Origin of the sequence: Corallococcus llansteffanensis (genome assembly GCF_003612055.1) — a bacterium.
Taxonomy (GTDB): Bacteria; Myxococcota; Myxococcia; order Myxococcales; family Myxococcaceae; genus Corallococcus; species Corallococcus llansteffanensis.
Genome location: NZ_RAWB01000001.1, coordinates 1 through 57671 on the forward strand (window position 1 = coordinate 1; position 57671 = coordinate 57671).

A 57671-nucleotide genomic window follows, 5' to 3' on the forward strand; every position below is an offset into this window, starting at 1 on the left:
AGTCGAAGCCGCCCTGCGCGCCGCCTCCGGCGTCAACGAGGCCGTCGTCGTCGCCCGTGGAAGCGACGGGGACAAGCGCCTCGTCGGCTACGTCACCGCACGCGAAGGCCATGCCCTCGACGCCGACACCCTCAAGGCAGGCCTCAAGCAACACCTGCCCGAGTACATGGTGCCCAGCACGGTACTGGTGCTGGACGCCCTGCCTCTCAACGCCAACGGCAAGGTGGACCGCAAGGCCCTGCCCGAAGCGGACACGCGTGAAGCCGAGGCGAAGGACTTCGTCGCCCCACGCGACGCGCTGGAGATGCAGCTCGCCCGCATCTGGGAGGACGTCCTGGGCCTGCGCTCCGTGGGCGTGCGCACCAGCTTCTTCGAGTTGGGCGGCCACTCGCTGCTCGCCGTGCGCATGGTGGCCGCCGTGCGTGAGCGCCTGGGCCAGAGCCTGCCACTGGCCGTCCTCTTCCAGCAGCCCACCATCGAGCACCTCGCCAAGGTGCTGCGAGAGGACGCCCAGGAGTGGACGCCCCTGGTGCCCCTGGAGAAGGGAGAGCCAGGCCAACGCCCGCTCTTCTTCGTCCACCCGGGTGGCGGCAACGTCCTCGCCTACGGTGAGCTGGCGCGAAGGCTGGGCCCCTCCCAGCCCGTCTACGGCCTCCAGTCCCGCGGCCTGGACGGACGCCCCGTCGCGGAGTCCATTGAGGAGATGGCGGCCCTCTACCTCGACGCCGTGCGCACGGTGCAGCCGCGAGGCCCCTACCTCCTCGGCGGCTGGTCCATGGGCGGCGTCGTCGCCTACGAGATGGCCCGCAGGCTGCGCGAAGCGGGCGAAGCGGTGGACCTGCTCGCCCTCGTGGACGCGCACGCCCCCGGCCTGACGAAGCCCTCCGCGAAGTACACCCCCCATGTGAGGGCACGCATCGCCTTCGCCCACGCCACGGCCTCCGCCTTCGCTCAGACTCCGACGCTGTCAGACGAAGCCCTGGCCCAGGGCGACGACGACGCGATGCTCGGCGCCCTGCTGGAAGAAGGCCTCCGGGCCCGCATCCTCGACACCCAGTCGGGCCCCGCCCAGCTGCGCGCCCTCTTCCGCGTCTTCCAGGCCAACCTGCTCGCCCTGGAGCACTACGTGCCCAAGCCCTACGACGGCACCGCCCTGCTGCTCAGCGCCAGCGAGTCCGCGCCCGGCAGCACGCCCCTCCCGCGTCACCGCGGCTGGGAAGGCCTGGTGCGCGGCGGCCTGGAGGTCCTCGATGTCCCTGGCAGCCACCACGCGCTGATGCAGGACCCGCACCTCGAGCCCGTCCTCGAACGCCTGCGCGAAGCCCTCGCCCGCGTGTCTGCCATTGCCCCACGGGAATCCACGGGAAGCTGAAGCCGTCTTGCCCCCGCGTCTGGCCCTACAGACGCGGGGGACTCCATCGCGGAAACCCAAGCCCGCGGCCCGCGAACCGGGACGAACCTCCGAAAAGCGGCGCGGCTACGTCCCAGCGCGCCGATACATGAGGTCCGTGCGAAGCGCGTACTTGAGGCCCGCGGTGACCACCGCGCCTTCGTGAAACAGGTGGTGATTGAACAGCAGGGCGGTGCCCGCGCTCGGCGTCACGGAGCGCCCGAGATTGAGGAAGTTCGTCGCGCCCCCATGCGGGCAGTCATTCAGATACACCATGAAGGTGAGCAGGCTGCGCTCATCGCGGTGGCGCACGAACGCGCCGTCGAAGTGCGGCGCGAAGTACTGGCCCGCCTCGTAGCGATAGCAGCGGAGCCGCTCGTTCGCCCCGCACGCCTCCCACTCGCGCTCGAGCCGGAGCGGCACGTGGGGCGCGATGCGCTCGAACAGCAGCATCGCCAGCCCGACGTCGTCGAACATCACCCGCGTGTTGTTGCGGATGTCCGGGCGCATCACGAAGCCCGCCGCCGTGGTGATGGGCGCCGCGGTCGGCCCGGCCTCCTCGATGCGCTTGATCAGCGCGCGGCACTCCTCGGCGCTGAGCAGGTTGTCCACGGTGATGACGAGCGGGTTGCCCGTCCCGAGCGCCTCGTCGGGATTCGGAAGCATGGGCATCATGGTCAGAGCTTCAGCCTCTTGAACACCGGCTCCGGGATGCTCCGGATGATGAACATGATGAGCGCCCAGAAGCCGGGCACGTAGACCTCGTTCTTCCGCGCATCGGCGGCGCGCAGCAGCCCCTTGGCCACCTGCTCCGGCGTGGCGAAGAGCTTGTTCTTCGGCACGTGCGCCGTCATCGGTGTGTCCACGAAGCCGGGCTTCACCGTCACCACCGCCACGCCGGACTTCGCCAGCCGGTTGCGCAGGCCCTGGAGGAACACGGTCAGCGCGCCCTTGGACGCGCCATACACGTAGTTGCTCTGCCGGCCCCGGTCTCCGGCCACCGAGGAGATCACCACCAGCGTGCCGGCCTTCTGCGCCTCGAAGCGGTTGGCCAGCTCCGTCAGCAGCGACGCGGCGCTGAGGAAGTTCGTGCGCAGCACCACCTCCGCCGCCGCCCACGAGCGCTGGCTCGCGTCCTGGTCTCCCAGCACGCCATGCGCCAGCACGGCCCCGTCCAGGCCGCCCAGGGCCTGCCACGCGCGCTCCACGAGGCTCGCGTGCGCCTCGCAGTCGTTCAGGTCCAGCGCCCGGAACTCCACCTTGGGCGCGCCGCGCGTGGCCGCGTCACGGGCCACCGCCTCCAGGTTCTCGGCGTTGCGGCCCACCAGGTACAGCGAGGCCCCGCGCGCGGCGAGCAGCCGCACCGTGGCCTGGGCGATGGCGCTCGTGGCGCCGAGGACGATGACTTTCTTCATGGGGACCAGGGGCCTGTCAGCGAAGGGCGAGCAGTGAGGCCGGAGGGACCGCGCTGTCGCCGCGCCCCTCCAGTGAAGGCAGGGGCAGCGACACCGGATTCACCCGGCGCCAGAAGGAGGACGAGAACGCCGGGTCGAGGTACGCCGCGAACCGTTCACGCTGGGGGAAGTACGCCGCGAAGCTCTCCGGGCTCATGCGCGCGTCCTTGGCCGGATACACCGCGCCCCCTGCCTCGCGCGTCACGCGGTCCAGTTCCTCCACGAGCCGCCACGTCTTCTCGCCCCGGTTGGCGAAGTCCAGGGCCAGCGTGAAGCCGGGGCGCGGGAAGGACATCCACCCGGGCGACGGCAGGTCGCCGAACGTCTTGAGCACGGACAGGAAGCTGGGCAGCCCACCCCGCGCGCTGCGCTCCAGCAGCTCCTTCAGCGCGTCCCGCGCGGTGGCGTGGGGCACCACGCACTGGAACTGGAGGAAGCCCTGGCGGCCATAGATGCGGTTCCACCCGTACACGCTGTCGAGCGGGTAGAAGAACGGATCGTAGTGCACCAGCTGCCGCGACGGCCGGCCCCGCTGCCGGTGGTAGTACAGGAAGTTGAAGGCGGACACCGACAGCCGGTTGAGGCAGAAGCCCGGCAGGTCCATGGGCACCGCGAGCCCGGTGCCGTGCGACAGGTGGCTCCTGGCGAGCGGCAGCCGCTCGAACTGGGACGGCGCGAAGTTGCCCCGGTAGAACAGGCCCCGGCCCAGCTTCTTGCCCCGCGCCAGGCAGTCCACCCACGACATGGTGAAGTCGTGGTCGGCCTCGGACTCCGCCGACACGCGCAGGAACCCGTCCAGGTTGTCGAAGGGCACCGTCTCCTGCACCACGAAGGGGTTGCGGATGGGCGCCATCTGCACCTCCGCCCAGGTGATGAGCCCCGTGAGCCCCAGGCCGCCAATCGTCGCCCCGAACCAGTCGGGGTTCTCGTCGGGCGCGCACATCCGGCGGCTGCCGTCCGAGCGCAGCAGTTCGAAGCGCCGCACATGCCGGCCGAACGTGCCGGCGCGGTGGTGGTTCTTGCCATGCACGTCATTGGCGATGGCGCCGCCCACCGTCACGAACTTCGTGCCCGGTGTCACCGGCAGGAACCAGCCGCGCGGCACGCACAGCCGCAGGAGCGTATCCAGCGACACGCCCGCCTCGCAGCGCACCACGCCCGTCGCCGCATCGAAGTCGATGAGCCGATCCAACCCGGAGGTGAGCAGCACCGTGCCCCCGGCGTTGAGGCACGAATCGCCATAGCTGCGGCCCAGGCCATGCGGCAGCACGGGCCCGTCGACCTGAGGCAGCACGTCCGAGCGCCAGACGAGCGACCGCGTCCGCTGCTCGACGCGGGGGAAGCGCCCCCAGGAATCCGACGGGCTCATCGCGAGGCTCCGTTCACGTCGCCACCCACAGCACCAGCGCCGCGACGAGCCCGACGACGTAGCTGACACGGTCCTTGAGCGCGAAGACGAGCGGGTCCTCGTTCACGAGCCCCCGGTGGGCCAGCACCCAGATGCGTCCCACCCAGTACAGCATCACCGGGCAGAGCAGCCACAGCCGCTCCGGGTGGCCATACAGCGCGGTGACCTCCTTGCTGGTGATGTAGAGGGCGAGCACCAGCACGGACACCTGCCCCGCCGCCACGCCCAGGCTCGCGAGCTGCTCGTAGTCCTGCGCCAGGTAGCCGCGCCCATGGGCGGACGGCTCGTTGGACTGCCGCAGCCGCCGCACCTCGCTCACGCGTTTGAGGAGGGCCAGGGACAGGAAGAGGAAGGTGCTGAACATCAACAGCCAGCTCGACGTGGGCACGCCCACCGCCAACGCGCCGCCGAAGATGCGCACGGTGTACAGGCCCGCTAGCACCAGCACGTCCAGCATCATCACCTGCTTGAGCCGCAGCGAGTACGCGAGCGTGAGCACGAAGTACGCGCCCAGGAGCGCGGCGAACGACAGGGGCAGCGTCCCCAGCACCACCACCACCGCCGCGAGCCCCAGGAGCAGCGGCGCCAGCACCACGCCCGCGCGCACCGACAGCTCGCCCGACGCGAAGGGGCGCCGGGACTTGGTGGGGTGACGCCGGTCCGACGCCAGGTCCAGCAGATCGTTGAGCACGTACACGCTGGAGGCGCACAGGCTGAAGGCGACGAAGGCGAGCACCGCGCGCGGGGCCATGCCGCCCTGGGTCGCCTTGTGCGCGGCCAGGAGCGGCACGAAGACGAGCACGTTCTTCGCCCACTGGTGCACCCGCAGCGCCCGCACCCAGCCGCGCCAGGAGGCCTTGGGGGCCTCGAACACGCGGTGCACGGGGCGGCCCAGCCCCTGGGCCTGACGCAGCACCCCGGCCCGGGCATGCACGACCACGACCTCCCGGCACTCGCGCCACAGCGCCAGGTCCACCGCGTCGTTGCCCGCGTAGTCGAACGTGCCCAGCACCTCCCGCAGCCGCGCGAGCTTCCGCGCGCCGGACAGGTTCACGCCGGCCTCGCTCGCGAGCACGTCGCTGAAGAGGCCCAGGTGCGCGGCCACCGCGTCGGCGATGCGCCGGTCCGCCGCCGTGGTCAGCACGAGCCTCCGCCCCCGCGCATGCTCCTCGCGCAGGAAGGTGAGCACGTCCGCGTTGTAGGGCAGCGAGGTGACGTCCAGCGCCGCGTGGCGGGCGACCTCCGCCTTGAAGAAGGCCTTGCCCCGGAGCACCCACAGCGGCGCCAGCAGCAGCCACCACGGCGCGTGCTTGAGGAGCACGAGCAGGTTCTCGTGCAGGGTGTCCGTGCGCACCAGCGTGCCGTCCAGGTCGACCGCGAGCGGGACGGCGGGGGCGTCATCGGGGATGGGAGCGTGGGGCTGCATGAAGGGGGGCTGCACGCTAGCCCAAGGCTTTGGCCCGTCCACCGTTTCAGGGGCCAGGACAACGGAAGTCTCCTCCAGGCGACGGGCTTCCTGGCCGCCCGTCGGACGGGGGGCCAGGGGCTCTGCCCCGTCCGCTCAGAGCGACTTCAGGAACGCGAGCAGCGCGGCCCGGTCCTCCCGGGGCAGCCGCACGTAGCGCGACTGCGCCGGGGCCGCCTCGCCCCCGTGCCAGAGCACAGCCTCCTCCAGGTTGCGCGCCCGGCCGTCGTGCAGGAAGCGCGTGTGCTTGTTGACGACCTCCACCAGCCCGATTCCCCACAGGGGCGGCGTGCGCCACTCACTGCCACTGGCGAGCCCATCCGGACGCCCGTCCGCCAGGTCCTCGCCCAGGTCGTGCAGCAGCAGATCCGTGTAGGTGTAGATGACCTGACCGGACACCTCGTCGAAGCCCTCCACGGTCCCTGTCTCCTGGGGCGTGTCGATGTGGCAGGCCGCACATCCGATGGCGCGGAACACGGCGTGGCCGCGCTGCACGTCGGGGGCCTCCCAGTCGCGCCGCTTCGGCACGGCCAAGAGGCGCATGTAGATCATCAGCAGGTCCAGGTCGTCCGCGGACACCTCCGGCCCACCGGGCGCGTCCCGGCCCTGCTCACGGGGATACAGGGTCGTGGTGAGCCCCATGTCCGCGACGAGCGCATGCGCCACCTGCTGGCGCAGCGTGGGCTGGTTGGCCTTCCACCCGAAGCGGCCCAGGCGGGTGGCGCCGGTCTCCACGTCCAGCACCTGGTTGGCGCGGCCAGAGATGCCGTCGTGGTCGCGGTCCTCGGGGTCGGCCCGGGCGAGGATGGCTGCTTCGGGCAGGGCCTCCAGCAGCCCCAGTCCGAAGTTCACGGGCGACACGCGGGCGGACACGGGGGCACCGTCGCCCAGGGGGCCATGGACGAGCCCCTGGAACTGGTAGCGCGGGCGCACGAGCGAATACGGCTCGCCGGTGGCGAACGTGCCGCGCGTCTCCTCGAAGTCGACGCGGACGTGGCCCTCGGGCACGTGGCCTTCGAGGGCATGCGCGTCGAGCTGGTCGCCGTACAGCGGATGGGGACCCACGCCCTCGGGCGCGCTCAACTGGAACACCAGCGAGACGGGCGCCTCGGAGGGGGAGGCCGGTGGCTGACCGCGGCCGTCCTTCACGTGGCAGGTCATGCAGGAGGAGGCGCTGAAGAGCGGGCCCACGAGGACGGGGCCCCTGCGGGCCTCACTCCAGTCGCGGTCGAAGACGCCCTTGCCGGCATGGAAGTCCGGCCAGCGCGAGTGAGGCATGTTCATGGGCGCGCGCCCGAAGGCGTTGCGGCCCGGATCCGCCACCGTGGTGGCGCCGCCGGAGCGCTCCACCTCGGGAAGGACGACGGGGGCCAGGGCCCCCAGGACGAGGGGTTCGGGGCGACGGACGACGGTAGCCCACGCGGCGCCGACGAGCAGCGCTCCAGCGGAGATGCCAGCAATGGACCAGGGCACGCGCATCCGGAAGCTTCCTCGAAACCCAACCCAAAGACGGCTTGCTTCGTTCGCAACGGGGGAGCCGGAGCGCCTTGCACCTGCCACGCCACGCACCGCGACAGCCCGGCTCCGCTCGGAGGAGCAGGACCGGGTGACACGGCGGTCCGGGCGGTTGTAGCGGGGAGGGTTACAGGGGAGCGGGGTGGTGTATCGGTCCGCGTCACAGCGCGGGGCTTCCACTGGAACTCCGGGTGTGGGTGTCCTCCACTCCCGCAGCGGTGTTGCGTGGATCGCGACGGGGGACTAGGGAACCGGTCCTCGTATGTCGGCGCTCGCGGAACTGCTCGATGCCATCCGGGAAGAGACCCGCCCGGATACCTGGTCTGCCGGCATGGCCCTCGCTCGCGCGGGCGCCGTCTCGGTGCTCTCCGTCGGTGAGGAAGAGACCGTGGTGCGCGTGCGCGTCCCAGGTCGTCCCGCGCCCGTGAAGTCCGTGCTCTATCCGGAGGACGAGATCTGGGAGTGCGACTGCCGAGGCAAGCACGACCCGTGTGAGCACGTGGTCGCGGCCGCCTTCTTCCTCCACCAGGCCGAAGGCCGCCGCGTGCCGCCCCCTGCCCGCGCAGGCCCTGCTCCGACCGCCGCGCGTCCAGGCACCGCGCCGAAGCCGGAGCGCATGGTGTACCGCTTCAAGCGCGTGGACGGAGGCCTCCAGCTGGAGCGCCTGGTGGTGCGACCGGACAACACCGCGCGCCTGCTGGCCCGCAGCCTGACGTCCCTCTTGAACAACCCCGTGGAGGCAGCGCGCATCCAGGTGGAGCCCTGCGACCTGCTCGCGGACAAGCTGCTGGCGCAACCCACGAAGGGCGCGCTCCCCACGAGCCGGCTGGACGCCCTGCTCCACGTGCTGGAGAAGGCGCGCACCGTGCTCTTCGACGGCGTGCTGGTGTCCGTCTCGAACGAGCCCCTCCTCCCGCGCGTCACCGTGGAGGACCGTGGCGAGCAGACGGTGCTCAAGGTGGAGAAGGATCCGCGCATCACCGAGCTGGTCAGCCCCGGCGTCGCGCTCTGCGCGGGCACGCTCTGCCGGCTGGGCGAACAGACCCTCACCGGCGCGCGGCTGGAGAACCTGCCGCAGGAGCGCGTCTTCTCGCCGGATCAGCTGGCGGATCTGACGGGCAAGGTGCTGCCGGACTTCGCGCGGCGCATGCCGGTGGACGTGAAGAGCCGGCGGCTGCCGCCCATCGACCGGACGCTCAAGCCGCGCATCTCGCTGGAGCTCGACAAGCTCGACGCCGGGCTCTCCGTGCTGCCCACGCTGGTGTACGGCTCACCACCCACCGCGCGCATCGACAACGGGCGCATGGTGTATCTCCAGGGCGCCGCGCCCGTGCGCGACGAGGCCACCGAGACGAAGCTCATCCACCAGCTGCGGGACGAGCTGAACATGGCGCCGGGCCGGCGCGTGACGGTCCACGGCAAGGACGCGGTGCAGCTCGCGGACAAGCTGCGGCGCTGGCGCGGAGGCCTCACGGGGGACGCGGCGGGCGTGGTCAGCCCCGACGTGAAGCTCCGGCCCACGCTCACGCTGGACACGACCACCACCGAGGCCGGCGTGCCCCGCGTGGGCTTCTCGCTCGACTTCCAGGTCGAGGGCCTGGGGCTCGGCGTGACGCGCTCGGTGGACGCCGGCGCGGTGATGAAGGCCTGGGAAGAGGGACTGGGGCTGGTGCCGCTGGAGGGCGGCGGATGGGCGCCGCTTCCCACGGGCTGGCTGAAGGCCCACGGGCAGCGCGTGACGGACCTGCTCGCCGCGCGCGAGACGGACGGGCGCATCGCGAACCACGCCATCCCCCAGCTCACCGGGCTGTGCGACGCGCTGGAGCACCCTGCCCCGCCCGGCCTGGAGCGACTCGCGCCCCTGGTGCAGGGCTTCGAGAAGCTCCCCGAGCCGCGTCTTCCAAAGGACCTCACCGCGACGCTGCGCCCCTACCAGTTGCAGGGCGTGAGCTGGCTCACCTTCCTGCGGCAGGCGGGGCTGGGAGGCGTGCTCGCGGACGACATGGGCCTGGGCAAGACGCTGCAGACCATCTGCACGCTGGGCCCGGGAACCCTCGTCGTGGCGCCCACGAGCGTGCTGCCCAACTGGGAGGCGGAGGTGAAGCGCTTCCGTCCGTCGCTGAAGGTGGCCGTCTACCACGGCGTCGGCCGGACCCTGGATGAGACGGCCGACGTGACGCTCACCACCTACGCGCTGCTGCGCCTGGACGCGGCGATCCTGGGCGCGAAGACGTGGGACACCGTGGTGCTGGACGAGGCCCAGGCCATCAAGAACCCGGACAGCCAGGTCGCGCGAGCGGCCTTCGAGCTGGACGCGGGCTTCCGGCTGGCGCTCAGCGGCACGCCCATCGAGAACCGGCTCGAGGAGCTGTGGAGCCTGATGCACTTCACCAACCGGGGGCTCCTGGGCGGACGCAAGGCGTTCGAGGAGCGCTGGTCCCGGCCGGTGTCGGAGAACCAGAAGGGGGCCGCCGAGCAGCTTCGCGCGCGGATCCGTCCGTTCGTGCTGCGCAGGCTCAAGCGCGACGTGGCCCCCGACCTGCCGCCGCGCACCGAGGCCGTGCGGCACGTCACGCTCACCGAGCAGGAGCGCGCCGTCTACGACGCGGTCCACGCCGCGACGCGCGAGGAGGTGGTGTCCCAGCTCGAGGAGGGCGGCAGCGTGCTGAAGGCGCTGGAGGCCCTGCTGCGGCTGCGGCAGGCGGCCTGCCATCCCGCGCTGGTGCCGGGGCAGCAGGCGAAGACGTCCTCGAAGGTGCAGGCGCTGGTGGAGGCGCTCGGCACGGCGGCGGAGGACGGACACAAGGCGCTCGTGTTCTCGCAGTGGACGTCGATGTTGGACCTCATCGAGCCCGCGCTGAAGGAAGCGGGCATCGGGTTCATCCGGTTGGACGGCGGCACGGCGAACCGGGGCGCGGTGGCCGCGTCCTTCCAGGACGAGAAGGGCCCCCCGGTGATGCTCATCTCACTGAAGGCCGGCGCCACGGGGCTCAACCTCACCGCGGCGGATCACGTCTTCCTGGTGGACCCCTGGTGGAACCCGTCCGTGGAGGCGCAGGCGGCGGACCGAGCGCACCGCATCGGGCAGCAGCGGCCGGTGATGGTGTACCGGATGGTGTCCCAGGGCACGGTGGAGGAGAAGATCCTCCTCCTCCAGGACAAGAAGCGCGCCCTCTTCGAAGCGGCGCTCGGCGGTGCCTCGGGAGGAGGCGCCGCCCTCACGCGAGCGGACCTCATGCAGCTGCTGAACTGAGGACCCGGAAGGCGAACGGAGGCACGGCCGCTCGGGCACGGGCGTGAAGGAAGCCGCGCCTGACGCGCACGCCGGGAGTGCGCATCGTCTCGGGGAGTCTGGCTTCACCCGAAAGGAGTTACACCGTGCCCCCATCCATTCCCGACAAGATGAAAGCCGCGGCGCTCGACCAGTTTGGCGGCCCCGAGGTTCTCGGCATCAAGACCGTGTCTGTTCCCACCTGTGGTGACGACGAGCTCCTCGTCCGCGTCGAGGCCGCCGGAATCGGCGCCTGGGATTTCATGGAGCGGGAAGGACAGATGGCCGGGTTCGTTGAAGGCGGCCCGCGCTTCCCCTACGTGCCCGGCACCGACGGCGCGGGAGAGGTGGTCGCCGTGGGCAAGGCCGTGCAGGACTTCAAGGAGGGCGACCGCGTCTACGGCACCGCGTTCAACAGCGCCAAGGGCGGCTTCTACGCGCAGTACACCGTGGTGAAGGCGCGGCAGGCGGCACGGATTCCCAAGGGCCTGAAGATTGAGCAGGCAGCGGCACTCGCGGCGGATGGCATCACCGCGCTGCAGGGCCTGGAGGATCATCTCCAGCTCAAGGCAGGCCAACGCCTGATCATCTTCGGAGCCAGCGGCGGCGTGGGACACCTCGCATTGCAGTTCGCCAAGCGGCTGGGAGCCAAGGTGCTGGCGGTCGCTTCGGGCGAGGACGGGGTGGAGCTTGCCCGTCGGCTCGGCGCGGACGCGGTCGTCGAGGGCCGCCAGGGAGACGTGGACAAGGCCTGCCGTGAGTTCGCCCCGAACGGACTCGATGCCGCGCTGGTGCTGGCGAGCGGGGACACCTGCGAAGCCGCGCTCAAACACCTCCGCAAGGAAGGGCGCATCGCGCACCCGAACGGCGTGATGCCTCCCCCGAAAGGCCCCGAGGGCGTCAAGCTCATCACCTACGATGGCAACGCCCACCCGGAAGTCCTGCAGCGGCTCAACAACCTCGTCGAAGCGGGCCCCTTCCATCTGGAGATCGGTCGCATCTACGCGATGGAGGAGGCCGCCAAGGCACAGCAGGAGGTGCTCAAACACCACCTGGGCAAGTTCGCGATGCGGATCAACTGACGACCGCGAAGGCCCTCCCCAGCGATGCCCCCGGACGCCCGGGGGCGTCATGGGTGCGCGAGCACTGCAATCTAGGCGAGACTGGTTCACCCTGCCCCACCCACTTCAGGTGAACCATGCCCTCCCTCACCGCATTGCTCGCGGCGCTTGCCCTCGCCGGAGCACCTCCCGCTCCCGATGAAGCCACGATGTGGAAAGCCGCCTTCGCATTGGAAGGCTCCACCCCGGCGCCCCGGGCCGCCGCGGAGTCCGTGCTGCTCCAGGGTGGAGCCACTGCGTATGGCGTGCTGTCGAAGCTGGCGCGAGTCGGAGGACGGGCGCAGGTGATGGCCGCCGCGGGCCCGCTCCCCACCTGTGTGGAGATGATGCACTACCGCTCCATGGCGATGATGAGGGGCTCGAACGGGCCCCGGCTTCCCGGAATGGCCGCGGAGCTCGCGGGGCGCCTGCTGATGAAGGACGACGCCTTGCGGCGACGGGTCCAGACGTCAGAGGACCCTTTCGATCGGGGCCTCGCGCTGGCGGCGGTGACGCGGTCGCCCGAGCTCCAGGTGCAAGCCCTGGCGGCGATGCGCAAGGAGCCAGAGCCGTGGCTGCGGATGTGGGCAGGCTCCTTGGCGAACTGCTTCACGCGCACGGCGGAGAAGCGCGGCGATGGCTCGGTGGAGGCGCTGCGCGTCGAGGCAAAGTACCTGGCCGAACAGGCCGAGGACGTGCGAGCCCCCCTGCGGTGCGTGGAGCCCGCCGAGTTGGAGCCGACCCTGGTGGACGAGCTGGCCACGGAGCAATCCACGGCCGGGGGCTGGTCGTCCTCCGGGGAGGTGATGCAGGTGAATGTGCAGCGTGCGAACGGCGACGAGGTCTCGCTGAGCCCGGCGTGTGCATTGGCGGCCTATGACGCCCTGGTGACCCGGGGGAAGCATGTCGATTCGCTGGTGCAACCCGTGGCCACGCACCTGCAAAGTGATTGGCGCCTGCGGCAGGCCGCGGGGCAACGGGCGGCGCGCGACCTGGAGCACCTCCCGGAGTTCAAGCGCAACCGTGCAGCGGCGGAGCTGGTCAACGCGGGCCACGACGTGCCGCTGAAGGTGACCTGGAAGGAAGAGAGGGGCTACTGGAGCCGCGAGGAAGTCGAGGCCGCCATGCGCCAGGGAAATCCAGACGCGAAGGCCGCCCTCGACCGGCTGCTGTTCTGCCGGAACAGCAGCGGACAGAACGAGATGTCGCTGCTGGGGTATCTGGGGACGAAGAAGGCGGCGGAGACAGCGTATGCGATTGCGCAGCGTTGCCCTGACGCGCAGGCGGCCGCCACCGCGGCGCTGGTGCGCCTGAAGGATCCGCGAGCGGCGAAGTTCCTGCCCCAGGCGCTGGAACAGTGGGGCTCCGACCAGGAGGCGCTGAGGCGCGCACTGCTGGATGCGTACACCCCGAAGCTGGGCCAGCAACTGCTCGCCCTGGAGGCCAAGGGCCTCCAGCAGGCCAGGGAGATGGTGAAGCTGTTGAAGTCCGCCGGGGTGATGAAGCAATAGCTCCGGCCCTCAGTGCGGTCCGGCGTCCTCCGCGGCGGGGGTGAGCATCCGGACCGCCACGGAGCGGCACTCGGCGCACGCCACCCCGGTGCGCTCCCAGTGCACCTGAGCCTCCAGCTCGCTGGGGTCCTCGGATCCGGCCTCCAGCCGCTGGACGAGCTCCGCGAGCGCATCCCCGCGTCCGCCGTCCACTTCAGAGGAAGGGTCGAGCAGGTCCTGCTCCCCTTCCAGCACCAGGCTGAAGCGGTAATACACCTCGTGGGGAGCCAGGACGCGCTGACATGCCGCACAGGTTCTCGTTTGCGGACCCGTCATGCCCCGGATCGTAACCAGGAACGCGCACGGTCGCCCCTACAACCGTTCAGTGCGGCCCTGCGGGATTCGATGTGCAGTGCACTTGACACTCCAGCCATCCCTTCCCATCGGTGCAGCAGCTCTTCTCGGCGCTGCTGCTGGGGCACTCGCTATTCCTTGTTCCCGAGACAGCGCGCCGTGATGGCCGGCTGCTCGCGGAGTTCTTCATCCGCCACGGGTACATGGGGTCCAGGACTGCCGCATCCTGACCTGGTGCAGCGGCGTGAAGACGGGGTCGAGTTCGCCCGCCCTACCCGGAGCTGTCGGACCCGAAGACTGGCGCCAGGCTCGACCATGAGGCCTTCCGCCTCAAGTACCAGCACCAGGCGGAGTTCTACCTGGGCCCCATCGAGATGGACTGTAATACCGGCACCTATCTCGACAGTCCCTTCTATCGCCATCCCGGGGCCGCGGACATCGCCAGGGTGGCCCTGGAGCGCGTCGCGAGCCTGTCAGGAGCCGTCCTCACCGCCCAGGTTCCGGCCTCGCGTGCCATCGACCTCCAGCCCCCGAGTCCAGCCTCCAGGGCAAGGCGGTGCTTGTGCAGACGTCCCGGGACACCCGGTGGACCACCCCTGACTCCTACAAGTCCGGTCCCTCCCTGCCGCCTGCCTCCATCGAACTCCTGCTGCGCGCCAGGCCTGCGCTCGTCGGCGTGGACTTCTGGGGCGTGGATGACACCAGCGACCCCGCCCGCCCGCGCACACGCGGCTGCTCGGGGCCGGCATCCCCATCGTCGAGCGTCTCAGCAACCTCCGCTCCCTTCCCCGTGAGGGAATTCGCTGAGCTGGATGGAGAATAATCCACCAGGTGTGCCAGCCATGGCCGGAGCGTCCGCGAGGCCGGCCCGCCCAGAAGCCAGCGCTGACCATTCAAGACATGACGGAGCTTCAAATAGTGGACATCGCTGGATATAAGGGATAGAACGCATTGACAGCGAATCCACTGACAGTATAGAGGCGCCAAGGTGAACTGCGGTCCCTGAGTCCGCATTCTTCACAACATCACCCCACGCCTCCCGTCGCATTGCAGAGCAGTCGGTCGAAGGCCTCGCGGCATCGCAGCGCGATGTGCTCTCCGTCCCGGCTACGCGAACGGAACTCGTCAGCCCAGTCAATCACAGCAGTATCCGTACCGGCATTGCCGTTCCAGACTCAAAACACACGCCTGCGGGAGATACGACATGCATCAGTCCTGGTCTGGCCAATGCATCCACGAAATCTTTGAGGCCCAGGCGCGCCGCTCTCCTGACGCCGTGGCCATCAGTCTCGGGAGCGAGAGCTATACCTATTCGCAGCTCAATGCCCGGGCGAACCGTATCGCCCATCGGCTCCGGGCGATGGGGGCCGGCCCCGAGATGCTGGTCGGCCTCTGCCTTGAGCGCTCCCTCGACCTGGTGTGCGGGCTCATCGGAATCCTGAAGGCTGGCGCGGCGTACGTCCCCCTGGATCCCGCCTATCCCGACGAGCGGCTCGCCCTGCTGCTGGAGGACAGCGAGGCCTCGCTCATCGTGACGCGCAGTGCATTCGCGGTCCGGCTGCAGCGCCAGCCGGAGCAACTCCTCTGCCTGGACCAGGACGGTGGCCTCACGGGCGCGCCCGAAACGGACCTGCCTCGCGGCGCCACGCCCAGCAACCCCGCCTACGTCATCTATACCTCGGGCTCGACGGGCCGCCCCAAGGGCGTCCTCGTGGAGCACCGGCACGTGGTGCGGCTCTTCGAGTCCTCGCACTCCGCCTTCGGCTTCGACCACACCGATGTGTGGACCCTCTTCCACTCATTCGGCTTTGACTTCTCCGTCTGGGAGATGTGGGGAGCCCTCCTGTATGGCGGCCAGCTCGTCGTGGTACCACAAGAGGTTGCCCGCTCGCCGCACGCCTTCTACGACCTGCTGGCGGATGCCAGGGTCACCGTGCTCAGCCAGACGCCGTCCGCGTTTCTGCAGCTCTCCCGGGAGGAGGAGGGCCGGCGCAATGACAGGCCACTGTCGCTGCGTTTGATCATCTTCGGAGGCGAGGCGCTATCCCCTGCTTCGCTCCGCGGTTGGATGGAGCGCCATGGAGACGAGCGGCCGCGGCTCATCAACGGCTATGGCATCACGGAGACAACCGTCTTCGTCACTTTCCGTCCCATCACCCGTTCCGACCTCGAGATGCAGGCCCCCGTCGGAGAGACGCCCATCGGCGTGCCCATCGCCGACCTCACGGTGCAACTGCTGGACGAGCGAGGAACTCCGGTTCCCCGGGGAACGCCCGGTGAGATCCATGTCGGCGGCGCGGGCGTGGCCCGCGGCTACCTCCGCCGCCCGGAACTGAACCGGCAGCGCTTCCTCGAAAGCCACGGCTCCCGGCTGTACCGCTCTGGCGACCTCGCCATCCAACGGGATGACGGCCTGTGGTACCTCGGCCGCGTCGACGAACAGATTAAGATCCGCGGCTTCCGCATCGAGCCGGGCGAGGTGGAGAACCACCTTCGCCGGCACCCCGCGCTCGCCGACGTGGCCATTGTCGGGCACGACTTCGGGGCCGGCGACAAGCGACTGGTGGCCTACATCGTCCCAGGCGCGGGCCATGGCGGTTGTGCCGACACGCTCACCCAGGAGCTCAAGCAGCTCTCGGACCGGGGGCTCCCTGAGCACATGCGGCCATCCATGTACATCCCGCTGCAGGCCATGCCACTCAACGCGAACGGGAAGATGGATCGCCGCGCCCTGCCCCCGCCCGCGGAGGCGGCGCAAGAGGCTTCCACCAACGTCCCAGCCGCGACGGTGGAGGAAACCCTGCAGCAGGTCTGGCGCAAGGTGCTTCGCAACCAGACCGTCGGCGTCGACGATGACTTCTTCGACATGGGAGGGACGTCCGTCGCCGCCATCAATGTCCTGCTCTACATCCGAGACGAGCTGGGACATGACCTGGACATGGCCGTGTGGGCGGAAGGGGCCACCGTCCGCCACTTCGCCGAGTTCCTTGCGAAGCAAGCCGCGACCGGCCAGTCCGCGGCGTAGACAATTGAGTCCTCCGGGAGTTGCCTCGCGGAACGATTGATTCGGGAGCAATCATGAGCGCAGAAACCAGGGCAGTGGTGGAGAACAACGTTCGCTTCGACCTCTCGGACACGGAGCTGGCTTCGTTTCACAAGAATGGCTACTTCGGGCCGTTCACGATCTACGAGCCGGACGAGATGACGCGCATCTGGAAGCAGGTGCGCCGCCAGCTTTTTGATCGGAGCCACGCCGCTTACAAGCTGGCTCCCGACGTGGGGCCACGGGTCAGCATCGCCAACTACGACCGGCACCTCGATGTGCCGGTGCTCAGCCGGCACGTCTGCCTTCCGGAGATCTCCCACCGGTTGAACCGCATCCTCGGGCCGGACCTGCTGTGCTGGCGCTCGGAGTTCTTTCCCAAGTACAAGGGTGACGAAGGCACCGAGTGGCACCAAGCGGACACCTTCGCCCATGCCTCCGGAAAGCCCCAGCTTGTCTGGCCGGAGAGCGAGGAGTTCGGCGGCACCATCACCATCTGGACCGCGTTCACCGAGGCACACGAGAAGAACGGGTGCCTGCGGTTCATCCCCGGCACGCACGGGGCCGAGACCCGGTACTACGACGAGACGAAGGGAATGAAGTACGCGCCGGACAGGAACATCGGCATTGAGAAGGACGGCCTCCGGCGTGGCTTCTTCGGGTACGACTACCGGCAGCTGCAGATTGACCCCGATTGGAAGCCAGACGAGAGCAAAGCCGTCTCCATGGTGATGCGTCCCGGCCAGGCCGTCATGTTCTGGTCGACGCTGATGCACTCATCGTTCCCCAATGCCTCGGAGACCGACGAGATGCGCATGGGTTACGCCGCCCGGTATGTCCCCACGCGGGTGCGCGTCTACCCGGACACCGAGAGCATCGAGGAGTTCGGAGGGAAGATCTCGCTTGAGAACTACGGGGCGGTCCTCGTCTCCGGCAGGGATGAGTACGGGTACAACAGGATCCGCACCCACAACATGCGCGGAGAGCCCTTCAGCAGGAGTTGAGCCTGTCGCCTTCCCAGGCAAAGCCAGCCAATGCGGCCGTCCTCCCACCGAAGAACAGCGGGGTGTGTGTGAATACAGTCAATGTCAAAAGCAAGTTCGAGCTGTTCAACGACCACTGGAGCCCCAAGATCGTCGGAGAGCTGAACGGCCAGTACGTCAAGCTGACGAAGCTCAAGGGCGAGTTCATCTGGCATCAGCACGACCACGAGGACGAGCTGTTCCTCGTGGTGAAGGGCACGCTGCGCATCATGCTTGAGGACCGGGAACTGGTACTCCAAGAGGGCGATCTCACGATTGTCCCCCGGGGGGTGCGGCACAAGCCCATCGCGGACGAGGAGGCCCACGTCATCCTCTTCGAGCCGAAGTCGACTCTGACGACCGGTGCCATCCAGAACGAGCAGACCACCGCAGGCGAGTGGATCTGAGCCCCGGTGGCGGTAGCCGTGCACACCTGTGACTGACAGCCGTGAGAGAGCCATGAGCGACACCGTCAACCCGTCCATCTCCGGGAGGCCTGCGGGCGTGGAGCTCGCGCGGCCGCCCCCGTCGCAGCCCGAGCCCATGCTCAGGAACGAGCCGCAGCCCGCCACGACCGGCGTGGCGGTAGCGCTGGCTCCGCGCACCGCCATGTGCGCGGACGGCAGCAGGCTTGAGTATTTCGTCTCGGAGACACAGGGACCGGTGCTCGTCCTCATCAACGCGCTAGGCCTGGGGCTGCTGACCTTGCGCGGACTCATCGAGCACTTCTCGAAGAGCTACCGGGTCATCTGCTGGAAGCCTCGCGGTACCTACGGCCCCGTCCGCACCCTGCGCAACCAGGTGGAGGATCTCGACCTCATCCTGGCGAATGAGGGCGTCTCGCGGTGCCGGATGGTCACTTGGTGCAGCGGCGCCAAGGTGGGCATCGAGTTCTTCAGGCGCAGGCCGATTGCCTCCTCCCTGGTGCTGATGAACGGGGCGTACAAGTCGATTCCGGGGCTCGAGCAGCACGAAACACCCTTCGAGCAGACCATGCTCAAGCTCTGCGAGATGGTGGTGCAGCGGCCCGCGCTTGCCTCGACGATGATGAACTCGATGCGCGCGCTGCTCACCGGGGTGGTGCCTGGAAGGAAGGACGCGGTCTCGCCGCTGGACGGGGTGGCGGGGGGGCGCGAGCTCAAGGCCGCCATCGTCGAGCCCTTCAGCAGCATGGAGAGCACCACCCACTACAGCCACCAGGTTATCGACTATCTGTCCCACGACATTGCCCCGTCGCTCGCGGGGGTGGACGTGCCCGTCCTGCTCCTGGCCGGTCAGAATGACCAGATCTCCGCCGCCGGCATGTCGAAGGCAATCGCCGCCCGGTTGCCGAAGGCGGACTATGCCGAGCTGCCGAGTGGCACGCATTACGGCGTGTATGAGAAGCCGGAACTGGTGACGGCTCTTATCGACCGTTTCTTCCAGGCACAGGCAGCCAGTCCCTGACGGCCGCGGGCAGGACGCCGGCGAGGGCCGGGGCACGACGTTGCCCGGGCCGCCGGTCCGACGTGTCCCCGTTCCCTGCCCTCCTTCCTCGGTGCGTCACTCCCAGGCTTGGCACCGCATGGAAGGGCGTGTCTGCCGCGCCGGTCCAGGTAGCCCCCCGGCGGGCACGCCCCCAGACCCGAGCCTCCATCCGCTTCTTCAACGTCTACGGCCCCACGGAGTGCACCGTGGACGCCACGGTCTGCGCGCTGCATTCCTCTCCGGACGCGCCGAGCATTGGCCGGGGTGCCCGTCTACGTGCTGGATGCGTCACTGCAACTGGTGCCCGTCGACGTTCCAGGGGAGTTCTACATCGGTGGGCTCCAGGTGGCCCGCGGCTACCTGCATCATCCGGAGCTGGACGCCGAACGATTCATCCCGGATGCCTTCAGTGGTCTCCCCGGAGCGCGGCTCTATCGCACCGGCGATCAGGTGCGCTGGAAGGCCACCGGCCAGCTCGAGTACCTCCAGCGTGCGGAGGCTCAGGTGAAGGTCCGCGGCTTCCACATCGAGCCAGGCGAAGTGGAGGCCGTGCTTCTCCAGCAGCCCGCCGTGAAACAGGCTGTGGTGGCCGCGCGGGGAGAAGGTACTGCTGAATGGCGGGTCGCCTACCTCGTGCCCCGTGCCGGCTTTGCCCTGGAGACCGCCGCGCTCAAGGCGGAGCTGGGCCGGCGGTTGCCCGAGTACATGGTGCCATCGTCATTCATGCGGATGGAGGCCCTGCCACTCACCATCAAAGGCAAGGTGACCCACAAGGCCCTGCCGGAACCGGACGTGCAGGCCGCGAGTCAGTACGTGCCCCCGCACCAGGACATGGAGGCATGGCTGGCGGCACTCCTGGCCGAAGTGCTGCGAGTCCCACGAGTGGGCGTGACCGATGACTTCTTCGCGCTGGGCGGCCACTCCTTGCTCACCACCCAGGCGCTCTCCCCGATCCGGAGCACTTTCCAGGTCGAGCTGCCATTGCGCGGTTTCTTCGAGGCTCCGACCCTCGAAGGGCTCGCGAAGCGGCGGCGTAGCTCCGAGCCTACCTACGAGAGCTGCCCGCGCGGCTCGCGACGGTCTCAGAAGTCCGGCAGTCCTCCTGAGAAAGTCCGCGTCGACCGCCGAGCCGGGTTGGCCGCCAAGATGCGCGCCCGCCCGGCTCCGGTGCAGGTACCTCAGGCATTGAGGTCACGGACCAGGGGCACATGGCGCGACCCAGTTAAAAATCCTCAAGGCGCCTGACCGGTTAGGAGTGCACGAGCCGGGGATCGAACCCGGACGACCCTTGCGGGTCAGCGGATTTTAAGTCCGCTGCGTCTGCCAGTTCCGCCACTCGTGCTTCCGCCGCATGACAAGCTACATCATCCAGCCGGATGGCGCGCACCGTGGGCCGGACGGTCTTTGTGCTCCCACCCGGACTCGCATGAAGAGCGCGGACCGGGTGCAGCGCGTTCGCATGTCGTCGCACGACGCCTACCCCTGGCAAGCCAAGGGCCCCATGGGCAGCGCCGTTCCGGCTGGTTCCATGCAGGGGGAGCCTCGGAATCTCCTTCAAAATTCCCGAACAAGGGTGCCGGGTCCCTTCGGATAGTCCGGGAATGGGCCGCTGGCAGGCCCTCCAAAGGGGTCCTAGGGGCGCCGAAAACCCCGAATGGTGGGAAGGAAGTCCCTCGATTCCTCCACTGCTGGACGGCCGGGGCTTCCGTGGGCGTCGCATCCGGCGGGCCCCTGTTATAAAGCGCCCCCCATGCTTGAGACCGTCACCAAGGGCTTCCGGGCCGCCAAGAACCGCCTCGCCGGCAAGAGCGAACTCACCCCCGACCTGGTGGACGAGTCGCTGCGAGACATCCGCGTTTCCTTGTTGGAGGCCGACGTCGCCTTCGACGTGGTGAAGAAGTTCGTCGCCCGCGTCCGCGAGAAGGCCGTGGGCGAGGTGGTGCAGACCACCGTCACGGACGCAGGGGGCCAGAAGCGCCGCGTGAGCGCGATGGACCACTTCATCAAGATCTGCCACGACGAGCTGCAGGCGCTCATGGGCCCGGTGGACACGAGCCTCAACCTGAAGCCCAAGGGCCAGCTGTCGGGCATCATGATGGTGGGCCTCCAGGGCTCCGGTAAGACGACGACGACGGGCAAGCTCGCCAGCCGGCTCCTCCAGGAAGGGCGCAAGCCGTTGCTGGTCGCCGCGGACATCTACCGTCCGGCTGCCGTGGACCAGCTCAAGGTGCTGGGCGAGCGGCTGAAGGTCCCCGTGTACTTCGAACCCGGTGTGCAGCCGCCGGAGCTGGCGAAGCGGGGCTATGCGGCCGCGCGCGAGCAGAAGTGCGACGTGGTGCTCATCGACACCGCGGGTCGGCTCGCCATTGACGAGACGCTGATGGCGGAGCTGGAGGCCATCAAGTCCAACGTGCAGCCGGACACCATCCTGCTGGTGTGCGACGCGATGATTGGCCAGGACTCGGTGCGCACGGCGGCCGAGTTCGACCGGCGCCTGACGCTGGACGGCTTCATCCTGACGAAGCTGGACGGTGACGCGCGTGGTGGCGCGGCGCTGTCCATCAAGGAAGTGACGGGCAAGCCCATCAAGTTCCTCGGCATGGGCGAGTCGATGGACAAGCTGGAGGAGTTCCGTCCGGAGGGCCTCGCGGGCCGCATCCTGGGCTTCGGCGACATCGTCGGCCTGATGAAGGACTTCGAGAAGGTCGTCGACGAGAAGAAGGCCGAGGACGACGCGCGCAAGCTGTTGTCCGGCCAGTTCTCGATGAAGGACTTCGTCGAGCAGATCCGCATGGTCCGCCGCATGGGGCCGCTGAAGGACCTGCTGGAGAAGTTCCCCCTCTTCGGAGACCTCACCGAGCACCTGAACCCGGACGAGAAGGAGCTCACGAAGATCGAGGCGATGTACGACTCGATGACGGCGAAGGAGCGCCTGCGTCCGGACCTCATCAATGCCAGCCGCATCAATCGCATCTCGAAGGGCAGCGGTCGCAAGCCGGAAGAGGTGCGTGAGCTGCTGCAGAAGTTCGGGATGATGCAGCAGGTGATGGGCAGCATCGGCCAGAACCCGGGCCTGCTGGGCCGCATCCCCGGCTTCAAGCAGCTGGGGCAGCTGGGCCAGATGAAGAACATGGACCTGGGCAGCATGTTCGGGAAGGACCCGAAGATGCTGGAGAAGGCCATGGCGGGGATGGGAGGCGGCATGGGAGGCATGCCCATGCAGCTGCCCCAGATTGCCCCGGGCTACACGCCCCCCATGGGCCAGGCCGCGATGGCCAAGGCCCGCCTGATGGGCTACGCGCCGCCGGCGGTGGGCAAGCCGGACGATCGCGACGCCATCAAGGAGCGGCGCAAGAAGGAGAAGGAGAACAAGAAGAAGAACCGCAAGAAGAAGTAGCCCGCTTCCAGCGGCACCCGAAGTCCCCCTGCCCGCGCGTCCCCACCTGGAAGAACCGGGGGCGGCGGGCAGCTGTGTATCCAGGGCCGGACGCCCATCCCCTGCGCCGGACGCCCATGGCAGTGTTCCCGGTCGGGACCGACCGGAACATCCCTTGCAGAAAGCCACCCCCATGCCCAATCCCCGACTTCATCTCAAATACAGCTTGGCCCTCGTGCTTGCGCTCGGCTCTGCCTGTGTGGACATCCCGCCATTTGAGGACCCCGCATCCGATACGGGAGCAGACGCGGGCTTCACACAAGACGCGGGTCCCCTCGACCTCCAGGAGCCCCGCCTGCTGACCACCGCGCCGGCCAGTGGCAGCACCCATGTGCCCGTTGAAACGGAGCTTGTGCTTTCATTCTCCGAGGCAGTTCAACCTGCGTCTCTTCTGATTTCCGTCTCGCCTCCCGTGACGTTAGGGGCTCCGGTCTGGACGGAAGACCGAACCCGGGTGGCGCTCCAACCCGCATCGCCCCTTGCCGAAGACACGACCTATTCCGTGACGGTCGTAGGCACGGATCTGGCCGGAAATCCCATCGACGGGGTCAACTCCTTCAGTTTCATGACCACGGGCCCACAGCCGGACACAATCCGTCCCACGGTTCTCTCGGCCACCCCAGACACCAGCGCCATTGGAATTGAGCTGGCCCCCACCCTCAAGGTGACCTTCTCTGAGCCCATGGACAAGGCATCTACCGAGTCCTCCATTTCATTCACCACACCCGCAGGATTCCATGCGAGCTCATTTTCCTGGAACACCGCAGCGACTGAGTTGACGTTCAAAGCCGACATCGCCTTCCCGCACGGAACAAGCGTCGCCTGGAAGATTTCCACACTGGCTCGGGATGTCGCAGGCAACACCACTGCTGCCGACACGGTGAAGAACTTCCGGGTTCTCCGGCTCAACACCGCGATGATTGATTTCGATCCAGAGACGAGTGGCTCGCTGGGGGCGCCCAGTTATTTCAGGCAAACGCCCTACTACAACAGCGCTACAGTGGGCGACGACGGAGGCCCAAACAATGACAGACTCTATTTGGGCTTCCGGCTCGACGTACTTCCTGAAAAACTGACACGAATCACTTTTTCCCAGTTGAGATGGCCTGTCGGCCGTATCTTTGGCGACCCGTTTGGGAAGCTTGGTGAACTGTTGTTGGAGCCGGTCGACGTGGGCGATATCATCGAATATTCATTCGATGGCAAGAACCCACAGACAATCGCGGACTACCATACGCCCCCTCTCAAGGACGCCTTCGTCGTGCCACCATCGACGGTTCCATTCCGAGGTGAGTTCGATGTTACCGAATGGACCGCCCAGGATTGGCAGAATCGTGGCATCCGAAACAAGCGGACTCAGTACCGGCTTCGCTTCCAAAACCCCACCAATGCGGACACGGTAAAGGATCAGCTTTACTGCGACCCCTCGTATAACGAGGTGCTGGCCGCGCTTTGGGTCACCTACGAGTACCCTTGATTCAGCAATGCGCCCTGGCGCCGAAACGTGAAGGCCGCGTGAGTTCAGGCGTAGATCACCCCTGGCGCTTCGGTACGACGAGCCCCCGGCTCAGCCGGTTGAGGACCCGTCGCTTCTGTCGGCGCTTGTAGCTCTCATGGGCATTGTCCCCAAGCTCATTGCGGCGAGCCGTTTCCTCGTCCGCGATCTGGAACTCCACCAATGCGAAGGTGACCCGCCCCTTTCGAGGGCGGGTGTCACTCTCAGGAGGAGGAAGATACGGGTCCATTCGGAGGGGGAGGTCCACGACGAAATTGAGGACCTGATAAGAACTTCCCGAGAAGGCGTTACCCGTACGGTCTTCGCGGTCCTCGAAGTCCCGGTCCAGGTGGAGCTGGGGGATGAACTGCTCGAAGTGGGGGTTCTCCGCGAGCAACCCCTTGAACGGCAGAAGCGTGTTCTCCGTCTGGCCCGGAACGACGAAGTTGAAGGGAAACAACCGCTGGGTGAGAAAGTAGAGGACCGGGAGCAGGTCGGCGCGGGTGCGGGTGATGACCCGGAACCGCGTGCGGTCATACACCTGGGCCGCCACCGTCTCCTTCTTCGCGATCAGCTTCGTGATCAGGGAGTCACGCGTCTTGATGGAATGCGCGAACTCCACGACGGGGAGCCCTTGCTCCTGCATCTCCCGCGCAACGCCCAACACCTTTTCTGTGACCATCTCCGCCAGCTCGGCTTCAGAGGCCGCCAGACGGAAGAGCAAATCGCGTCCCTCGATATGCTGGATGACGTGCATCACCTTCAGGACGATGCAGGCAATCCGCCGGTAGCGCGCCAGCCCCTTCGCACCTGACGCGAAGAGGAAGAGGTCATGGAGTTCGGCAGGCTGGGCCACGGCGTCCGCGACCCTGTAGTCGAAGGTCTTCCGAAGGTACTCCACCGCATCCGCGAGCACCGTTCGGGCCCAGGCATCGTCATAGGGCCGAGACACGTCGAGCTGGCAGAGGCGCAGGAACTGGTCCACCTCGTCCCGCGACTGGAAGTGCATGCGCCGCCAGTCGATGACGGACCCTCCTCGCAGGATGAGCCGGATGCGCTCAAGTTCACGCAACCCCATCTGCGGCACCGTACAGGCAGGGATGGCCGAGAGGACTGGAACGAGGGAAGGGGCCTTCACGCTGCTGTTCCTAGCTGGCTGGAGCGCCAAGGGAAAGCCCCGCAATGCGAAGGGCCCCAGCCTGGAAGCAGGCAAGGGCCCTCGTTGTCGCATGCCCCTTAACTACTTGACCGCGACTTCCTTGCCGTTCTCGAAGCGGGCCTGGTGGATGACCTTGCCATCCTCGCTCAGCTCCTGCACCACGCCGTTCTTCAGACCGTTCTGGTACTCCTCGATGAAGTGGGGCTTTCCGCTGGCGAAGTAGAGAAAACGCTTCCCGTGATAGTTGCTCTCGCGGAACTCCGTCTTGCCGTACTCGTTGCCAGCCTCATCGTAGAAGGACCAGGTTCCCGTCTTGAACCCGTCCGAGTACTGCCCCACTGCGGCCTTCTTCCCGTTGGCGTGGAACGAGCGGTAGGGGCCGTGCGCGACAAAGCTGCCCCCCGCGAGTTCCTGCTTGCGGCAGAACAGCCCATCCGCCTTGGAGCCGGCCTGCTTGGTTCCTTCGGGGCAGGTCAACTGGGTGGCGGCGTCTCCAGCGAAAGCGACAGGAGAAGCGAGAGCCAACCCCAGGGTGAACATCCGCATCAGCTTCTTTGACTGCATGGAGTCTCCTTTTGAAGTCGCCGGTGTGCCCGTGCGCGCACCCAAACAGACGAGGGTGCGCGAAATGAAATTCATGGACCTGGCCAGCACCTGGGAAAGCGTCAATGGCGCTGACAAGGCTTCCCGCACCAAGAAAAAACGAAGAGCCCCGCCCCGTGATTCCTGGGCGGGGCTCCGAACGATTGCAGCGGACCCAGGCGAGCCTGACTCAGCCGCGCATCATCCAATCCTTAGTTGTACGAGGACTGGAAGCAGAAGAAGTTTCCGCCCGTGAAGTAATAGCCCAGGGAGGTGGTCTTGCTGTCCGCCGCGACGCAGATGTTGGCCACGATGTCCGCACGCTCGCGGTTGGTGCCCGTGACAACGTAGTTGCCTGCGGACGAGCTGACGACAGGAGTCCTCGTGGTCCCGTTGACCAGCACGTACAGGAAGCCGTTCAGCTCGGCCGCCGTCGCCGGGAAGGGGGTGCTGGAGTAAGCGGAGATGGTGATCTTGACGCGCTTCGGCGCGCTCGCATCGCAGAAGCTGTCGACTGCGGCGCTCGTGGTCGCGGCCTTGAAGATGATCGGACCGGTGGTGCCCAGCGCCGCCTTGTTGGAGAAGTTGTTGTAGTTCTCGCAGGTGGGGGCCGGGGGCGCCGAGCAGGCGTTGTTGTAGCAGGCCGAGCCGTACGCGCAGGTCGCCTTGCCCTCGCCGGAGCAGGTCGTCGCGGCAGGCTTGCACTGGCCGCTGGCCGTGTCGCAGGTGTTGCCGGTGGTGCAGTCGGCGTCCTTGGTGCAGCCGGTGCTGGTGCCGGGCTCTTCGCAGCGCTTGGACACCGTGCCGCAGACCAGGGACGTGGAGTCATCCTCGTTGCACAGCTGGTTGGTCTTGCACTGGCAGACCTTCGCCGTGTTGGTCGCACCCGCGAGCGGGGCGCATTCCTTCTCGGTGTCGGGGCACTCCGAGGCGCTCTCGCAGGTCTCCATGCACACGCCCGCCGCCGTGTTGCAGAAACCGGAGGAGCAGTCGGTGTCGGACGTACACGTCTCGGCCGTCGTCGCGTCATCGCCACAGGCGGTCAGCGCCAGGCTCATCGTGCTCACCGCAGCGAGCATCACCATCATCTTGCGAAGCTGCATTCGGAACTTCCTCCTGGAATGGATACGTCGACCGGAGCCTCCGGCCACAACTCCAGGCCCCGGGTTTGAAGTCGAGCGGGCTTTAGTCCCCTCGCTCCAGACGTGTCAACGAGTGTCGACCGACCTTCCAACGCCGCCGCTCGGAGGAAATTCACTGTTCACGAAAGCGCACATTCCCGGCGCACTTCCGAGCGACATCGCCGTCATATCTGACGGCGATGTCGCTGTTTGACTTCAGAACGTGAACGGGAAGTCGATGGGGTCGCCCTGCTTCTGGTGCTTCGGGAAGGACCACCCCTTGATGATGCCGGTGATGCACGTCGCCATGTAGCTCGAGCGGAACTCGTCCGTGCGGCACGACACGCTGGTCGTCTTGCCACTCGTCTGGACCGTCCAGCGCATCACCAGCTTGCCGCTGAGCGAGGGGTCCTTCTGCCGCTGCTCGGTCACGCACTTCATGATGGCCGGCTTGTTGTTCAGCACCACCTGCATGATGTCCGACTGCTGCAGGCGCTCCAGCGTGCCGCCTCCCGGCTCGGGCGGGACGTACACCGTCGACGTCTTGCCCGCGGGCTTCGTGGCGGCGGCCGGCTTCTTCGTGCCGAACAGCTCATCGAAGTCGTCGTCCCCTCCCCCGGAGTTCGACGAGGAGGACGCGGCCGCGGGCTTCGAGACCGTGATGGCTTCATCGTCCTCGTGCGAGGAACCCCGGCTGCCACTGCTGCCGGAGCCCGTCCGACGCTGGGTGCGCGGCTCCACCCTCGCCACCGCCGTCGCCATGTTGGGCGTCGTCGCCGGGGGCTGCACCGCCGCCGCAGGAGGCGGAGGCGCGGCCGCGGGCGGTGCTGCTGCCACGGCGGGCACGGTCGCGGGAGGCGTTCCCGCCGCCACGGGCGTACCGGCCGCGGGGGCTCCCGCCACGGTGGCGGCCGGAGTCCCCGCCGCGGGCGCAGCGACCGGCGCCGTGGCCGCGGGCTGCACCGCCGCGGGAGGCGGAGGCATGGGCGGCAGCTCGGGCTGGCGCGTCGGCGCGACCGCGACCTGTGCAGGCGGGTCCACGGGGCGCTCGGACGAGTTGCCCCGCGCGACGTAGACGACCGCAGCTCCCGCGATCACCAGCACGCCCGCGGTCACCGCGACCAGCATCCCCGTGCGGCCCTTGCCACCGCCCGTGGGCGCCGCCGCCGGCGGCGGATAGGCCGCGGGATAGCCCGGAGGCGGATAGCCCTGGGGCTGCCCGTAGGGCATCTGCGCCTGCTGCTGCGGATAGGCCGGCTGCTGCGGCGCGTACTGCTGCACGGGCTGCTGCGGATAGGCCGGCTGCTGCGGCGCGTAGGCCGCGGGCGCGGCCATGCCCGAAGCGGCGCCCATCATGGCCACGGGCATCGCCGGAGACGACTTCGGCTCCGGCGGCGGCATGGGCACGTCCAGGAGTCGTGACTGCGACAACGGCTCGCGATCCAGCGAGGGCGCGGGACGCGGAGGCGGCTTGGTGAGGGCGTCGTTCTCCTCCTTCACCAGCGAGGCCAGCACGCTCGCGGCCGAGGGCTTCCAGCCCACCGGCTCGTCCGGCGCGGTCGACGCGCCGCCCAGACCCGGACGGGAGTTGCCCGCGCTGAAGGCGGACTCCACCGGGCCCGCGGGAATCGTCGGCGACGACGCGGTGACCGGCGCGGGGGCGACGATGACCGGCTTCGCGGGGCGCGGCGCCAGCACCGACGCCAGCTCCGCCGTCTCCGAGAGGGGAATCCAGTCGCCGAACCCCGAACGCCAGCAGAGGTTGTCCGGGCCCACCTCGCCCCGGTCCCAGGCGTCCTTCACCTTCTCCACGGACCAGGGGCCCACCTGCTTCTCGTCGATGGCGACGTACCACTCGTGCGACGCGGCCTTCGCGTCGTCCATCGTGGACTCGGCGGCCTCGGCCTCGGCGAGCTTGCGGACCGTGTCGGCCTTCGCGGCCTTCGCGGCCTCGGCTTCCGCGTCACGGGCCTGGATCTTCTGCGAGCCCGTGCTCAGGACCTGATCGAAGACAGCGCCAATCTCGTCCTCTTCGACGTCGGTGAAGAGGCCGCCTTCGGGCGGTGTGCCCAGCGTGGCGGGCAGCCCCGTCCCGGACGACTCCACGATGCGCGGCGCATTGGAGTCCGACGTGGCGCTCTTGGCTTCCGTGGACGCGGGGGTGTCCGCCCCTCCCTCCTTCGCCGCCGACGCTCCGGCGGGCCTCACCAGGATGGTGTGACCACACTTCTTGCAACGAAGCTTGACCCCCTTCGGGCCAACCTTGTCGTCGCTGATCATGTACTGGGCGCGGCAGCTGTCGCAGACGAAACGCATCGTTCCCGTAAGCCTCAGAAATGACGGGCGAAATCCCGTCCGAATCGTAGAAGTGGCAACAGGCGGAGATCAAGGACGCCTGCCTTGAACGCCCGCCTGCTTTCAACGCGTGAACCCTCGCGTCGGTCTGAGGGCCCTACTTTCGAGCCTGCACTTCCACGTGTGTGCCAACAGCCACACGCAGCTCGTGGAGGTCCTCGGAGGTCGCGAACACCAGCAACTCCCGCAGCTTGGTGCGCGACGGGACGCGGAACGACGAGCCCGTCTCGCCCTGGACCATGCGGCGCACGGGCTCCAGCTCGCCCGCGGCGAAGAGGCCCGCGCGCGACGCGGTGAGCTCCGCGCCCTCCAGCCAGGTGCGCACATCCTGCGGCGTCGCCGTGGGCAGGTAGGCCCGCGCGACCTTCGCCAGGGCGGCCCGGTCGGGCTCGCTCAGGCTCTTCTGGAGCAGCTGCCGCTCGGCGTCCACCAGCCGCGGATCCACCGTGAAGCGCACGTTGCCCACCACCAGGCTGAGCGCCGCCTGCACCACGGCCTCCAGCCGCTCGGGTGCGACGCGCTGGCTGAACGCCAGCTCCGGACGGGCCAGGGCCAGCGTCCTGCCCAGGAGGTAGTACACCTCCTTCTGCCCCTGCTCCGCGAAGTACTTCCCGCCCACACGCACGCACGCGGGATGCGTCTGGAGCAGGTCCACGTTCACGAGCGGCTCGGGGGCCGGTTCGTTGGAGCGCTTCGCCAGCCGCTCGCGCGTCGCCACGAGGAACGGCGAGTACAGCTCCACCGCCTCCATGCCGAAGAGCCGCGCGACGTAGCGGTAGTGGTTGACGTGGTACTCCTGCGCCGTCGCCACGTCGATGCGGTGGCGCTTGGGGACCAGCTGGTACTGCGGAAACGGCACCGCGTACAGGTGCCCCGCCTTCTCGAAGAGCAGCCCCAAGAGTTCCGACAGCGGCCCGCGCACCTTCGGGTGGAAGAGCGCCGTCTGCCACAGCCGGTCCGTCAGAGGACGCTGGGCCAGCTCCTTCTTCTTCGCGTAGGGCCCCAGCTTGGTGAGGATCTCCTGCTCGTCCTCCCCCGCCTCGCCCAGCAGCCCGGACACTGCCTGGGCCGCGAGCCACGCGGCGTCGTAGTCCTTGCGCACCGCGGACAGCCGCACCAGGTGGCCCACCACCTTGCGCGGGTTCTCCGTGTTCGGCAGCGCGCGGCGCAGCGCCACGATGGCCTCTTCCTCGCGGCCCGGCATCTGGCCTGCGACCTCCGCGAACGTCTCCTGAATGACCGGGTCGTCCGGCATGCCCTTCGCCGCGACGCCGTAGGCGGCCACCGCGCCTTCCGGGTGCTTGAGCACCTGGAGGTACAGGTCACCCAGCGCGCGCCACAGCGTCATGCGGGCCGGGTGCGTGTCCGGCGTCTTGGGCAGACGCGAGAGCATGCGCGTGTAGTTCTCCTCCAGCACCTTCCACTGGCGCGCCCCGCCGAGCAGCGCTTCCAGCGCGCTGAAGGCCTCCACGAAGCGGTGATCCAGATCGAGCGCGGCGTTGAAGGCCTGCGTCGCGCCCTCCACGTCCTTCAGCTCGTCGCGGCGGATTTCGCCGAGCGCGAACCACACGCGCTTGGCCTTGTGCGGCTCCGACGTGAGCGCGGGCAGCGCCAGCATGCGGCCCAGCACGTCCGCGGCCTTCTGGCCCTGACGCGTCTCGCGCAGCAGGCGGTAGAGCGCGTCCATGACTTCCGGCGCCTCCGGCTGCGTCTTGAGGGCGCCGCTGAACGCGTCGATGGCCATGTACGGGTCGTGCAGTTCGTCGCGCGCGATGCGCCCCAGCTCCAGGTAGACCTTGACCTTCGCCTCGCCCTCCAGGCTGTTGACGAGTTCCTGGCGCAGCTCCGCGGACTTCTCGTAGCGGCCCGCCTTGTCCATCAGCGTCACCAACGCGCGCAGCGTCGGCTCGTGCTGCGGGTCGATGGCGAGGGCCTTCTCGAAGTGGTTCTGCGCGCGGTCCGCCTGGCCGAGCGCGGCGTGCACGTCACCCAGCTGCCAGTAGACCTCCACCACCTCCAGGTCCGTCAGCTCCTCGCGGTGGTGGATGAGGATGGTCTGGAAGACCTTGAGCGCGTCCTCGTACCGCTTCGCCTGCACGAGCAGGTTGCCGTAGCCCTCCAGCGCCGGCAGGTACGTGGCATCCAGCCCGTAGGCCTTTTCATACGAGCTGAGCGCCTTGTCGCGCCGGCCCAGCTTCTCCGTCACGTAGCCCAGCCGGTAGAGCTGGCGGCAGAGGTCCTGGGCGATGGCGGCGTCCTTCTCCGCCATGGCCTTCTCCGCCATCTTGCGCGTGACGATATCGAGCATCCGCTCCGCCGACGCCCAGTCCTCCCGCGCGATGTAGACGTCCGCCAGCGGGCGTGCCGCCTCCAGGCTGTCCGGGACGTGCTTGAGGGCCTCCTCCCAGTAGTGGGTGGCCGTCTCGCGATCCTCGCGCGTCTCCGCGTGGTAGCGCGCGACATCCAGCAGGGCGCGGCCCTTGGCGGCCGGGTCCTCCGTCTGCTGCGCCTCCTGCAGGAGCGTCTGCTCGTAGCCGCCCCAGTCCTTCTCCTGCTCCTGGATGCCCTTGAGGGCGCGGATGGTGGGCAGGTGGCCCGGATCAATGGCGAGCGCCTGCTGGTACGCGGTGCGCGCGCTGGCCATGTCCGACAGCATGTCCTCGTTGATCTTCCCCAGCCGGTGCCACAGCTCCACCGCCACCGGGTCGGTGCCCACGACCTGGGCTTCCTTCTGCAGCATCTCCAGCGCGAAAGGCCAGTTGCCGCTGCGCTCGTAGAGGTTGCCCAGCGCGTGCAGCGCCTGACGGGAGTCGGGGTCCGTGGCGAGCGCCGCGTGGTAGCTGTTCACCGCGCGGTCCACCACCTTGAGCTGCTGGTACTGGACGTTGCCGATCTCCACGTACAGCTCCGCCTGCTCCTGCGGGCTCGTGGCGAGCGCGAGCTGGCGCTCGTACGCGGCGATGAGGTCCTCCCACCGGCCCTGCGCGCGGCGCAGCCTGATGAGGGACTTGATGGCCGGCACGTTCTGCGGGTCGATGGAGAGCACGCCCTCCACGCACGCGTCGGCGTTGGCCGGGTTCTGGTACGTGTCCTCCCAGATGGTCGCGCTGCGGAAGAGGACGCGGACCTTCTCGCGGTAGTCCTGGCTCAGCTCCAGCATCCGCTCGTAGATGGCGAGCAGGTCCGCCGGATGATCCAACCGGATGTGCAGCCGCTCCAGCGACTCCAGCGCCTCGCGGTTGACCGGGTCGAACTCCAGCGCCATCCGGAACGCGGACACCGCGGACTCGTCGTCCTTCAGGTCGCGCTCGTAGACGTTCGCCACCTCCACCTGGATGCGCGCACGCTCCTCGGCGGAAGAGGCGAGGTCGCGCGCACGCAGCAGCGTGGTGGTCACATCGCGGTGCGCCCCCCCGCTGCGGTAGAGCTTCGTGAGGACGCCGAGCGTCTCGAGGTCCGGCTCCAGATCCAGCGCGCGCAGCAGGGCGCTGGCCGCCTCGGTGGGGTCCTCCAGCGTCTCGTCCCAGACGCGGGCGATCTCCTTGAGGATGCCCTTGCGCGCCTCGATGGAGCCCGCGGCCTCCAGCTTCTGCTCCAGCGCGACGACGTATTCGCGGTCGCGGCCGCGCCGCTGGAACACCGCCGCCAGCCCGTCCAGCGCGGTGGCGTTGGTGGGGTCGAACTCGAGGATCTTCCGGAACGCGGCCTCGGCGGCCTGCGGATCATCCAGGCGCGTGTCGTGGATGCGCGCGAGCGTGGCGTACAGCCGCTCGGCGAGCGGTCCGCGCGGCAGCTCGTCCGCGACCTCCTCGTAGACGGCCGCCAGCTCTTCGTGGCTGCCCGTCTCGTCCGCGAGGCGCTCCACCTCCTCGCGCAGCCCGTCCTCCGTCGCGTCCAGCTGCAGCGCGCGGCACAGCGCCAGGAACGCCACGTCCTTCTGGCCCAGGCGCTCTTCCTGAACGCGGGCGATCTCGCGAAGGGCCGCCAGCTTCTCCTCGTCGGTGACGAGGTTTGGCATGTAGCGGTCCATCACCGTCGCGTACGCACGCCAGTCGTTGTGCGTCCGGTACAGCGTGCACACGCGCTCGTAGGCGGTGCGGTTCGCCGGATCCAGCTCCAGCACCTTCTCCAGCGCGCCCGCGGAGAGCTCGGGCTTGCCACCCTGCCCCTCCCACAGCTCCGCGACGGTGAAGTACGCGGCGATGGCCGGGTCGCGCTCCTCGGTCTGCAGGTGTACCTGGACCTTGAGCTCCAGGGCGCGCACCGCGTCGTTCCACGCGCGCAGCGACACGGACAGCGCGTACACGCGCTCCAGGTCGGAGACGATGTGCGGTTCGACCTCCAGCGCGCGGCGGGCCGCGTCCAGCGACTCCTCGCGCCGGCCCATGCCCGCGAGCACCTCGGCCAGCCGCAGGCGCAGCGCCTTCACGCCCTCGCTGTTCTCCTGCAGCGGGACCAGGCGGCGCAGCACGCCCACCAGCTCCTCGCGCTGGCCCGTCTCGTCGTACAGCTCGCGCAGCGTGTCCAGCACGCCGCGGTGGCGCGCGTCGCGGTCCAGCGCCGCCTTGAAGTACAGCACCGCCGCGTCCGGCTGCTTGAGCAACCGGTACACCACGCGGCCCAGCCGCTCGTTAAGGCGCACCACCTCGCGCGGATCGAGCGTGAGGGCGAGCCGGCCCTCGAGCAGTTCGCGCAGGTCCTGCGGACGGTTGGCGCGCTCGTACAGCGACTCGAGCGCGGAGAAGACCTGCTCGTTGCGCGGGTTCTTCGTCAGCAGCTCGCGATACAGGTCGATGGAGCGACCCAGGTCCGACAGCCCTTCGGCCGACACCTGCGCCATCTTGCCAAGCACGCGGTCGCGCTCGCTGCCGACGACCTTGTCCGCCTGGAGCTTCAGGATGGCGTAGAGCTTCTCGGACGCACCCGCGCCCTCGTAGATGCCCTCCAGCAGTCGCGCCGAGGCGAGGTGTCCGGGCTCCAGCGCGAGGATGGCCTCGTAGGCGCTCGCCGCGCGGTCCGGGCTGTCCAGCCGCTCCTGGTAGAGCTGCCCCAGGCGGAAGAGGAAGCCCAGCTTGTCCGCGGTCGTGGTCGCGCCGGTCGCCAGCGCCTCCAGCACACCGGCCAGCTCCGGCCACGCCTCCAGGTGCAGGTAGAGGCGGTCCAAAGCGACGAGCGAGCGCTCCTGCACCGAGGCGTGCAACGTGCGCGCACGCTCGAAGTAGGACACCGCGCGGTCGGGATCACGCAGCCGCGTCTCCAGGAGCTGCCCCAGCTTGAGGCACACCTGGGCCGCGTCGGCGGCCTCGGCGATGCGCGGCAGGGCCTCTTCGTAGAGCACCACCAGCTCGTCATAGCTGCCCGCGACGTCGGTGGCGTTCTCCAGCCGGCGGCGGACCTCCGCGTCGTTCGGATCCTCCTTGAAGCCACGGTAGAGCGCGAGGAAGGCCAGCTCGCCTTCGCCCTGCGTCTCGCGCAGCGTGGCCAGCTCGCCGAGCAGCTGCTTGCGCTCGACCGAGTCCGGGGACACGCCCACGCGCGTTTCAATCAGCTGCGCCAGCCGCTGGACGTCACCGCTCGCGCGGAAGGCGCGCAGCAGCGTCTCCACCGCGAGCAGGTTCTGGGGCTCGCGCGCCACCAGCGCTTCCATGCGGCCCACCGCGCCCGGGTGGTTGGGCTGCACCGCCAGCACTTCGCTGTACAGCGCCAGCGCGCCCACCTTGTCGAGCAGCTTGGACTCGCGCACCGTCGCGAGGCGGAACTTCAGCTCCAGTCCCTCCTCCGTCGGCATCAGCGCAATGCGCCGCGCGAGGACGTCCGCGAGCTCCGGCCAGCGCTCCTGCTTCTGGCAGAGCGCTTCCATCCGCGCGAGCGCGGCGGCGTCATCCGGCTTGAGCTCCAGCAGGCGCCGGAACGTGGCCAGGGCACCCAACGTGTCCTTGAGCTGCTCCTCCTGCAACGCGCCAATCTGGAAGAGCACCGTGGCGCGACGCGCCGGCTCTTCCGACAGCGCGAGCTGACGGCGCAGCACTTCCAAGAGTTCCGACGGACGGCCCTGCGACGCCACCAGGCGCGCCGTGCCATCCAGCGCCTCGTGGTCCGTGGGCTTGAGCTCCAGGACGCGCTTCCAGGACGCCAGCGCCTCGGCCGGCTCGCCCAGGTCCACCTGCAGCCTCGCGAGCGTGCGGTACAGCTCCGCGCGGGCGGCGTCACCGGCCTTGGGCGCGACCTCCATCAGCACCGCGCACAGCTCTTCCGGGGCCTCCGCCTTGTCCACCAGCGAGACGCACAGCTCCAGCGAGCGAGGATCCTCCGGCAGCTCGCGAAGCGCTCGCGTGGCGGAGAGGAACGCCATCTCCGCGTTCTCCAGCGCGGTGGAGTAGATCTCCGAGATGCGGCGCAAGAGCGCGGCCCGCTCCTGCGGCACGGCCTCCGCGGAGGCACGCGACTCCAGCATCTCCACCTGCTTCAGGTGGTTGCCCACCGAAGCGAAGACGGGCTCCAGGGCGCTCGCCGCCGCGCCTCGCAGCGGGCTCTCCGAACGCGCCAGCTCCTCGAGCGCGCCCACCGCTCCCGGGTGGCCGGCGCGCCGCGCGAGGACGGCCTGGTACAGCTCCAGCGCGCCGCGCGGATCATCCAGGCGCGAGACCTTCAGACGGCCCAGGCGCACCCGCAGGTCGGACGCCTCTTCCTGCGCGTCGCGCGCATCCGCCATCTGGATTTCACGCTCGACGTGCTGCGCGAGCTCCGCCCAGCGCTCCATGTCCGCGAGCACGCGGCCCAGCAGCTTCAGCGCGTTGGCGTTCTCCGGACGGCGCTCCAGCACCTCGCGGTACGCCTGCGCCGCGAGCGACTTGTCCGCCAGCGTCTCCTCGGCCAGGTGCGCCAGCTCGAAGAGCAGGTTCACCTGCGAGGCGGGGGTCGGCTCCGCGGCCACCTGCCGGCGCATGACGAGCGCCAGCTCCCGGTGCGCGCCCGTGCGGCGATGCACGCGAGCGATGGCCTCCAGCACCGTCTTGTTCATCGGGTCGCGCCGGCTCACCTGCTCCAGCGCGCGCACCGCCAGGTCGTAGCGCTTCAGGCGGTTGTCGTAGATGGCCGCGAGCCGCCGCCACAGGTCGCCCGCCAGGGGCTCCGCGGGGTCGCGCTCGAGCTGATCCTCGTAGGCCGCCGCCACCTCCTCGAAGGAACCCGAGTCCGCCGCGAGCCGCTCCAGCTCGTCGCGCACGCTGGCTTCCGCGGGCAGCTCGTTGAAGGCGCGCAGGCGCGCGACGAAGGCGAGCGACGTCTGGCCCAGGCCCTCGCGCAGGATGGCGATCTCCTGCAGCCGCTCCAGGCGCTTCTCCGGCGGCACTCCAGGCAGGAGCACCTCCAGCACGTCCACCAGCTTCCGCGTGTCGTTGAGGCCGCGGTAGACGGGCTCCAAGAGCCGCGCCGCCTCCAGCCGGGGGCCGTCGTGCGCGAGCAGCCGCTCCAGGCCCGCCACCACCTGGCCGTCGCCGGGCGACAGCTCCAGCAGCCGGCGGTACACGGGAAGCGCCTCGGCGGGGCCGACCTCCTTCTCCAGCAACTGCGCGCGGCGCAGCAGGTACGCACGCCGTCCCGGTTCGTCCGGCGCCAGCTCGGCGAGCTGATCCAACACGTCCGCCTGCTCCACGAAGCGGCGCGTCTTGGCATACAGCTTGTCGAGCGCCAGCAGCCCTTCGGGCACCTTGCTCAGCGCCAGCGCGGAGCGCAGGGCCTCGATGGCCTTCGTGTCCTCGCCCGCGCTCGCGAAGGCCTCACCGGCCTTGAGCAGCAGGCCCAGGCGCGTCTCCGGGTCGGTGGCGAGCTGCGCCTGGCGGGCATAGACCTCCGACAGGCTCTTCGCGTTCTGGCCCTTCTCGTACAGCCGGGACAGCGCCTCCAGCGCCTGACGGTCCTGCGGCGCGTCTGACAGCAGGTTCTTCCAGAGGCGCGTGGCCTCCTCGGGCTGATCCAGGCCCTCGCGCAGCTCCGCCGCGCGGCGCAGCAGGTCCAGCGCCACCGGATCACCGGAGGTGAGGTCCACCGCGGCGCTCTCGTAGATCTCCGCCAGCACCTCGTGGCTGCCCGTCTCGCGCGCCAGCCGCTCCAGGTCCGGCCGCACGCCTTCGCGGTCCAGGCCGTTGGCGAACGCCTTCACCGACGCCATGAACGCGAGCGACGGCTGCTGCATGTCGCGCTCGTAGATGCGGCGGATCTCCCCCGCGAGGATGATCTTCTCCACCGTGAGCGCGGACTCCATCCGCGTCTCGCGCAGCGCCACGCGACGGGCGTGGTCGCCCACCTGCGCCAGCACCTTGTCCAGCACCTCCAGCGCCGCCCCGCTCGTGGGCACCGCCGCCTTCACCCAGGCCTCCAGCGCGGCGCGCGCGCCCGGATGCCCCGGATCCTCGGTCAGGATGCGCTTGTAGAGCCCCAGCGCCGCGTTGGCGTCGTCGAGCTCCGTGCGCAGCAGCTCCGCCAGGCGGAAGGAGACCTCGCGACCCTGCGGGCTCTGGCCTTCCTGGTTGCGCCGGAGCGCGAGCGTCCACGCCAGATCCTTGGAGCGGTCGAGGTCCGTGTAGAGCCGATCCAACGCGGTGGCGGCCTCGCGCTGCGCGGGGTCGCGCTCCGCGATGGCGCGCCACGCGGCGGCGGCGCTCTCCTTGTCGGTGAGCTTCGTCTCATGCAGCAGCGCGGCCTCGCGCAGCGACACGAGCTGATCCGCCGGCTCCTGCGATGCGGCCGCCAGCTTCTCCAGCACCTCCGCCAGCGCCGCCCACTCCTCGCCCGCGCGGTGCAACCGCTGCAGGGCCCGCAGGCTGTCGAGGTTGCCCGGCTCCAGCACCAGCAGCGCGCGCAGGGCCTTCACCGCGCCCTGACGGTCATCCAGCTTCTTCTCCTGCACCTCCGCCAGCTCGCGCAGCAGCGCCGCGCGCGACGGGCCGACGTCGCCCTCTTCCGTCAGCTCGACGAGGATCTCCGCGAAGCTGTCGAGCGAGTCCGCGTCCTCCGCGGCCTGACGCGCGGCGGCCCGCAGGCCCGCGTCCGCCGGGGCCATGCGCATCGCCCGCGCGAGCGACGCGAACGCCAGCTCCGGCTGCCGCAGGTGCGCCAGGTGCACCTGGGCCGCGGAGCGCAGCGCCTGCACCCGGCCGGCGTCGTCTCGCGCCACTTCCGAGAGCACGTCCAGCGTCGCCACCAGCTTGCGGTGCTCCTTGGTGCGCTCATACGCGGGGATCAGCGCCCGCGCCGCAGCCTCGCGCGACGGGCCCGAGGCCAGCATCGCCTCCAGCGCCGCGAGCGCGTCCGGATCCGACGGGCGCTGACGGAGCAGGTCGCCGTAGCTCTGCACCGCCTCCGCGCTGCCATCCTGTGAGCCCTGCAGCAGCTGCGCGCGACGCAGCTTCAGCCGCGACACGTGATCCGCGTCCCCGGCCGTCTCCGCGAGGCCGATCATCCGCGCCAGGGTGTCCCCCAGCTCGCGCTTCATGCCGGCCTTCTCATACAGCTCGGCGAGGCGCGGCAGGTGCCGGCCCTCCTCCGCGCCGTGGGTGATGGCGGACTGGAGCGCTTCGGCGGCTTCCAGGGGACGGCCCAGCTCGACGTTGAGCTCCACCAGGCGCAGCAACAGCTCCAGCCGCTCCGGTCCACGCGTCGCGTGGATGCGCTTGCGCAGCAGCGTCTCCGCGTCCGCCGAGCGGCCCGCGCGGCCGTACAACCGCACGAGGCGCTGGAGCACCTGCGGCGCCTCGGGCGCGCGCGACAGCGCGGCCTCCAGCGCGGTGATGGCCTCCGCCGCCATCCCGCCCTCCTCCGCGAGCACCGACGCCTCGGAGAGCAGCTGCACGGCCAGGGCCGGATCCTCGGCCTCGGTGGCGAGCGTGCGCAGCACGCGGCCCAGTTCTGCGTGGGCGGACAGGTCGCGCGCCAGGCGCGCCGTCTCCGAGCGTCCCGCTTCGTCCCGGGGCTCCTCGCGCACCATGCGCAGCCGCGTGTCGAAGGCGGCGCGGCTGTCCGCGAGCTGCTTCTCGTGGATGCTGGCCAGCACCGTCAGGAGCCGCTTGCGCGTCGCCGCGTCCGTCGTGGAGTCCAGCTGCTGCTGGAGCGCGGCCACCTGGCGCTGATGGTCTCCCGTGCGCCCGTAGTGGTTCGCCAGGGCCTCGGTCAGCGCGGCGGTGCGCACGCCACCGGCCGCCAGTCGCTCCAGGCCGCCCACCACCACGCCGGTGGAGACGTTCTCCGCCAGCAGGCCCAGGAACAGGTCCGCCGCGTCCTCCTGGCGGTTCAGCCGCTCCGCGTACAGCTTCGCCTGCCGCGCGGTCCACTCGTTGCGCTCGAGCTGCGACTCGGCGAGCGTCGCGAGCTTCGCGGCCAGCGACGCGGCCTCCTCGAACTTCGACAGCGCCACGCACAGCGCCTGGAGGCGCTGCACCGCGCCCGCATCCTCGGGCGCGAGCTGCACCCACTGGCGCACGAGCGCTTCCAGCTCCTCCGGGGACGCGCCAGACGCCTCACGACGCGCGATGTCCGTCTCCAGCCGCGTCTTCGGATCATCCGCCAGCGCCGCGGCCGCCTGCAGCGACTTCACGGCCTCGCTCGCCACCGAGTCTCCCGGCACGCGCGAGAGCACCTCGCGCCACGCGGCCTCCGCGCGCACGGGATCCGCCAGCGGCCCCTGGAGCAGCTGCGCCAGGTGCCGCCACAGCGCCACCGCCACCGCCGGAGGCGCCGCCGCCTGCGCCGCGCGCAGCAGGGCATGGGCCAGCGCCGGCTGCGCGTTGGCCTTCTCCGCGTGCTCCACCACCGTGTTGAGCAGGAGCGGCCGTCCCGGCTCCAGCTCCAGCGCGCGCGCCAGGACCTCGAAGGCGCCGCGCTCGTTCTCCTGCTCCTCGAACATCAGCGCCAGCGCCTCGCAGAACGCCACGCGCTCGGCGCGCGGACGCGGGGCGAGCATCGCCAGCTCCAGGAGCGGCAGCACCTCGTCCAGCTTCTCGTCCTCCGCCAGCAGGCGCGACAGCTGGAAGGCCGCGAGCGCGTTGGTGGGCTCCAGCTTCAGCGCCGCCTCCAGGTGCTCGCGCGCCGCCTCCGGGTCCTTCAACTGCTGCATGCACAGGTCCGCCAGCCGCAGCCGCAGGCTCGCCTGCTGCGCGCGGTCCTTCACCGTGCCCAGGTAGCGCTCCAGCGTGGCCACCGCCTCCAGGTAGCGCTCCTGGCCCAGCATCAGCTCCGCCGCGAGGCTCGCCGCGTCCGCGCGCGAGGCATCCGCCGCCACGGCCTTCTCGAAGGCGGCCAGCGCCCCGGCCGCGTCGTTCATCCGCCCCAGCTTGAGCGTGCCCACGCGCAGCCACAGGTCCACCTGCGCCGTCCGGTCGCGCGCCTCGCCCGCCATCGCCTCCAGCTGCGCGATGGCCGGCGCGTGGTCACCCGCGCGCTCCGCCATCCGCTCGATGAGCGTGAGCGCTTCGGGCATGCCCGGCCACAGCAGGAAGCAGCGGTCCAGCGCTTCCTTCACCTTGCCGGCGGCCGTCGGGTCGTACCAGGCGAACAGCTTCGCCACGAGCAACGACAGGCGCGCGGCGCTCTTGCGGTCACGCTCTTCCAGCGACATGCCGCGCAGCATGCGCACCTTGTCGCGCCACACCTGCTCGAAGCGCTGCATCGCGCGGGTGGCCTTCTCCGCGCGCGCGTTCTGCGGATCCAACTCCCGCGCCACGTCCAGCACCTGCTGCGCCAGCACGTGCTCGGTGGGGTCGTCCACCAGACGCTCCGCGAGCGCGGCGTACTCCTCCGCCATGCCCGCGTCGCCCAGCGCCGCGCGCTCCCGCTGCAGCGCCTCGAAGGCCGGCTGGAAGCGCTCCTCGCTCAGCAAGAGCTGCCGCACGCGCCGGAACGTCGCGCGGTCGGGCTTCACCCTCGCCGCGCGCTGAAGGCACAGCACCGCGCGGTCGCGGCGGAAGAGCTTCTGCTCGTAGAGATCCGCGGCCTTCAGGTAGTGGCCCGCGCTCTCCTCGCCCTGGGTGGCGGCGCCCAACCGCTCCAGCACGTCCACCAGCGCCGCCGAGTCCTGACGGATCTCATGCAGCCGCTTGAGCCCACGCAGCGCGGGCATCGGATCCTTCGCCACCAGCAGCGCGCGCTTGAGCAGATCCTCCGCGCGAGGCGCGTTGCGCTGCCGCTCGTGCGCGAGCTCCGCCGCGCGGCACAAGAGCCGCGCCGCCTCTTCCGTGGGCACGTCCCGCGAGCGTCCCTCGTACAGGCGGATCAGCTCCTCGACCCGGCCTGTTTTCTCCAGGGCCGCTTCGGTCTCGACGAAGGAGCGGTCATCGGTCACACGCAGCGTGGGACGCGCAGGGGTGGAAGGCAGTTCCATGATGCTCGGGGGCCAGGGGGGTGAATGAAACGAGGGCGCCAGCGGCCGGAGTGTACCGGCCGCGGGCGCCCCCGGGCAATCGCGCAAAACCCGTCAACCGATGGGAATTATTGGCTTTCTTGCTCGCCAGCCGAGGAAGCATTTTCCGCCGACGTCGCCGCGCCATCCGCGCCGTCCGCATCGTCACCGGCTTCCGACTTGTCGCCCGCCGCGCCCGGGGGAGGCGTGGCCGGAGCCTCGGGCAGGGCCTTCGCCCGCTCCAGGCCCGCGCTGTCGTTGAGCTGCGTGTACAGCGCGATGGCCTTCTCGCGCTGCTGCAGCTCTTCGGCGAACTGCGCGGCGCGGGGCAGGTCCCCGAGCTTCTCGTACAGCGGCAGGGCCTTGTCCTTGCGACCCGCCTGCGTCCACGTCTCCGCGGCGGCGGCCGTGTCGCCCAGCAGCTCCAGCCACCGGGCGCGGCCGGCGGGCTTCTGCTCCTGTTCGGCGCGGGCCAGCTCGCGCTGCGCGAGCTCCTTCGCCTCGTCCTCGAGGGTGAGCCGCTGCATGAAGTGGAACGCCTTGGGCGGCGGCAGGGGGCTCAGCACCTCCACCGCTTCACGCCGCTGGCCCACGGCCACCAGCAGGGTCGCCGCGCCCAGCCGGTCGCCACGCTCCACCAGGGCCTTCACCTCCAGGCCCCGGATGCGGTTGGCGCTCGGCAGGTCCCGGGCGCGCTCGTACGCCTTGCGCGCCAGGGTCAGCTTGTTGGCGCGCTCGTACGCGAGCGCCGCCTGGTCGAACTGGCGCGCGCGCTCGTACAGGCGGGCGACGTTCTCGAAGTCGGCCTTGGCGACGTAGTGCTCCATGAGGAGCTCGTACGCGCCCGCCTTCTCCAGCGTGGGGCCGATCTGATCCGGCGGCAGCGTGCCGACGAGGCGACGGGCCACGTCGTTGTCCTGCCCGGCCAGCGCCGTGCGCAGTGCGCTCTTCAGGTCCCCGCCCGCCTCGAACAGGCGGGTGGCGTCCGCGAAGCCGTTGTTGCGCTCGTGCAGCCGCGCGGCATCGCGCGTGCGGCCCATGCCCTCCAGCTGCGTCGCCTGCTCCTTCCAGTCGCCCGTCAGCTCCGGCATCGGCGCGCGCTCGGGGCGCTCACCGCGGGGCGGACGCTCGGCGCGCTCCGGACGGTCGGCCCGGGGCGGACGCTCGCGCCGCTCACCGGCGGCACCGCGCTCCGGACGGTCCCCACGAGGAGGACGCTCGGAACGCTCCCGGCGCTCGCCAGGGCCACCGCGCTCGGGACGCTCGGACCGCTCGCGCGGCGCCTCGCTCCGGGCAGGCGCCTCGGGCTCCGGGGTCGGCTCGCGACCGCTGAGCGTGAAGGCCGCCTGGGAGCGCTCGCGATCCCCCGCGGCGCGCCAGACGCGACCCACCAGCGTCATCACGTCCAGCCAGGCCGCGTGCTTCGCCTTCGCGGGATCCTCGGCCGGAGCCGCGGGAGCCGCCTCGGCGGGCGTGGCACCCTCGGCCGGAGCAGCGCCCTCGCCTTCCGCGGCCGGAGCCTCGGAGGGAGCAGCGGCCTCGGCACCTTCCGTCGACGCGGACGCTTCCGGAGCCTCGGCGCCCGCTTCCGGCAGGGCCGGCTTGGGCTGACGCTGCACGCGCAGGAGCGTGGTGATGAGGCGCCCTCGCGTGTTGAGGTCCAGGTCGTCCAGCGACTTGAGGTTCATGGGCCGCAGCGAGCGGACGATGGCCTCCAGCGGACCCTTCTCCGCCGCGAAATCGTTCTTGGAGAGCGCCTTCTCCAGGACGCTCAGCTCGGCGATGACGCGCTGGCCCGGACCCACCGGACCGGCATCACGGTCGCGGCCACGGCCTTCGCCCCGCCCGCGCCCTTCACCGCCACGGCCACCGCCTGGACCACCTGGACCGCCACCACGACCGCCGAATCCACCCGGCCCGTCACGGCGAGGCCCCTGACCCGGCGCGCCCCCACCCGGACCGCGTCCACCCGGACGCGATCCACCGCTTCCATTCTCCTGAGCCACGTGAATCTCCCGCTAGAACGCGTAGCGAATGTTGGGCGCGACCGCGAACCCGAAGGCGCCCTTGGAGGCGAGGTAGTTCCCCGTGACCTCCAGCCCCACCGAGAAGTGGCGCAGCCGCGTGTAGTACTCCACTCCGGGCCCGGCAAACACAAGAATGTCGGAATCCGGGAGGAGCTTCTTGGGAGAGAACATCGCGTAGCCCACGCCGGCGCGGGCGTAGATCCACGTGCGCTTGACCTCCTGGCTGTCCGCGAAGCCCACCAGGCGGGCGCGCAGCACCGCGCCCGGCGTCATCATGGAGAAGTCACCGGAGGCCGCGCCCTGCGAGTCGCCGACGTACTCGGACCCCGCGCGGTTCACCGAGCCCATGAAGAAGACGCCCAGCGACAGGCGCTCCCCCAGGTCGATTCCCAGCTCCACCTGGGCGAACTGTCCGGACGAGAAGGGCCGGGGGCCCGACGCCGCGGGAGGGTTGGCGATCCACGAGGGGCCGCCGTACACCGCGAAGTACACACCGCGCTCGACCTCGTCGAAGGTCACCGCGGGCCGATCCTGCATCGCAGGGGACCCGGCACTGGGAGTCTCCTGCGCACCCGACACCCCGGGAAGGAGGAAGGAAGCGCACAGGACGAGAGGAGCAAGGACTTTCTGCATGGAAGGCAGCCTGGGGGGGCAGGACTCCCGCGGGGACGGGAGGAGGAAGTGAAGAAGCGGGCAGCCCTGTCGCCAGGGCCGCCCGCGCGGAACACGGATGATTCGAGCTGCGAGTCTAGGCTAGTCGCCGGCCTGCTTGAAGATGAACGGGTAGGTGACGATCACGGAGCCGCCACCCTTGGGCTCCGGGAACTTCCAGGTGCGCACGCGGCCCGCGACGCAGGTCTCCAGGTCCGAGTTGCCCGCCGTGGACTGCGCGACGTTGGACGTGGCCACCGAGCCCGTGGCGCTGATGATGAACTTCACGGACACCTTGCCGCCCAGCTTGGGGAAGCGGTTGAGCAGGCTCTCGTAGCAGTAGCGGATCTGCCCGCGGTTGCGCTGGATGACCTGGCGGATGAGCTCCTTGTCCAGCGAGCCCATGACCTCCGGGTCCGAAGACGTGATGCCCACGTCCACGCTCTGCTTGCCGCCGAGCGTGCCCACGCCGGTGCCGTAGCTGCCGCTGCCGCCGCCACGACCCTTGGTGCCGATGCCGCCGATGCCGATGCTGTCACCGGTGCCGCCGCCACCGCCGCCGCTGCCGCGCAGACCCAGGCCGCCGAAGCCGCCCGCGTCGCCCGCCTTGGCGCCGAACATGTTGCCCATGGCGCTCTTGAGCTCACCGCCCAGGCCGGACTTGCCGAAGATGGTGGAGATGCCGCCCTTGCCACCGCCGAAGATCTTCGCGGTGAGGGCGCGCGCCTCGTCCTTCTTGTTCGGGTCGCCCTTGGGCGCGGTGCGGTTGTTGGCCTTGGGCGCGTCCTTCTTGCCCATCTGGCCTTCGTCGCCGCGCGACTTCTGGGCCATCTCGCCCGACTTCTTCTCCTTCTGCTGGTTGAGCTTCTCCAGGAACTTGTTCTTCTGGGTCTCCGGAGGCTTGATGATCAGCTTCGCGATGCGCGCGTCATTGCCCGCGAGCTCGTCCGCGTACTCGTCCCCTTCCCCGCTGCTGTTCATCGAGTGGATGACGAACGCGGTGGCGATGAAGAACATCACCAGGAAGATGTTGAGCGCCGTGTAGTCGACGTTCTCGCCCACCGGCACGACCACGCGCTTGGGCACCGGCTGGAACTGCGCCTCCAGCGTGACGCCGCCCAGGTCCACCCAGAAGAAGTCGTCCGCCTCCAGGGTCACCGCGTAGGACTCGCCCTCGTTGGACGCCTTGCCCGACTCGATGACGGCTTCCAGGTCCAGCGTCTGGCCCTTGCGGGTGAGCTCGCCCTTCATCTTGCGCGCGAAGCGCACGGAGAAGGACTGGCCGTCGGTGCGCAGCACCTCGAAGGACGGGCCGCCCAGCTTGGCGTCGCCCATCACGAAGTCCACGCCCTTGGCGGAGCCGACCGTGAAGCCCTTCTTCTGGCCCGGGGGCACGAAGAACTCGCCCACGCGCTGATCACCCCAGAGCAGGCGCAGCGACACGCCCTGCGGCCCGTTGGACTTGGTGCGGCGCACGGTGCGGACGCGCGGCGCCTCCTCGTCCTCGGAAGGGGCCTCCGGCGCCTGCTCGGCGGCGGGGACCACGGCGTGCTTCTGCGTGGGCGCGACCGACGCATCCATCGCGGCGGGGGCCGGAGGACGCGGCGCGGCGACGGGCGCCGTCACGGGGGCGACAGCGACCGGGGCGGCCACGGCCTGCGCGATGGCGGCGGCGGAAGCGCCGGCCACGGGGGCCACGATGGTGTTCTTGTCGGTGGGCGCATCCGCCTGCGCGACGGCGGCGGCCAGGTTCACCGCGGCGACGGCGGCCGGGTTCTCCAGGCGGATGGTGGTGCCGCCCACGCGGACCTCGTCACCGAAGGAGACCTGCCCCTTGTTGACGCGCTTGCCGTTGACGTAGGTGCCTTCGACGCTGCCCATGTCGATGATGGACATGGAGCCGTCGCCCGCGACCTCGATGACGGAGTGGATGCGGCTGACCTTGTCGTCCTCCAGGCACAGGTGCGCGGAAGACAGACGACCAATCTTGATGATGTCGCGCTCGTAGTCCTTGGAGGCGACCAGCGTGTCGCCCTTGAAGACCTTGAGTGTCAGAGGTACGGCCATGAAGGGGGGCTCCCGGTTCGCTTACGCGCTCGTTGGACAACAGGGCTGGCGGAAGGTTCCCGCCGCAATTCGTGAGGATTTACAGCTCACCCACGGACTGCATGACCTTGTCCTCGAAGTCCTCGCGGATGCGGATGAGGTTCGAGTGCTTCACCGACTTGCGCGCCTCGACGTACTCGCCATCCGGCTTCGTGAGGTCACCCTCGATGGTGTCGTCCTCGAAGTCGACGTTGGTCGTCTTCTGCATCCGGGCACCACCGCCCTCGCCACCGCCCTGCGCCTTGCCGCCCTCGTCCTGGGCGAAGGCGGGAGCCACCGACAGCGTCACGCACAGCATCAGCCACTTCCGCATCCTGCCTCCACGTGGGGCCCCTTCCCGGGCCCACTCGTTTCGCACGGCAACCCCCGCGACATGCCGGGGGCTCATGAGGTTCGCATCATCCCGAGTGACACCGCCAGCGTGAAGCCACTGGCGGGCTTCTCCCACATCACAGCAGGTCGTCGGCGGGCTCGTCCGCGTCCGCCGGGGCTGCATTCTTCTGGGCGGGCGCGGCCGGAGGACCGCCCGCCGGAGTGGCCGCGGCCGGCTGCGCGCCGGTGGCGGCGGCCGGAGTGGCCTTGGGGGCGGTGCCGTCGCCGGACACGGGCGTCGCGGCGGTGTTGGGCGCGGGGGGCTGCTGGCCCTTCTGCTTCGCCTCCTCGGCCTTCATCGCGGCCTGCTGCTGGACCTGGAGCGCCTCCATCTGCTTGGCCTGCTCCTCGGCGGCCTTCGCCTCGCGCTTGGCCTGCACGATGCTCTCCGCTTCGCGCATCAGGCCGAAGACGGGGGACTCGGCGTTGAGCGCGACCTCGCCGCCCGCGAGGGCGACGTACTTGCGGTACAGCTCCACCGCGCGCTCCGGGGCGTCCTTCACCTTGTGCAGGATGATGCCGCGGTTGAGGTAGGTGGCGCCCAGCTCCGGGTTGAGCTTCTCCGCCTCGTCGTACTCCTGCATGGCCTTGTCGTACTGGCCCTGGCCCTTGAGCGCGATGCCCAGGTCCACGTGCGCGGCGGCGTTCTTGCCATCCGACTGCAGGATGCGGCGCAGGTGCTCCTCCGCGCCGGGGAAGTCCTCGGCGTCCAGCGCCAGCTGCGCCAGCGCCACGTGCGACGGCACGTAGTCCGCCTTCGCCTCCAGCGCGCTCTTGAACTGCAGGCGCGCGCCCGCGGTGTCCCCTTCCTTCTGGAGGATGAGGCCCACGGCGTGGTGCAGCTCCGGATCCGTGGCGTCCAGCTTCACCGCGCGCAGCGCGACGAGCTTCGCCATGGCCAGCTGCTTGCGCTCCAGGTAGCTGCGGATCATCACCTTCAGGGCGTTGGTGTTCTGCGGGTCGCGCATGAGCGCGGCGCGCGACAGCTCCATCGCCTTGTCGTGGTCATTGTTCTGCCGGTAGATCTCCGCCAGGCGGGCGCGCGAGCCGGCGTCGTCCGGGTAGCGGGCGAGCACGTCCTGGTAGAGCGCCACCGCGCCGGCCACGTCGCCGGAGTTCTGGCGCATGATGGCCAGGTTGTCCGACGCCTGCCGGAGCGACGGCTTCTTGGTGAGCGCCGCCTGGTAGTGGGCGCGCGCCTCGTCGGGCTTGCCCATGCGCTCGGCGATGACGCCCAGGTTGTACTCGGCCTCCGCGAGGTTCTGATCCGCCTCCGCGGCGGCCTTGAACTTGCGCTCGAGCGACGGGTAGTCGAACGCCTTGGCCTTCTTCTGCGCGTCGAAGGACTTCACCGCGTCGTCGAACAGCAGCATGGCGCGGTTGGAGATGGCCACCGGCCCGGTGGGCGCGACGGTCGCCGGCTTCGTGGCCGCGGGCTTGGCCGCGGTCTGCGACGAGGTGCAGCCGACGGCGCTGAGCGCCAGCGTGGCGAGGAGGAGGGCGGGACGGAACGGGTGCGTGCGGTTCATTAGAGGAAGTCCTCCGGCTCCTGATCATCAACGGTCTTCTTGGGCGCGCTGCCGTCCTTGGAGGCAGCGGGCTTGGCGATCTCGGACTCGGTCTGCTGGCGGAGCTGATCCGTCAGCGTCGACAGGTCCTCGTTGAGCGCCTCGCTCTTGGCCAGCTTCTCCTGCTCAGGCTTCGCCGTGGGGGGCGGGATGTCCTGTACGGCGGCCAGCAGGTCACCGCCCAGCACCAGCTCCTTGCCCTTCAGCGCGAGCTTCTCCTCCAGCACCTCCGGGTACCGGTCCGGGGCGTAGGTGGCGCGGAGGATCTTCAGGCTGCCCGCGGCGCACTCGTTGAACACGCCCAGCTCGCGGCTCTTGGCGACCGCGCCGGAGAAGGCCTCCGTGGCCTTGTCCTTGAGCGGCTGCGCCTGGTTGGTGAACTCGTCGCGCAGCGCCTGCTGCGACTCTTCATCCAGGCCGCGCGGCATGGGCGCGTTCACCACGAGCTCCGCCATGTGGTCGTACGCCATGCCAATGCGCTGCAGCGCGCAGATGGCCGGCTCCGGGGCGCCCAGGGCCACCGTCTGCACGTACTTCTTCTGGACGACCTCCAGCGCGCGGCCCTTGTCGGCCAGCGAGCCCTTGAAGCGCTCCGGCGACGGCGGCACGCCCCAGTACAGCTTCAGGCGCTTGAACTCGACCCAGTCCGGCTCGATGGCGAGCAGGCTGGCCTGCGCGGCGGCGGCCAGCGCGGGCTTCTCCAGCGCCGTCTGCGCGCGGCGCGGGAGCTGGTCGAAGTACTCGTAGATGCGCTTGTTCATGCGCGTCACGTCGCGCGTCTTCTTCATCTTCTCGTAGATGGCGACGATGCGGCCTTCAGCGTTGAGGAACTTGCTCGACGAGCGCTGGTTGTCACGCTCGTACTCCTCCAGCAGCTTGATGGCCTTCATGGTCGCGCCCTGCTTCACGTGCAGGTCCACGATGGAGAGGAACACGCCTTCGGCGTCCTTCGACTTCGGCCACAGCTCCAGGTAGTGCTCGCGGTTCTTCAGCGCGGCCTTCAGCTGGCCCAGGCCCTCGCGGTAGGTGGACGCGTTGAACAGGGCGATCTGCGCCTTGGACTCGTCCCACTTCTGCACCACCGCGGGCTTCGCGGGGGCGTCGTCGTTGGAGGCCTTCGCGCGGGCCTTCGCCTTGGCCTTCGCGCGGGCCTTCGCCGCAGGAGCGCCGCCCTTCTCGCTCAGGTTGCGCTCGTAGCCGCGCACGTAGAGCTCGTAGGTGGTCGCCGCGTCCTCGAAGTCACCGATGGCCTCCAGCGCCTCCGCGTTCGCGTAGATGGAGTCCGGGACGTACTTGGACCGCGGGTACTCCGCGAACAGGCGCTTGCGGACCTCGATGGCCTTGTCCAGGCTCTTCGCCTTGTAATAGTCGACGGACGCGTTGTAGAGCGCCAGGTCCGCGATCTCCGTCTGCGGGAAGTCGTGGACGAAGTTCAGGTACGCCTCGGCCGCCTTGGAGAACTCCTTCTTCTCCTCCAGTTGGCTGACCAGCTTGAACGACGACTGTTCAATCAGCTTCGCCAGGTCGTCGCGGAACTTGCCCACCGCGAGCTTGTCGTTCGCGTAGAAGCGGCGCGCCCACTCGTTCACCTTCGCGAAGTCCTGCAGCAGGTTGTACGAGTCGAGGATGAGGTTGGCGGCGATCTCACCCGCGCGCTGGCCGTCCTCGAACTTGTACTCGGGGTAGCCCAGCGCGATCTCGCTGAAGCGCAGCACCGCTTCGTCGAAGTGGTTGTGGCGGTAGTAGATGTTGGCCGCCTTGAAGGCGATCTCCACGCGCTTGTCGCCCTTGGGGACGTACTTCAGGTAGCGCTCGCACGCATCCAGCAGCGACTTCTTCAGCGTGGGGATGGCGATCTTCTTGGTGATGTCGGAGCCGGCCGACTCGCTCTTGGCCTCGCCGCGCGCTTCGGCCGCCTTGACGACTTCGTCATAGGCGAGCACCGCGTTGTAGGAGGCGTTGGACAGCCACTTGCCCGGCTTGCCCGGCTTGGGCTTGCCCTTGTCGTCCTTGGCCTCCAGCACCTTGGCGTCCTGGAGGACGACGAGGGTGTAGTTGGCGGCGGCCTTGTCGAAGTTCTGCAGGTTGTCGTTGAGGAGCTCCGCCCAGAAGAAGCGCAGGTCGTACGCCTTGGGGTTCTCCGGGAAGAGCGTGAGGTAGTCGCTGTACACGGCGTCCGCGTACTTGAAGGTCTCCTCGTTGCGCGTCTTCTTGCCCTCGTTGTGCCAGGTGACGGCGAGGTTGGAGAGTGTGCGCTCGGACAGCTCCTTCGCCTCCGCGAGCGCCTTCTTGTCCTTGTCGTCCTTGATGACGCCAGAGGACTCCACGTCCTTCATGATCTTCACGAGCCGGCGCACCTGGGCCACGGTGCGCTCCTTGTTGCCCATGCGAAGGATGCAGTCGACGATCTTCCCCTGGAAGCCGGGCGCCTCCGGCGACAGCGGCTTCTCCTTGATCAGGGCGTTGTACGTGATGGCCGCTTCGCGGTCCTTGCCGTCGCCGTAGTACAGGTTCGCGAGCTGCTTCATCATCGCGAAGCGGTCTTCCGGGTTGGTGGCGACCTTGCCGAAGTCCGCGCGGGCCTGCGTCACGTCACCCTCGCGGGCGAAGGAGCGCACGTAGTCGGCGCGGGCTTCGCGCACGAGCGAACCCTTCGCCTTGGCCTTGCCGTCCTTCTCCACCGCGGCGGCGCCGGCCAGCTCGCCGTAGAGGACGACGGTCTTGTACTTGTCCTTCGCGGACTCGTACTCGCCCATGTTGAAGTAGCACCAGCCCTGCTTGTAGAGGGCGAAGGCGTAGACCTGGTTCTCCGGGAACTCGGCGGCCTTCTTGTAGGCGGCGAGCGCCTTCTCCAGCTCCGGGCGCTTGCCCTTGGAGTTGTTGAAGTAATACTCGCCGAAGGCGAAGTACGCGTCCGGGATGTACTTGGACTGCGGGTACTTCTCGATGAGGCGCTTGAACGCGACGAGCGCCTTCTTGTCCTGGCCGTCCTCCATCAGGTACTGGCCGAGGAAGAAGAGCACTTCGTCCGTGCGCTCGAACTTCGGGTACTCCTGGACGATCTTCGTGTACTGCTCGACGGCGTACTTGCCGTTCTCCTTCACCTTCGCCATCAACTCCGCCTTCTCCGCCTTGGCCTTCTGCTGGCCCGCGGCGTCGTTGCGGTTCATGGCGACGATGAGCTCGTCGTCCTTGCGGTTGGCTTCGAAGAAGAAGAACTTCGACTCCTCCCAGTAGAGCTCACCCAGGCGGAACAGCAGGCTGGGGGCCTCCTTCTGGTCGGGCGACAGGGAGATGATCTTGCGCAGCGATTCGATCTGCTCGCGGCGCTTGGAGGCGACCTGCACCTCCACGCCCAGGCGGAACTGATCATATTGCAGCGCGGGAGCGGCCTGCTGGGCTTCCTTCGGGCGCGTGATGTCGCCAGCGAGGGACTTGTCCACGGTGGTGGTGGACTTCTTGCCCAGATCAGCGTCGCGCAGTGCTTTCTTCTCCTGGGCCGAAGCCATGGAAGTCAGGAGAACGAGGCAAACGAGTAGCGAGCGGCGCATGGTCTTCCTAGGAGCGAGGGACCGGCATTCCCGATGGCCTGCCTGCTTGGCAAGTGTCCGGGAATCTTCGGGAATTTCCATGAGGGGACTCGCACTATGCGCGGTTTCCGCAAGGCGGGTCAACTTGGACGGACGGACGTTTGGTCCGTTGAATAGCAGGCGAGAAAACTTCAAATTCATTGTGCTCGGGGGGCAGCCAGCCAGGTCTTGAAGAGTGGCCGGAAGGTTGCGATGTCGGACCCAGGGGGTATGGACAGCGGACGGTCGAACGACTGGCCGCCCTGCCTGGAGCCGTTCGCGGATCATGAGCCTTCTGCCGGAGAGCGCCAGCTTTGAAGAGCTGGTGCAGGACTACTTCCTCGCGGTGCGTGGCGCGGGGCTGATGTTGTCCGCGTTGGATACCGAGCTGGTGACGGCGTGGGCGCAGGAGGGGGTTCCCTTCGAGGTGGTGGCGCGCGGCATCTCCCGCTCGGCGGAGAAGGCGCTGTGGGACGCGCGGCCCGGGGAGCCGGTGCTGCGCTCGCTGCGCGCGTGCCGGCGCCAGGTGGAGACGGAGATCCGCAAGTACCGCGATCTGTCCGCGGGCCAGGGGGAGGAGGCCCTCCCCGCCGCGAAGAAGCGGCCGGCGCGCTCGTGGGAGGAGGTGCGCCATGCACGGCTGTGCGCGGCGCTCCGGGCCCTGACGGAGCGTGAGGCCGCGCTCGCGCCCCGGGTGCACCGGCTGCTGGACACGGTGCTCGCGTGCGTGCCCCGGGAGCCCGCGGCGATGGATCAGCAGGAGGCGTGGGCGCTGCTGGCGCTCTTGCGCGCCCTGCCCTTCTCCGAGCGGCGCACGGTGTGGCGCGACGCGCGCACGGGAGAGCAGCAGCTCATGACGGCCCGGGCGCGGCGGGTGTCCCGGCGCTTCCGGTTGCAGGCCGCGGTGCGGCGGCGGCTGGACATGAAGGAGACCTGAGGGGTTGGGCCCGCGCCGCACGCCTGAACGGAAGCTCAGTGGGCTGACGGGCAGGGTCGGCGGTGGTATGGCTGGGCCCAGATGGCTGCCAAGGCGAACGGCGAGGCTTGCGGGGAGTGCAGCGGGCGGACGTACCTCATCGAGCGGCGCGGTGAGCTCGCGTCGGCGCGGGTGTGTCCCTGCTCGGAGAACTGCCCGGTGTGCGGCGGGCGTGGGCACATCCTCGTGGAGAAGGAAGGCACCTTCAGCAAGAAGGTGGGCGCGCGGACCTACGAGGTGCTGCAGCCGTGCATGTGCACGCTCCGGCGCAAGCGGGTGGCGCTCTACAACGACGTGCAGATGCCGGGCGTCATGGCGCACGCGTCGTTCGACAACTACCGCCCCTTCAACGAGGCACAGGACCGGGGCCGGGGCGTGGCGATGCACTTCGCCCACCAGTACGTGAAGGCCGCCACCAACAAGGGCTACGTGCTGAGCGGCCCGGTGGGCACGGGCAAGACGCACCTGCTGGCGGCGACGCTCGCGCACCTGGTGCTGGAGATGGGCGTGCGGGCCCGGTACGTGGAGATCTCCCTGCTGTACGCGACCATCCGGCGCGGGTTCCAGGACGGCAAGAGCGGCGGGGAGATCATCGGGCCGCTGTCGGAGGTGGAGGTGCTGGCCATCGACGAGCTGGGCAAGGGCCGCGGCAGCCCCTTCGAGATGGAGACGCTCGATGAGCTGATTGCCCGCCGCTACAACGCGGGCCGCACCACGCTGTTCGCGACGAACTACTCGCTGGAGCCGGAGCGCAAGAACGCGCGCACCACCGCGCCCACGGGCTACCGCGCGACGGACGACGCGCGCACGGCGATGAAGGACGCGGAGCTGCTGCGCGAGCGCGTGGGCGAGCGCATCTACAGCCGGCTGTGTGAGATGTGCAGCTTCGTGGAGCTGCCGCGCGACACCCCGGACCGGCGGCGCACGCGGCAGGAGATGGACGCGCCCCCGCCGATGGGTGGGATGCGCAACCCCGGGCGCTGATCAGCGCATCACCGCATCAGGGCATCAGGGCGTGATGGCGCGCAGGAGCGAGTTGCCAGCGTCCGCCACGTACAGCGTCCCGTCCGGTCCCACCGCGAGCCCCGCGGGCAGCACCAGTTGGGCATCCCTGCCCGGGCCATCCGCGGTGCCGTAGCGGCCGCTGCCCGCGAGCGTGGTCAGCTTCTCCGGCTCGCCGGCCGCGTTGAACACGAGGCGGCGCACGCGGTAGTTGCCGGGGTCGGACACCGCGAGCGAGCCGTCCGGCAGCAGCGCGAGCCCCAGGTAGGGCAGCAGCTGGGCGTCCTTCGGATCTCCGTCGCGGAAGCCGGGCGTGGAGCCCGTCATCACGGAGGTGACGCCGTCGCGCACGCGCACCACCCGCGCCATGCCGCTCTCCACGACGTACAGGGTGCCGTCCGCCGCCTGGACCGCGGCGGAGGGCCGGTAGAGCCAGTCGCCCTGCAGCGTCGTCACGGGGTTGCCGGGCGTCACCATGTCGATGCGGCGGATGACGCTGTTGTTCATGTCCGCGACGAGCAGCCCCGTGCCGTCCGGCGTGAAGGACAGCCCCGTGGGCTGGTTGAAGGCCGCCGCGAGGGCGGGCCCGTCCTGGTAGCCGAAGGTGGTGCCCGCGAAGACCTCCGCCTTGCCGTCCGCGGAGATGCGGCGGATGAGGGCGTTCTCCGTGTCGGACACGTAGATGTTGCCCAGCGCGTCCGCGGCGATGCCCATGGGGCCCGCGAGGTTGTTGAGCACCGTGCGGATCTTCCCGTCCGCCGACACGCGCTTGACGGCGTTGCCCAGCGCGTCCGCCACCGCCCAGCCGCCACCCGGCAGGACGGCGACCGCGAGCGGCGCGCCCAGGGCGTCCGACGCAACCTTGCCGTCCGAGTGGCAGCGCTTGCCGGGCTCGCCCGCGACCGTGTGCACGGCCTGCGCGAACGGGCCCTGGGCCTGGGGCTGCGCGGGCGGCTGGAACTTCACCAGGTCGTCCGGCACCTTCCGGCCCAGCGCCTTGTAGAGCACGTTGGCCACGATGCGGCCCGCGCGGGCATCCGGCACGCGGTCCCCCACCCCGGCCAGCTTCTGCACGAAGTCGATGCCGCCCGAGGAGAACACGTACGCGTCCCCCTGCTTGCGCACCACCATGTGCGAGAAGCCGAAGCCGGCCTGGAGCGACAGCGAGGGGGACTCGGAGAGCACGTCCACGCCCGAAGGCTGACGGCCGTTGTTCACCAGCTGATCCACCTCGTAGCCGTTGGCCATCCACAGCGTGTCGCCGTGCTTGAGCCCGGTGCCGGCGAAGGCCCAATGGTCCGGCGCGGTGATGACCGTGGGGAAGGGCCACTGGTGCCAGCGCGCGGCGAACTGCACGCCCAAGAGCGCGTTCTCCGGCCGGGGCGCGGGCAGGTCGCGGAACTTCACCGTCCGGCGCTGATCCTTGTACGGATCCTCCGCGTGGCCCTTGTAGCAGGTGACGATGCGGCGCTCCCGGCCGTCCGCCGCGGGCTCGAAGCGCACCTGCCAGTAGGCGTTGTTCGCGCCCAGGTTCAGGAGCGACCGGCCCTCCGACAGCGCGCGATCCGCGTGGTCGCGCTGCTTCGAGGACCAGTACTCGTCGTGCCCGGACATCACGAACACCTTCGCGCCGCGCAGGAAGTCGTAGCTCTCGTCCAGGTCCTCGTCGGTGAAGTAGCCCACGTCCAGGTCCTGCGACTCCAGCCACGTCACCAGGCTGAGGTCGTCCGTCATCAGGCCCCCGGTGCCCTGGGCCCGGTAGTAGGGCCGGTCATACGAGGACTGGAAGGCGCGGGTGACGCCGTGCGACTTCATCACGCCCTTCTGATCATCGTAGAGGCTGGTGCCGCCCCAGGTGTTGTACGCCGCCCACGTGGCGGTGGGGATGAGCACCGCGATTTCTGAACGCGGGTTGGCGTCGCGGACGAAGAAGGGCACGTAGCGCGACGGCTGGTCCTCGCGCACGAGCTTCATCACGTACACGCCACGCACCCAGTCCTTCCCGATGGGGATCTCCAGCGTGGGAGACCACCCGCAGGCGATGATGCCCGTCGTCAGGTCCGCCGGGCAGTCCGCCTGCCGCGTGCCCTTCACGGGGCCACCGCGCGCGACCTCGCGGGCTCCCACGCCGCCGTAGTAGCCCAGGCGGTAGACGAACCACGTGAAGCTCTTCGCCTCCGACAGCGACACCGCCACGCGCAGCGACTCGCCCTGCTTCAACGTGGCCTGGAGGGGGTAGCCCTCGATTTCACGCTGGTTGGCGTTGCGGGTGATGCGCCAGTTGGCGGTCCCCTTCTTCTGGTTCTCCTTGTGCACCGCGTCCGCGTCGCGCGCGGGCAGCGAGGTGCCGCCATCCGGCAGGGTCTCGTCGGGGTCGTCCGGGATGCCCGCGTCGTATTCGGGCACGATGACGCCGCCGTCCGGGGCAGGGTCCACCCCCGCGTCGTCGTTGTTCAGCGGGGGATCATCATGGCGATCGCCGGGAGGAGGCGTGCCCGGGGCAGGACCCGAGTCCTTGCATCCGGCGGCACCCGTCACCAGGAGCGCCAACACCACCCCCAGTCCCATCCACTGACGACCCTGTCCCATTGACCGCCCCTCCACCCCGGGTGTTCAGGAGCGGAGGGTAGGCATCGACTTCCGGGAGGGAAGCACCCTGCCCGATGTGGGAACAAAAGTTCGACACTTCCACCGCGCGAATGCCCGAGCGGCCACGCAAGTGTCCGGATCAGCGAAGGGCCATGGGACTCGCGCTGTCAGCTACCCAGCAGTTCCCGGTGCAGCCTCGCCGTCAGCGGCTTGAGGTGGGACTTGTCCACCAGCAGGGTTACCTGCAAGGGGGAGGTGCTCACGGCATGCACCCGGGCAGACAGGCCCTCGGCCGCCGCCAGGGCTTTTCTCAGGGGCACCCAGTCCGCGTTGAGGCCCACGCCCACGCAGGTGACGGTGCCCCAGCCGTCGCGCCACCCCACCGCCGGACCGAAGCGCGTGGCCAGCTCCCGCTGGAGCGCCTCCGGACCATGCACGTCCGCGAGCGGCACCGCGAGGAACGTGCGCCCCGGCGCGCCCGGCAGCCCATCATGCGCGAGCGTGCGGCCGCGCACGGCGCGCGCGTCCAGGAACTCCAGCAGCTCTTCCAGGGTCACGCCGGCCCCGGCGACGAGCACCGCCATCTCCGCGTCGGCCGTCACGCCCTTGACGCGGCTGTCGGTGGGCACGGCCAGCTCCTGCACGGCGGTGCCGGTGCCCTGGCCGTGCGCGGTGCGCGCGAGGATGGTGATGCCGCGCGACTTGGCCCACTCCACGGCCTGGGCGTTGAGGACCTTGGCCCCGGCGCTCGCCAGCTCCTGCATCTCGTCGTAGCTCAGGGACTCCAGCTTGCGGGCGTCCGGCACCACGCGCGGATCCGCGCTGAAGACGCCGTCCACGTCCGAGTAGATTTCACACGCCTCCGCCTCCAGCGCCGCCGCCAGCGCGACCGCCGTGGTGTCCGAGCCGCCGCGCCCCAGCGTCGTCACCTCCTTCTTGAAGGAGACGCCCTGGTAGCCCGCGACGATGACGACCTTGCCGTTCGCCAGCTCCTCCTGGATGCGGTAGGGCCGCACCTCCACGATGCGGGCCTGCGCGTGCGCGTCGTTGGTGATGATGCCGCTCTGGCTGCCGGTGAAGCTGATGGCCGGCACGCCGTGCTCCTGGAGCGCCATGGACAGGAGGGCCATGGAGATGCGCTCGCCGCACGAAAGGAGCATGTCCAGCTCGCGCCGGGGCGGGTCCGCCGACACGCCCTTGGCGAGCGCCAGCAGCTCGTCCGTCGTGTCGCCCATGGCGCTGACCACCACCACCACCTGGTAGCCCGAGTCCCGCTTCTCCTTCACGCGACGG

At 69.5% G+C, this 57671-nt stretch carries 34 protein-coding genes and 1 tRNA gene (1 of these 35 running past the window's edge); 14 read left to right on the forward strand and 21 right to left on the reverse strand.

Going from position 1 to position 57671, the window contains the following annotated elements; translation table 11 throughout:
• Positions 1-1372, forward strand: a 1372-nt coding sequence (locus D7V93_RS00005) for an alpha/beta fold hydrolase (protein WP_120641346.1), incomplete at its 5' end; no start/stop codon positions are given.
• Between the two features lie 105 nt (positions 1373-1477).
• Here D7V93_RS00005 and D7V93_RS00010 read toward each other — a convergent pair.
• From D7V93_RS00010 to D7V93_RS00030, 5 genes are all read right to left on the reverse strand, one after another.
• Entirely contained in the window at positions 1478-2065 is a 588-nt protein-coding gene (locus D7V93_RS00010) for a 2OG-Fe(II) oxygenase (RefSeq protein ID WP_120641347.1), read from the reverse strand.
• A gap of 2 nt (positions 2066-2067) precedes the next feature.
• On the reverse strand, positions 2068-2805 hold the full coding sequence (locus D7V93_RS00015; protein WP_120641348.1) for an SDR family oxidoreductase: 738 nt from the start codon (positions 2803-2805) through the stop codon (positions 2068-2070).
• Positions 2806-2821: 16 nt separating this feature from the next.
• Positions 2822-4213, reverse strand: coding sequence for an FAD-binding oxidoreductase (locus tag D7V93_RS00020; RefSeq protein WP_120641349.1), 1392 nt, complete (start codon positions 4211-4213; stop codon positions 2822-2824).
• 13 nt (positions 4214-4226) lie between these two features.
• Positions 4227-5678 (reverse strand): UbiA family prenyltransferase, encoded by a 1452-nt coding sequence (locus tag D7V93_RS00025; RefSeq protein ID WP_120641382.1) that lies wholly within the window; start codon positions 5676-5678, stop codon positions 4227-4229.
• Positions 5679-5813: 135 nt separating this feature from the next.
• Positions 5814-7196 carry a di-heme oxidoreductase family protein gene (locus D7V93_RS00030; RefSeq protein WP_120641350.1) on the reverse strand — a complete coding sequence of 461 codons (1383 nt, stop codon included), beginning with the start codon at positions 7194-7196 and terminating at the stop codon, positions 5814-5816.
• A gap of 298 nt (positions 7197-7494) precedes the next feature.
• Between D7V93_RS00030 and D7V93_RS00035 the strand changes: the two genes are divergently transcribed.
• The 3 genes from D7V93_RS00035 to D7V93_RS00045 all read left to right on the forward strand — a co-directional run bounded on the left by D7V93_RS00035 (position 7495) and on the right by D7V93_RS00045 (position 13114).
• The gene (locus D7V93_RS00035; protein WP_120641351.1) at positions 7495-10485 is read left to right on the forward strand and encodes a DEAD/DEAH box helicase; all 2991 of its coding nucleotides are present in this window, start codon (positions 7495-7497) and stop codon (positions 10483-10485) included.
• A 125-nt stretch (positions 10486-10610) separates the two neighbouring features.
• Complete coding sequence (locus D7V93_RS00040) at positions 10611-11585, forward strand: NADP-dependent oxidoreductase (protein ID WP_208722870.1); 975 nt, start codon at positions 10611-10613, stop codon at positions 11583-11585.
• A gap of 116 nt (positions 11586-11701) precedes the next feature.
• Positions 11702-13114, forward strand: coding sequence for a hypothetical protein (locus D7V93_RS00045; protein ID WP_147450971.1), 1413 nt, complete (start codon positions 11702-11704; stop codon positions 13112-13114).
• A 9-nt stretch (positions 13115-13123) separates the two neighbouring features.
• Here the strand turns inward: D7V93_RS00045 and D7V93_RS00050 are convergent, their stop codons facing one another.
• Positions 13124-13429, reverse strand: a complete 306-nt coding sequence (locus tag D7V93_RS00050; protein ID WP_120641354.1) for a hypothetical protein — start codon at positions 13427-13429, stop codon at positions 13124-13126.
• 574 nt (positions 13430-14003) lie between these two features.
• On the opposite strand from D7V93_RS00050, the gene D7V93_RS47845 reads away from it, so the two are divergent.
• The 6 genes from D7V93_RS47845 to D7V93_RS00080 all read left to right on the forward strand — a co-directional run bounded on the left by D7V93_RS47845 (position 14004) and on the right by D7V93_RS00080 (position 20224).
• A complete protein-coding gene (locus tag D7V93_RS47845; protein ID WP_120641355.1) occupies positions 14004-14270 on the forward strand; it encodes a hypothetical protein in 267 nt (88 codons plus the stop codon).
• 381 nt (positions 14271-14651) lie between these two features.
• Complete coding sequence (locus D7V93_RS00060) at positions 14652-16472, forward strand: amino acid adenylation domain-containing protein (RefSeq protein WP_120641356.1); 1821 nt, start codon at positions 14652-14654, stop codon at positions 16470-16472.
• A gap of 53 nt (positions 16473-16525) precedes the next feature.
• The gene (locus D7V93_RS00065; protein WP_120641357.1) at positions 16526-17494 is read left to right on the forward strand and encodes a chlorinating enzyme; all 969 of its coding nucleotides are present in this window, start codon (positions 16526-16528) and stop codon (positions 17492-17494) included.
• Between the two features lie 68 nt (positions 17495-17562).
• A complete protein-coding gene (locus D7V93_RS00070; RefSeq protein WP_120641383.1) occupies positions 17563-17919 on the forward strand; it encodes a cupin domain-containing protein in 357 nt (118 codons plus the stop codon).
• 52 nt (positions 17920-17971) lie between these two features.
• The gene (locus D7V93_RS00075; RefSeq protein WP_120641358.1) at positions 17972-18958 is read left to right on the forward strand and encodes an alpha/beta fold hydrolase; all 987 of its coding nucleotides are present in this window, start codon (positions 17972-17974) and stop codon (positions 18956-18958) included.
• Between the two features lie 285 nt (positions 18959-19243).
• Entirely contained in the window at positions 19244-20224 is a 981-nt protein-coding gene (locus tag D7V93_RS00080) for a phosphopantetheine-binding protein (protein ID WP_147450972.1), read from the forward strand.
• 11 nt (positions 20225-20235) lie between these two features.
• On the opposite strand, the gene D7V93_RS00085 is transcribed toward D7V93_RS00080, so the two are convergent.
• A tRNA-Leu gene (locus D7V93_RS00085) sits at positions 20236-20321 on the reverse strand.
• 408 nt (positions 20322-20729) lie between these two features.
• Between D7V93_RS00085 and ffh the strand changes: the two genes are divergently transcribed.
• Both ffh and D7V93_RS00095 read left to right on the forward strand, forming a co-directional pair.
• On the forward strand, positions 20730-22376 hold the full coding sequence (gene ffh, locus D7V93_RS00090) for a signal recognition particle protein (RefSeq protein ID WP_120641360.1): 1647 nt from the start codon (positions 20730-20732) through the stop codon (positions 22374-22376).
• 172 nt (positions 22377-22548) lie between these two features.
• Entirely contained in the window at positions 22549-23892 is a 1344-nt protein-coding gene (locus tag D7V93_RS00095; RefSeq protein WP_120641361.1) for an Ig-like domain-containing domain, read from the forward strand.
• 55 nt (positions 23893-23947) lie between these two features.
• Here D7V93_RS00095 and D7V93_RS00100 read toward each other — a convergent pair whose 3' ends face one another.
• The 12 genes from D7V93_RS00100 to D7V93_RS00150 all read right to left on the reverse strand — a co-directional run bounded on the left by D7V93_RS00100 (position 23948) and on the right by D7V93_RS00150 (position 51793).
• Entirely contained in the window at positions 23948-25048 is a 1101-nt protein-coding gene (locus D7V93_RS00100; RefSeq protein ID WP_208722871.1) for a TIGR04552 family protein, read from the reverse strand.
• Positions 25049-25150: 102 nt separating this feature from the next.
• The gene (locus tag D7V93_RS00105; protein ID WP_120641362.1) at positions 25151-25633 is read right to left on the reverse strand and encodes a toxin-antitoxin system YwqK family antitoxin; all 483 of its coding nucleotides are present in this window, start codon (positions 25631-25633) and stop codon (positions 25151-25153) included.
• Positions 25634-25863: 230 nt separating this feature from the next.
• Positions 25864-26754, reverse strand: a complete 891-nt coding sequence (locus D7V93_RS00110) for a hypothetical protein (RefSeq protein ID WP_120641363.1) — start codon at positions 26752-26754, stop codon at positions 25864-25866.
• Positions 26755-26988: 234 nt separating this feature from the next.
• Positions 26989-29088, reverse strand: a complete 2100-nt coding sequence (gene gltJ, locus D7V93_RS00115; protein ID WP_120641364.1) for an adventurous gliding motility protein GltJ — start codon at positions 29086-29088, stop codon at positions 26989-26991.
• Between the two features lie 136 nt (positions 29089-29224).
• The gene (locus D7V93_RS00120; RefSeq protein WP_120641365.1) at positions 29225-41500 is read right to left on the reverse strand and encodes a tetratricopeptide repeat protein; all 12276 of its coding nucleotides are present in this window, start codon (positions 41498-41500) and stop codon (positions 29225-29227) included.
• 107 nt (positions 41501-41607) lie between these two features.
• Entirely contained in the window at positions 41608-43323 is a 1716-nt protein-coding gene (locus D7V93_RS00125; protein WP_208722872.1) for a tetratricopeptide repeat protein, read from the reverse strand.
• Complete coding sequence (locus tag D7V93_RS47235; RefSeq protein WP_208722873.1) at positions 43290-43502, reverse strand: hypothetical protein; 213 nt, start codon at positions 43500-43502, stop codon at positions 43290-43292. The genes D7V93_RS00125 and D7V93_RS47235 overlap by 34 nt, the downstream gene beginning before the upstream one ends.
• 34 nt (positions 43503-43536) lie before the next feature.
• Entirely contained in the window at positions 43537-44178 is a 642-nt protein-coding gene (gene cglE / locus D7V93_RS00130; RefSeq protein WP_120641367.1) for an adventurous gliding motility protein CglE, read from the reverse strand.
• 120 nt (positions 44179-44298) lie between these two features.
• Positions 44299-46263, reverse strand: a complete 1965-nt coding sequence (gene gltG, locus D7V93_RS00135) for an adventurous gliding motility protein GltG (protein ID WP_120641368.1) — start codon at positions 46261-46263, stop codon at positions 44299-44301.
• Between the two features lie 79 nt (positions 46264-46342).
• Positions 46343-46615, reverse strand: coding sequence for an adventurous gliding motility protein CglF (gene cglF / locus D7V93_RS00140; RefSeq protein ID WP_120623408.1), 273 nt, complete (start codon positions 46613-46615; stop codon positions 46343-46345).
• Between the two features lie 136 nt (positions 46616-46751).
• Positions 46752-48203, reverse strand: coding sequence for an adventurous gliding motility TPR repeat lipoprotein GltE (gene gltE / locus D7V93_RS00145; RefSeq protein ID WP_120641369.1), 1452 nt, complete (start codon positions 48201-48203; stop codon positions 46752-46754).
• On the reverse strand, positions 48203-51793 hold the full coding sequence (locus D7V93_RS00150) for a tetratricopeptide repeat protein (RefSeq protein WP_208722874.1): 3591 nt from the start codon (positions 51791-51793) through the stop codon (positions 48203-48205). Before D7V93_RS00150 ends, gltE begins: the two co-directional genes overlap by 1 nt.
• 304 nt (positions 51794-52097) lie before the next feature.
• On the opposite strand from D7V93_RS00150, the gene D7V93_RS00155 reads away from it, so the two are divergent.
• Both D7V93_RS00155 and D7V93_RS00160 read left to right on the forward strand, forming a co-directional pair.
• Positions 52098-52748, forward strand: a complete 651-nt coding sequence (locus D7V93_RS00155; protein WP_120641371.1) for a hypothetical protein — start codon at positions 52098-52100, stop codon at positions 52746-52748.
• A gap of 81 nt (positions 52749-52829) precedes the next feature.
• Complete coding sequence (locus tag D7V93_RS00160; protein WP_120641372.1) at positions 52830-53771, forward strand: ATP-binding protein; 942 nt, start codon at positions 52830-52832, stop codon at positions 53769-53771.
• 24 nt (positions 53772-53795) lie between these two features.
• On the opposite strand, the gene D7V93_RS00165 is transcribed toward D7V93_RS00160, so the two are convergent.
• Both D7V93_RS00165 and D7V93_RS00170 read right to left on the reverse strand, forming a co-directional pair.
• Complete coding sequence (locus D7V93_RS00165; RefSeq protein WP_120641373.1) at positions 53796-56378, reverse strand: N,N-dimethylformamidase beta subunit family domain-containing protein; 2583 nt, start codon at positions 56376-56378, stop codon at positions 53796-53798.
• Between the two features lie 167 nt (positions 56379-56545).
• Positions 56546-57671: the 3' portion of an aspartate kinase gene (locus D7V93_RS00170; RefSeq protein WP_120641374.1), read on the reverse strand. 68 nt of this gene lie beyond the right edge of the window; only the last 1126 of its 1194 coding nucleotides appear in the window; its start codon lies beyond the right edge, outside the window; its stop codon occupies positions 56546-56548.

Coding starts and splice junctions, on each gene's coding strand:
- D7V93_RS00010 (WP_120641347.1), bottom strand. CDS start 2,065: ATGATGCCCATGCTTCCGAATCCCGACGAGGCGCTCGGGACGGGCAAC.
- gltE (WP_120641369.1), bottom strand. CDS start 48,203: ATGAACCGCACGCACCCGTTCCGTCCCGCCCTCCTCCTCGCCACGCTG.
- D7V93_RS00155 (WP_120641371.1), top strand. CDS start 52,098: ATGAGCCTTCTGCCGGAGAGCGCCAGCTTTGAAGAGCTGGTGCAGGAC.
- D7V93_RS00065 (WP_120641357.1), top strand. CDS start 16,526: ATGAGCGCAGAAACCAGGGCAGTGGTGGAGAACAACGTTCGCTTCGAC.
- D7V93_RS00095 (WP_120641361.1), top strand. CDS start 22,549: ATGCCCAATCCCCGACTTCATCTCAAATACAGCTTGGCCCTCGTGCTT.
- D7V93_RS00060 (WP_120641356.1), top strand. CDS start 14,652: ATGCATCAGTCCTGGTCTGGCCAATGCATCCACGAAATCTTTGAGGCC.
- gltJ (WP_120641364.1), bottom strand. CDS start 29,088: ATGCGTTTCGTCTGCGACAGCTGCCGCGCCCAGTACATGATCAGCGAC.
- D7V93_RS00075 (WP_120641358.1), top strand. CDS start 17,972: ATGAGCGACACCGTCAACCCGTCCATCTCCGGGAGGCCTGCGGGCGTG.
- D7V93_RS00110 (WP_120641363.1), bottom strand. CDS start 26,754: ATGCAGCTTCGCAAGATGATGGTGATGCTCGCTGCGGTGAGCACGATG.
- ffh (WP_120641360.1), top strand. CDS start 20,730: ATGCTTGAGACCGTCACCAAGGGCTTCCGGGCCGCCAAGAACCGCCTC.
- cglE (WP_120641367.1), bottom strand. CDS start 44,178: ATGCAGAAAGTCCTTGCTCCTCTCGTCCTGTGCGCTTCCTTCCTCCTT.
- gltG (WP_120641368.1), bottom strand. CDS start 46,263: ATGGCCGTACCTCTGACACTCAAGGTCTTCAAGGGCGACACGCTGGTC.
- D7V93_RS00120 (WP_120641365.1), bottom strand. CDS start 41,500: ATGGAACTGCCTTCCACCCCTGCGCGTCCCACGCTGCGTGTGACCGAT.
- D7V93_RS00025 (WP_120641382.1), bottom strand. CDS start 5,678: ATGCAGCCCCACGCTCCCATCCCCGATGACGCCCCCGCCGTCCCGCTC.
- D7V93_RS00150 (WP_208722874.1), bottom strand. CDS start 51,793: ATGCGCCGCTCGCTACTCGTTTGCCTCGTTCTCCTGACTTCCATGGCT.
- D7V93_RS00105 (WP_120641362.1), bottom strand. CDS start 25,633: ATGCAGTCAAAGAAGCTGATGCGGATGTTCACCCTGGGGTTGGCTCTC.
- D7V93_RS00160 (WP_120641372.1), top strand. CDS start 52,830: ATGGCTGCCAAGGCGAACGGCGAGGCTTGCGGGGAGTGCAGCGGGCGG.
- D7V93_RS00020 (WP_120641349.1), bottom strand. CDS start 4,213: ATGAGCCCGTCGGATTCCTGGGGGCGCTTCCCCCGCGTCGAGCAGCGG.
- D7V93_RS00165 (WP_120641373.1), bottom strand. CDS start 56,378: ATGGGACAGGGTCGTCAGTGGATGGGACTGGGGGTGGTGTTGGCGCTC.
- D7V93_RS00035 (WP_120641351.1), top strand. CDS start 7,495: ATGTCGGCGCTCGCGGAACTGCTCGATGCCATCCGGGAAGAGACCCGC.
- D7V93_RS00045 (WP_147450971.1), top strand. CDS start 11,702: ATGCCCTCCCTCACCGCATTGCTCGCGGCGCTTGCCCTCGCCGGAGCA.
- D7V93_RS00030 (WP_120641350.1), bottom strand. CDS start 7,196: ATGCGCGTGCCCTGGTCCATTGCTGGCATCTCCGCTGGAGCGCTGCTC.
- cglF (WP_120623408.1), bottom strand. CDS start 46,615: ATGCGGAAGTGGCTGATGCTGTGCGTGACGCTGTCGGTGGCTCCCGCC.
- D7V93_RS00015 (WP_120641348.1), bottom strand. CDS start 2,805: ATGAAGAAAGTCATCGTCCTCGGCGCCACGAGCGCCATCGCCCAGGCC.
- D7V93_RS00050 (WP_120641354.1), bottom strand. CDS start 13,429: ATGACGGGTCCGCAAACGAGAACCTGTGCGGCATGTCAGCGCGTCCTG.